This is a genomic window from Pseudomonas sp. Q12-87 (genome assembly GCF_001269755.1).
Taxonomy (GTDB): Bacteria; Pseudomonadota; Gammaproteobacteria; order Pseudomonadales; family Pseudomonadaceae; genus Aquipseudomonas; species Aquipseudomonas fluorescens_S.
In genome coordinates, this window is the sequence record NZ_LHVI01000028.1 from 397,215 (window position 1) to 454,328 (window position 57,114).

At 60.8% G+C, this 57,114-nt stretch carries 51 protein-coding genes and 1 pseudogene (1 of these 52 cut by a window edge); 18 read left to right on the forward strand and 34 right to left on the reverse strand.

The window, feature by feature from the left end:
• Nucleotides 1-441, reverse strand: the beginning of a protein-coding gene (locus AD663_RS21380; protein ID WP_003184867.1) for an S-(hydroxymethyl)glutathione dehydrogenase/class III alcohol dehydrogenase. The gene continues 672 nt to the left of window position 1, outside the view; 441 of the gene's 1,113 nt are visible here — the first part of the coding sequence; its start codon is at nt 439-441; its stop codon lies beyond the left edge, outside the window.
• A gap of 107 nt (nt 442-548) precedes the next feature.
• Here AD663_RS21380 and AD663_RS21385 point away from each other — a divergent pair, with 107 nt between their 5' ends.
• Nucleotides 549-1,445, forward strand: coding sequence for a LysR substrate-binding domain-containing protein (locus tag AD663_RS21385; RefSeq protein WP_053214491.1), 897 nt, complete (start codon nt 549-551; stop codon nt 1,443-1,445).
• A gap of 96 nt (nt 1,446-1,541) precedes the next feature.
• On the opposite strand, the gene ispD is transcribed toward AD663_RS21385, so the two are convergent.
• The 23 genes from ispD to rpsB form a co-directional block, all read right to left on the reverse strand.
• Nucleotides 1,542-2,249, reverse strand: a complete 708-nt coding sequence (ispD, locus tag AD663_RS21390; RefSeq protein ID WP_053214492.1) for a 2-C-methyl-D-erythritol 4-phosphate cytidylyltransferase — start codon at nt 2,247-2,249, stop codon at nt 1,542-1,544.
• On the reverse strand, nt 2,246-2,524 hold the full coding sequence (gene ftsB / locus AD663_RS21395) for a cell division protein FtsB (RefSeq protein WP_003184873.1): 279 nt from the start codon (nt 2,522-2,524) through the stop codon (nt 2,246-2,248). The genes ispD and ftsB overlap by 4 nt, the downstream gene beginning before the upstream one ends.
• A 171-nt stretch (nt 2,525-2,695) precedes the next feature.
• Nucleotides 2,696-3,985 carry a phosphopyruvate hydratase gene (gene eno, locus AD663_RS21400; RefSeq protein ID WP_003184875.1) on the reverse strand — a complete coding sequence of 430 codons (1,290 nt, stop codon included), beginning with the start codon at nt 3,983-3,985 and terminating at the stop codon, nt 2,696-2,698.
• Nucleotides 3,986-4,139: 154 nt separating this feature from the next.
• Nucleotides 4,140-4,985 carry a 3-deoxy-8-phosphooctulonate synthase gene (gene kdsA, locus AD663_RS21405; RefSeq protein ID WP_003184878.1) on the reverse strand — a complete coding sequence of 282 codons (846 nt, stop codon included), beginning with the start codon at nt 4,983-4,985 and terminating at the stop codon, nt 4,140-4,142.
• A 4-nt stretch (nt 4,986-4,989) separates the two neighbouring features.
• Nucleotides 4,990-6,621: a CTP synthase gene (locus AD663_RS21410; RefSeq protein ID WP_003184880.1), complete on the reverse strand. Its 1,632-nt coding sequence runs from the start codon at nt 6,619-6,621 to the stop codon at nt 4,990-4,992.
• Nucleotides 6,622-6,895: 274 nt separating this feature from the next.
• Nucleotides 6,896-8,221: a tRNA lysidine(34) synthetase TilS gene (gene tilS, locus AD663_RS21415; protein ID WP_053214493.1), complete on the reverse strand. Its 1,326-nt coding sequence runs from the start codon at nt 8,219-8,221 to the stop codon at nt 6,896-6,898.
• Nucleotides 8,222-8,371: 150 nt separating this feature from the next.
• A complete protein-coding gene (locus AD663_RS21420) occupies nt 8,372-9,319 on the reverse strand; it encodes an acetyl-CoA carboxylase carboxyltransferase subunit alpha (RefSeq protein WP_003184887.1) in 948 nt (315 codons plus the stop codon).
• 149 nt (nt 9,320-9,468) lie between these two features.
• A complete protein-coding gene (dnaE, locus tag AD663_RS21425; protein ID WP_003184889.1) occupies nt 9,469-12,990 on the reverse strand; it encodes a DNA polymerase III subunit alpha in 3,522 nt (1,173 codons plus the stop codon).
• A 212-nt stretch (nt 12,991-13,202) separates the two neighbouring features.
• The gene (gene rnhB, locus AD663_RS21430; protein WP_172680627.1) at nt 13,203-13,829 is read right to left on the reverse strand and encodes a ribonuclease HII; all 627 of its coding nucleotides are present in this window, start codon (nt 13,827-13,829) and stop codon (nt 13,203-13,205) included.
• 11 nt (nt 13,830-13,840) lie between these two features.
• Nucleotides 13,841-14,971 carry a lipid-A-disaccharide synthase gene (lpxB, locus tag AD663_RS21435; protein ID WP_053214495.1) on the reverse strand — a complete coding sequence of 377 codons (1,131 nt, stop codon included), beginning with the start codon at nt 14,969-14,971 and terminating at the stop codon, nt 13,841-13,843.
• 2 nt (nt 14,972-14,973) lie between these two features.
• Nucleotides 14,974-15,750, reverse strand: a complete 777-nt coding sequence (lpxA, locus tag AD663_RS21440; protein WP_003184895.1) for an acyl-ACP--UDP-N-acetylglucosamine O-acyltransferase — start codon at nt 15,748-15,750, stop codon at nt 14,974-14,976.
• Nucleotides 15,747-16,187: a 3-hydroxyacyl-ACP dehydratase FabZ gene (gene fabZ / locus AD663_RS21445; RefSeq protein WP_003184897.1), complete on the reverse strand. Its 441-nt coding sequence runs from the start codon at nt 16,185-16,187 to the stop codon at nt 15,747-15,749. Before fabZ ends, lpxA begins: the two co-directional genes overlap by 4 nt.
• 105 nt (nt 16,188-16,292) lie before the next feature.
• A complete protein-coding gene (gene lpxD / locus AD663_RS21450; protein ID WP_003184899.1) occupies nt 16,293-17,348 on the reverse strand; it encodes a UDP-3-O-(3-hydroxymyristoyl)glucosamine N-acyltransferase in 1,056 nt (351 codons plus the stop codon).
• Nucleotides 17,349-17,351: 3 nt separating this feature from the next.
• Complete coding sequence (locus AD663_RS21455; protein ID WP_003184901.1) at nt 17,352-17,855, reverse strand: OmpH family outer membrane protein; 504 nt, start codon at nt 17,853-17,855, stop codon at nt 17,352-17,354.
• A 45-nt stretch (nt 17,856-17,900) separates the two neighbouring features.
• On the reverse strand, nt 17,901-20,288 hold the full coding sequence (gene bamA, locus AD663_RS21460) for an outer membrane protein assembly factor BamA (protein WP_003184903.1): 2,388 nt from the start codon (nt 20,286-20,288) through the stop codon (nt 17,901-17,903).
• A gap of 74 nt (nt 20,289-20,362) precedes the next feature.
• A complete protein-coding gene (gene rseP / locus AD663_RS21465) occupies nt 20,363-21,715 on the reverse strand; it encodes an RIP metalloprotease RseP (protein ID WP_053214496.1) in 1,353 nt (450 codons plus the stop codon).
• Between the two features lie 52 nt (nt 21,716-21,767).
• Entirely contained in the window at nt 21,768-22,958 is a 1,191-nt protein-coding gene (gene ispC, locus AD663_RS21470) for a 1-deoxy-D-xylulose-5-phosphate reductoisomerase (RefSeq protein WP_053214497.1), read from the reverse strand.
• Nucleotides 22,955-23,761, reverse strand: a complete 807-nt coding sequence (locus tag AD663_RS21475; RefSeq protein WP_003184909.1) for a phosphatidate cytidylyltransferase — start codon at nt 23,759-23,761, stop codon at nt 22,955-22,957. Before AD663_RS21475 ends, ispC begins: the two co-directional genes overlap by 4 nt.
• Nucleotides 23,761-24,516, reverse strand: a complete 756-nt coding sequence (gene uppS, locus AD663_RS21480) for a polyprenyl diphosphate synthase (protein ID WP_003184911.1) — start codon at nt 24,514-24,516, stop codon at nt 23,761-23,763. Before uppS ends, AD663_RS21475 begins: the two co-directional genes overlap by 1 nt.
• 13 nt (nt 24,517-24,529) lie before the next feature.
• On the reverse strand, nt 24,530-25,087 hold the full coding sequence (gene frr, locus AD663_RS21485) for a ribosome recycling factor (protein WP_003184913.1): 558 nt from the start codon (nt 25,085-25,087) through the stop codon (nt 24,530-24,532).
• Nucleotides 25,084-25,827 carry a UMP kinase gene (pyrH, locus tag AD663_RS21490; protein WP_003184915.1) on the reverse strand — a complete coding sequence of 248 codons (744 nt, stop codon included), beginning with the start codon at nt 25,825-25,827 and terminating at the stop codon, nt 25,084-25,086. Before pyrH ends, frr begins: the two co-directional genes overlap by 4 nt.
• 213 nt (nt 25,828-26,040) lie before the next feature.
• Nucleotides 26,041-26,904 (reverse strand): translation elongation factor Ts, encoded by an 864-nt coding sequence (tsf, locus tag AD663_RS21495; protein ID WP_003184917.1) that lies wholly within the window; start codon nt 26,902-26,904, stop codon nt 26,041-26,043.
• A gap of 207 nt (nt 26,905-27,111) precedes the next feature.
• Complete coding sequence (gene rpsB / locus AD663_RS21500; RefSeq protein ID WP_003184919.1) at nt 27,112-27,849, reverse strand: 30S ribosomal protein S2; 738 nt, start codon at nt 27,847-27,849, stop codon at nt 27,112-27,114.
• Nucleotides 27,850-28,224: 375 nt separating this feature from the next.
• On the opposite strand from rpsB, the gene map reads away from it, so the two are divergent.
• From map to AD663_RS21520, 4 genes are all read left to right on the forward strand, one after another.
• Nucleotides 28,225-29,007, forward strand: coding sequence for a type I methionyl aminopeptidase (map, locus tag AD663_RS21505; protein WP_003184921.1), 783 nt, complete (start codon nt 28,225-28,227; stop codon nt 29,005-29,007).
• Nucleotides 29,008-29,046: 39 nt separating this feature from the next.
• A complete protein-coding gene (locus tag AD663_RS21510; RefSeq protein ID WP_053214498.1) occupies nt 29,047-31,749 on the forward strand; it encodes a [protein-PII] uridylyltransferase in 2,703 nt (900 codons plus the stop codon).
• Nucleotides 31,750-31,809: 60 nt separating this feature from the next.
• Entirely contained in the window at nt 31,810-33,009 is a 1,200-nt protein-coding gene (dapC, locus tag AD663_RS21515; RefSeq protein ID WP_003184924.1) for a succinyldiaminopimelate transaminase, read from the forward strand.
• Between the two features lie 202 nt (nt 33,010-33,211).
• Entirely contained in the window at nt 33,212-33,514 is a 303-nt protein-coding gene (locus tag AD663_RS21520) for an XRE family transcriptional regulator (protein WP_003184926.1), read from the forward strand.
• Nucleotides 33,515-33,735: 221 nt separating this feature from the next.
• Here AD663_RS21520 and AD663_RS21525 read toward each other — a convergent pair whose 3' ends face one another.
• The 3 genes and pseudogenes from AD663_RS21525 to AD663_RS28995 all read right to left on the reverse strand — a co-directional run bounded on the left by AD663_RS21525 (nt 33,736) and on the right by AD663_RS28995 (nt 35,243).
• A complete protein-coding gene (locus tag AD663_RS21525) occupies nt 33,736-34,095 on the reverse strand; it encodes a DUF6124 family protein (protein WP_003184929.1) in 360 nt (119 codons plus the stop codon).
• A 615-nt stretch (nt 34,096-34,710) separates the two neighbouring features.
• A pseudogene (locus tag AD663_RS29435) lies at nt 34,711-34,910 on the reverse strand (tail assembly protein); the annotation flags it as partial.
• Between the two features lie 192 nt (nt 34,911-35,102).
• Nucleotides 35,103-35,243: a hypothetical protein gene (locus AD663_RS28995; protein ID WP_157062733.1), complete on the reverse strand. Its 141-nt coding sequence runs from the start codon at nt 35,241-35,243 to the stop codon at nt 35,103-35,105.
• Between the two features lie 263 nt (nt 35,244-35,506).
• Between AD663_RS28995 and AD663_RS21530 the strand changes: the two genes are divergently transcribed.
• Both AD663_RS21530 and AD663_RS21535 read left to right on the forward strand, forming a co-directional pair.
• Entirely contained in the window at nt 35,507-35,809 is a 303-nt protein-coding gene (locus AD663_RS21530; protein WP_053214499.1) for a type II toxin-antitoxin system HigB family toxin, read from the forward strand.
• Between the two features lie 5 nt (nt 35,810-35,814).
• Nucleotides 35,815-36,186 (forward strand): type II toxin-antitoxin system HigA family antitoxin, encoded by a 372-nt coding sequence (locus tag AD663_RS21535; protein ID WP_003184937.1) that lies wholly within the window; start codon nt 35,815-35,817, stop codon nt 36,184-36,186.
• Nucleotides 36,187-36,708: 522 nt separating this feature from the next.
• Here the strand turns inward: AD663_RS21535 and AD663_RS21545 are convergent.
• Both AD663_RS21545 and AD663_RS21550 read right to left on the reverse strand, forming a co-directional pair.
• Complete coding sequence (locus AD663_RS21545) at nt 36,709-38,355, reverse strand: Na+/H+ antiporter (protein WP_053214500.1); 1,647 nt, start codon at nt 38,353-38,355, stop codon at nt 36,709-36,711.
• Between the two features lie 183 nt (nt 38,356-38,538).
• Nucleotides 38,539-39,894, reverse strand: a complete 1,356-nt coding sequence (locus tag AD663_RS21550; RefSeq protein ID WP_053214501.1) for a hypothetical protein — start codon at nt 39,892-39,894, stop codon at nt 38,539-38,541.
• 176 nt (nt 39,895-40,070) lie between these two features.
• On the opposite strand from AD663_RS21550, the gene AD663_RS21555 reads away from it, so the two are divergent.
• The 4 genes from AD663_RS21555 (at nt 40,071) to AD663_RS21570 (ending at nt 43,231) form a co-directional block, all read left to right on the forward strand.
• Nucleotides 40,071-40,433 (forward strand): ArsC family reductase, encoded by a 363-nt coding sequence (locus AD663_RS21555; RefSeq protein ID WP_003184944.1) that lies wholly within the window; start codon nt 40,071-40,073, stop codon nt 40,431-40,433.
• A 32-nt stretch (nt 40,434-40,465) separates the two neighbouring features.
• Nucleotides 40,466-41,500 carry a 2,3,4,5-tetrahydropyridine-2,6-dicarboxylate N-succinyltransferase gene (gene dapD, locus AD663_RS21560; protein ID WP_053214502.1) on the forward strand — a complete coding sequence of 345 codons (1,035 nt, stop codon included), beginning with the start codon at nt 40,466-40,468 and terminating at the stop codon, nt 41,498-41,500.
• Between the two features lie 124 nt (nt 41,501-41,624).
• On the forward strand, nt 41,625-42,830 hold the full coding sequence (locus AD663_RS21565; protein WP_053214503.1) for an aminotransferase class V-fold PLP-dependent enzyme: 1,206 nt from the start codon (nt 41,625-41,627) through the stop codon (nt 42,828-42,830).
• Entirely contained in the window at nt 42,827-43,231 is a 405-nt protein-coding gene (locus AD663_RS21570; protein WP_003184950.1) for a SufE family protein, read from the forward strand. The genes AD663_RS21565 and AD663_RS21570 overlap by 4 nt, the downstream gene beginning before the upstream one ends.
• A 130-nt stretch (nt 43,232-43,361) precedes the next feature.
• On the opposite strand, the gene tcdA is transcribed toward AD663_RS21570, so the two are convergent.
• Nucleotides 43,362-44,177, reverse strand: a complete 816-nt coding sequence (tcdA, locus tag AD663_RS21575) for a tRNA cyclic N6-threonylcarbamoyladenosine(37) synthase TcdA (protein ID WP_053214504.1) — start codon at nt 44,175-44,177, stop codon at nt 43,362-43,364.
• Between the two features lie 309 nt (nt 44,178-44,486).
• On the opposite strand from tcdA, the gene dapE reads away from it, so the two are divergent.
• The 3 genes from dapE (at nt 44,487) to AD663_RS21590 (ending at nt 46,908) form a co-directional block, all read left to right on the forward strand.
• Complete coding sequence (gene dapE / locus AD663_RS21580; RefSeq protein ID WP_003184954.1) at nt 44,487-45,638, forward strand: succinyl-diaminopimelate desuccinylase; 1,152 nt, start codon at nt 44,487-44,489, stop codon at nt 45,636-45,638.
• On the forward strand, nt 45,638-46,447 hold the full coding sequence (locus tag AD663_RS21585) for a putative RNA methyltransferase (RefSeq protein ID WP_003184956.1): 810 nt from the start codon (nt 45,638-45,640) through the stop codon (nt 46,445-46,447). The genes dapE and AD663_RS21585 overlap by 1 nt, the downstream gene beginning before the upstream one ends.
• 83 nt (nt 46,448-46,530) lie before the next feature.
• Nucleotides 46,531-46,908, forward strand: a complete 378-nt coding sequence (locus AD663_RS21590; protein ID WP_003184958.1) for a hypothetical protein — start codon at nt 46,531-46,533, stop codon at nt 46,906-46,908.
• 179 nt (nt 46,909-47,087) lie between these two features.
• On the opposite strand, the gene AD663_RS21595 is transcribed toward AD663_RS21590, so the two are convergent.
• Nucleotides 47,088-47,297 carry a cold-shock protein gene (locus AD663_RS21595; protein WP_003184959.1) on the reverse strand — a complete coding sequence of 70 codons (210 nt, stop codon included), beginning with the start codon at nt 47,295-47,297 and terminating at the stop codon, nt 47,088-47,090.
• A 229-nt stretch (nt 47,298-47,526) separates the two neighbouring features.
• Between AD663_RS21595 and plsB the strand changes: the two genes are divergently transcribed.
• Genes plsB through AD663_RS21610 form a run of 3 tightly spaced genes read left to right on the forward strand, consistent with a single transcriptional unit; the run spans nt 47,527 to nt 51,198 of the window.
• Nucleotides 47,527-50,028, forward strand: a complete 2,502-nt coding sequence (gene plsB / locus AD663_RS21600) for a glycerol-3-phosphate 1-O-acyltransferase PlsB (protein ID WP_003184961.1) — start codon at nt 47,527-47,529, stop codon at nt 50,026-50,028.
• A 50-nt stretch (nt 50,029-50,078) separates the two neighbouring features.
• Nucleotides 50,079-50,477: a YbaY family lipoprotein gene (locus AD663_RS21605; RefSeq protein WP_053214505.1), complete on the forward strand. Its 399-nt coding sequence runs from the start codon at nt 50,079-50,081 to the stop codon at nt 50,475-50,477.
• 31 nt (nt 50,478-50,508) lie between these two features.
• Nucleotides 50,509-51,198, forward strand: coding sequence for a DUF4197 domain-containing protein (locus tag AD663_RS21610; protein ID WP_003184965.1), 690 nt, complete (start codon nt 50,509-50,511; stop codon nt 51,196-51,198).
• Between the two features lie 68 nt (nt 51,199-51,266).
• Here AD663_RS21610 and AD663_RS21615 read toward each other — a convergent pair whose 3' ends face one another.
• A complete protein-coding gene (locus tag AD663_RS21615) occupies nt 51,267-54,332 on the reverse strand; it encodes an efflux RND transporter permease subunit (RefSeq protein ID WP_053214506.1) in 3,066 nt (1,021 codons plus the stop codon).
• A gap of 6 nt (nt 54,333-54,338) precedes the next feature.
• Nucleotides 54,339-55,439 (reverse strand): efflux RND transporter periplasmic adaptor subunit, encoded by a 1,101-nt coding sequence (locus tag AD663_RS21620; protein WP_053214507.1) that lies wholly within the window; start codon nt 55,437-55,439, stop codon nt 54,339-54,341.
• Between the two features lie 94 nt (nt 55,440-55,533).
• Here AD663_RS21620 and AD663_RS21625 point away from each other — a divergent pair, with 94 nt between their 5' ends.
• Entirely contained in the window at nt 55,534-56,169 is a 636-nt protein-coding gene (locus AD663_RS21625; protein ID WP_003184972.1) for a TetR/AcrR family transcriptional regulator, read from the forward strand.
• A 117-nt stretch (nt 56,170-56,286) separates the two neighbouring features.
• Here AD663_RS21625 and AD663_RS21630 read toward each other — a convergent pair whose 3' ends face one another.
• Nucleotides 56,287-57,069, reverse strand: a complete 783-nt coding sequence (locus AD663_RS21630; protein WP_003184974.1) for a class I SAM-dependent methyltransferase — start codon at nt 57,067-57,069, stop codon at nt 56,287-56,289.
• Nucleotides 57,070-57,114 lie beyond the last annotated feature (45 nt).

Sequence of the window (57,114 nt, forward strand, 5' to 3'; positions counted from 1 at the left end):
CACGGTGTATTCAGAGAACGTCGAGGTGCCCATGTAGTGGAAAATCGTCTCGCCTTTGTAGGAAAAGCGCGAAGTACCATCCGGCATCAGGCCCTTGCCTTGAGTCGCGCGAATCGCCTGACACAGGTTGGTCTTGCCCGACTTACAGAATTTGCACTGACCGCATTCCGGCGTGTACAGCGGGATCACATGGTCGCCCACTGCAACCGACGTCACGCCTTCGCCGATGGCTTCGACAATCGCGCCACCTTCATGACCGAGGATCGACGGGAAGATCCCTTCCGGATCAGCGCCCGACAAGGTGTAGGCATCGGTATGACAGACACCGGAAGCCACCACGCGCAACAGCACTTCGCCCGCCTTGGGCATGGCGACGTCGACTTCGACGATTTCCAGGGGTTTCTTGGCCTCGAAGGCAACGGCGGCGCGTGACTTGATCATCCGGACTCTCCAGCAAATAAAAACAAGGCTGGGAGTGTAATCCTTCGCCGTACAATGAATAATCCAGCCAAAAGCAAAACATTATTGCCGCACAGGGATAATCATCGATGTCAGACAACCTCTGGGACGGGATCGACGAGTTCGTCGCCGTGGCCGAATGCAGCCAGTTCACCGCCGCGGCCGAACGTCTTGGGGTTTCGTCCTCCCACGTCAGCCGACAAATCGTACGGCTTGAAGAGCGCCTTCAGACGCGACTGCTCTATCGCAGTACGCGACGGGTCACCCTGACCGAGGCCGGCCAGACCTTTTTGCAGCATTGTCAACGCCTGCAAGATGGACGCGAGGAAGCCCTGCGGGCGGTGGGCGATCTCACCAGCGAACCCAAGGGCATGCTGCGCATGACCTGCGCCGTGGCCTATGGCGAGCGGTTCATCGTGCCGCTGGTGACAAGGTTCATGGGGCTTTATCCACAGTTGCGGGTGGACATTGAACTGAGTAACCGCCCGCTCGACCTGGTTCACGAATCGCTGGACCTGGCGATTCGCCTGGGCCGCCTGCAGGACTCACGCCTGGTTGCTACGCGCCTGGCACCGCGGCGCATGTACCTGTGCGCTTCGCCGTCCTACCTGGAACGTTATGGTCGGCCCCATAGCCTGTCAGAATTGAGCCGTCACAACTGCCTGATTGGCAGCTCCGATATCTGGCAGTTGGAGCAGAACGGGCGGGAATTTTCCCAACGGGTACAGGGAAACTGGCGCTGCAACAGTGGGCAGGCAGTGCTCGATGCAGCGCTGCAAGGTGTGGGTCTGTGTCAGTTGCCGGATTATTACGTGCTGGAACACTTGCACAGCGGCGCGTTGATATCGCTGCTGGAGGCTCATCAGCCACCGAATACGGCGGTGTGGGCGCTGTATCCGCAGCAGCGGCATCTGTCGCCGAAGGTGCGCAAGTTGGTGGATTACTTGAAGGAAGGGTTGGCGCAGCGGCCAGAGTATCGGGGGTGACCAGGATTATTTGTTGCCTGGGGTGATGCCATCGCGAGCTTGCTCGCGATGGCGCCGGCCCAGACGATGATGATCTAACGAGGAAACAGCTCCGGCTTAGTGCCGATTCGCCCAACGCTGGCGCAACCACTCCAGGTCTTCCGGCCGGGTGACCTTGATGTTATCCGCCCGGCCTTCGATCAACCGTGGCGCCTGCCCCGCCCACTCCATGGCAGACGCTTCATCGGTAATCAGCGCATCCGCCACCAGGCTGTCGGCGAGGGCTCGATGCAAGGCACCGAGGCGGAACATCTGCGGCGTGTAGGCTTGCCAGATCACGCTACGATCGACGGTCTCCAGCACGCGCCCATGCTTGTCGACGCGCTTGAGGGTATCGCGGGCCGGGACTGCCAGCAGGCCGCCAACCGGATCGTTTGCCAACTCGCTGAGCAGTGTGTCCAGGTCGTCCCGGGCCAGGTTCGGTCGGGCAGCGTCGTGCACCAGCACCCAATCGAAATCGTCGGCGCCTTGCTCGTGCAGATGCAGTAACGCGTTGAGCACCGAGTCCGAACGCTGTTCGCCACCTTCCACGCGCTGGATGCACGGGTCATTGGCACAGGCCAGGGTCGGCCAATAAGGATCATCGTGGGCAAGACTGACCACCACACCCTTGACGGTGGGATGGTCGAGGAAACAGCCAAGGCTGTGTTCAAGAATTGTGCGCCCGCCCAGTTGCAAGTATTGCTTGGGACGGTCCGCGGCCATTCGGGCACCGATGCCCGCGGCAGGAATCACGGCCCAGAAGGCCGGCAAACGGATGCTCATTGGGCCAACTGGTAGAGGGTTTCGCCCTCCTTGACCATGCCTAGTTCATGGCGAGCCCGCTCTTCGACGGTCTCCATGCCTTTTTTCAGTTCTGTCACTTCAGCGTCCATCACCCGATTACGCTCCAGCAGCGCCTCGTTCTCGGCATGCTGGTCGGCTATCTGTTGAGTCAGGTCAGCCACTTGCGCCAGGCTGCCATTACCCACCCATAGGCGGTATTGCAGGCCGGCCAGCAACAGGAGCAAGACAAGAAACAACCAATTGGGACTGCGCATCGAATATCAGGTATCCAGTGAAAAAAGACCGCCATGCCAAACTTTGAAGCGTCTGATAGCACGAAGCCTGGAAAACCCAGGCTTGTGCTTGATAAGGCATCAGATTAGAGGGAAAACCGCCGCTATGGCGACTTTTCCGACCTAAGCCGCTGTCTTTTTACCATTTACCGCTTAACCGCGAAACTCGGCGCGACCGTTGTACTTGGCCTTGCCATTCAATTGCTCTTCGATACGCAGCAATTGGTTGTACTTGGAAACGCGATCGGAACGGCACAGCGAACCGGTCTTGATCTGGCCCGCTGCGGTGCCCACGGCCAGATCGGCAATGGTCGAGTCTTCGGTTTCGCCGGAGCGGTGGGAGATCACGGCGGTGTAACCGGCCGCCTTGGCCATCTGGATGGCTTCCAGGGTTTCGGTCAGGGTGCCGATCTGGTTGAACTTGATCAGGATCGAGTTGGCGATCTTCTTGTCGATGCCTTCTTTCAGGATCTTGGTGTTGGTCACGAACAGGTCGTCGCCCACCAGCTGGGTTTTCTCGCCGATCTTGTCGGTGAGGATTTTCCAGCCGGCCCAGTCGGACTCGTCCAGGCCGTCTTCGATGGAGATGATCGGATAGCGTTCGGTCAGGCCCTTGAGATAGTCGGCGAAACCTTCGGCGGTGAACACCTGGCCTTCGCCGGACAGGTTGTACTTGCCGTCTTCGTAGAACTCGCTGGCGGCGCAGTCCAGGGCCAGGGTCACGTCGGTGCCCAGCGTGTAGCCAGCGTTGGCTACGGCTTCGGAGATGACTTTCAGCGCGTCTTCGTTGGATGCCAGGTTCGGTGCGAAACCGCCTTCGTCACCAACGGCGGTGCTCAGGCCACGGGCCTTCAACACGGCTTTGAGGTGATGGAAAATCTCGGTGCCCATGCGCAGGCCTTCGGAGAAGCTCTTGGCGCCAACCGGCTGCACCATGAACTCCTGGATATCAACGTTGTTATCAGCGTGCTCGCCACCGTTGATGATGTTCATCATCGGCACCGGCATCGAGTACACGCCCGGCGTACCGTTGAGGTTGGCGATGTGCGCGTACAGCGGCAGGTCCTGGTCCTGGGCAGCGGCCTTGGCAGCGGCCAGGGACACGGCGAGGATGGCGTTGGCGCCCAGGGTGGCTTTGTTCTCGGTACCGTCGAGCTTGATCATCGCGTGATCGAGGGCCTTCTGGTCGGCAGGATCCTTGCCCAGCAACAGGTCGCGGATCGGGCCGTTGATGTTGGCGACGGCCTTGAGCACGCCCTTGCCCAGGTAACGGCTCTTGTCGCCATCACGCAGCTCCAGCGCTTCGCGCGAGCCAGTGGAAGCACCGGACGGCGCGCAGGCGCTGCCGATGATGCCGTTGTCGAGAAGCACGTCCGCTTCAACAGTGGGGTTGCCACGGGAGTCGAGAACTTCACGACCTTTGATGTCGACGATTTTTGCCATTGTTGTAAACACTCCAAAGTTGACGAAAACGACGCAGCGAGAGGAAATCTTTTACCGTCGGCGGGTAGAAAGCGGCGGGCAGGCTTGCCGACGACAACGCCCGGCCCGCAGGCCAGAGCGTTAATCGAGCGGTACTTTACCGGAGAAAACCGCCTTAGGCGGTTTCTATCGTCGGAAAACCCTTGACCAGCTCGTCCAACGCCTTGAGCTGAGACAGGAAAGGTTCCAGCTTGTTCAAGCGCAGGGCGCAAGGACCGTCGCACTTGGCGTTGTCCGGGTCCGGGTGAGCCTCGAGGAACAGGCCGGCCAGGGACTGGCTGATGCCGGCCTTGGCCAGGTCGGTCACCTGGGCGCGACGACCGCCGGCGGAGTCGGAACGACCACCCGGCATTTGCAGCGCATGCGTCACGTCGAAGAACACCGGGTATTGGAACTGCTTCATGATGCCGAAGCCGAGCATGTCCACGACGAGGTTGTTGTAGCCGAAGCTCGAACCACGTTCGCAGAGGATCAACTGGTCATTGCCGGCCTCTTCGCACTTGCTCAGGATGTGTTTCATTTCCTGGGGGGCAAGGAACTGGGCTTTCTTGATGTTGATCACCGCGCCGGTCTTGGCCATCGCCACCACCAGGTCGGTCTGGCGCGACAGGAAGGCCGGCAGCTGGATGATGTCGCAGACCTCGGCGACGACCGCGGCCTGGGCAGGCTCGTGGACGTCGGTGATGATCGGCACGCCAAAGGCTTGCTTGATGTCCTGGAAGATCCGCATGCCTTCTTCCAGGCCCGGGCCACGGTAGGAGGTCACGGACGAGCGGTTGGCCTTGTCGAAGCTGGCCTTGAAGACATAAGGGATACCCAGTTTCTGGGTAACCTTCACGTACTCTTCGCAGACCTGCATCGCCATGTCGCGGCTTTCCAGCACGTTCATGCCGCCAAACAGCACCATGGGCTTGTCGTTGGCAATCTCGATGTCGCCGACGCGAATGATCTTCTGGGCCATCGTCTTATGCCTTTTTCTGGTGTTGAGCCAAAGCGGCCTTCACGAAACCGCTGAACAACGGATGACCGTCCCGTGGCGTCGAGGTGAACTCGGGGTGGAACTGGCAGGCGACGAACCATGGGTGGTCCGGGGACTCGACCACTTCCACCAGCGCGCCGTCACCGGAGCGACCGGAGATTTTCAGGCCGGCCTCGATCAGTTGCGGCAGCAGGTTGTTGTTCACTTCGTAGCGATGGCGGTGACGCTCGACAATCACATCCTTGGCGTAGCAGTCGTGCACCTTGGAGCCGGCTTCGAGCAGGCATTCCTGGGCACCGAGGCGCATGGTGCCGCCCAGGTCGGAGCTTTCGGTCCGCACTTCCACGGCGCCGGTGGCATCTTCCCACTCGGTGATCAGGCCCACGACCGGGTGGCCGCTGGCGCGGTCGAACTCGGTGGAGTTCGCGTCTTTCCAGCCCAGCACGTTACGGGCGAACTCGATGACCGCCACTTGCATGCCCAGGCAGATACCCAGGTAAGGCACCTTGTTTTCGCGAGCGTATTGCACCGCAGTGATCTTGCCTTCCACGCCCCGCAGGCCGAAACCACCCGGCACGAGGATCGCATCGGCGCCTTCGAGCAGACCGGTGCCCTGGTTCTCGATGTCTTCGGAATCGATGTAGCGCAGGTTGACCTTGGTGCGGTTGCTGATGCCGGCGTGACTCATCGCCTCGATCAGCGACTTGTAGGCATCCAGCAGTTCCATGTACTTGCCGACCATGGCGATGGTGACTTCGTGTTCCGGGTTCAGCTTGGCATCGACCACGGCGTCCCATTCGGACAGGTCGGCGCCGGCACACTGCAGGCCGAAGCGCTCGACGACGAAATCGTCCAGACCTTGGGAATGCAGGATGCCCGGGATCTTGTAGATGGTGTCGGCGTCTTCCAGGCCGATCACCGCGCGCTCTTCAACGTTGGTGAACTGGGCGATCTTGCGGCGCGAAGAGATGTCGATCGGGTGATCGGAGCGGCAGATCAGCACGTCAGGCTGCAGGCCGATGGAACGCAATTCCTTGACCGAGTGCTGGGTAGGCTTGGTCTTGGTTTCGCCGGCGGTGGCGATGTACGGCACCAGGGTCAGGTGCATCAGCATCGCGCGCTTGGCGCCGATCTCGAAACGCAACTGGCGGATGGCTTCGAGGAACGGCTGGGACTCGATATCGCCCACGGTACCGCCGATCTCGACCATCGCCACGTCGGCATCGCCCGCACCCTTGATGATGCGGCGCTTGATCTCGTCGGTGATATGGGGGATGACCTGGATGGTCGCGCCCAGATAATCACCGCGACGTTCCTTGCGCAGCACGTGCTCGTAGACACGGCCGGTGGTGAAGTTGTTGTTCTGGGTCATGGTCGTGCGGATGAACCGCTCGTAGTGGCCCAGGTCCAGGTCAGTCTCGGCGCCGTCGTGGGTGACGAACACTTCACCGTGCTGGAACGGGCTCATGGTGCCCGGGTCAACGTTGATGTACGGGTCCAGCTTGAGCATGGTGACCTTAAGTCCCCGCGCCTCCAGGATGGCCGCCAATGAAGCCGAGGCAATGCCTTTCCCCAATGAAGAAACAACACCGCCCGTGACGAATATGTAGCGCGTCATGAAAAACCCTAGAAGTCTGCGTTAAAGCGGTCCGAGCCGCCGGGGAAAGCGAAGGAAGGCCGAAGCCCCCGATCACCTGCATTAATCACAGTGCACCTTTCAAAAAAACCGCCGCGTTGGGACAGACCGGAAGTGAAGTCACCGGTACGTTGCTCGCTACACATTTTTTGGAATCGCCCAGCAAAGACTGCTTGGTAATCGGCAACTCCTGCAATTCAGGCGAATCCACAGAAGTTGTATCAAGAAGGGAGCGTAGTCTACCGGAAAGCCCCTTTCAGCTCAAACCCCGATCTTGGCTTCCTGGCTGCCAGATCAATTTCCAACTGCCATCAGCCGGTGCATCGAGCCCGCCCACGTTGGCCGCCGCCAGCAAACGTTCACCTTGATACAGCAGCGGCAATCGCCCGCGAACGAACGCCGGCACCCCGCTTTCGTTGAACAAACGCTTGAGATCACGATGTCCGCGCCCCGGCAACGCCATCACTTCACCGCCTTGACGATAGCGCACGCAAAGAGCTCCCGCAGGCGCCTTGCCGCTTAGCATTACCCGACCATTGTCCGGCAAGCGCAACGGTACCGAGGGATCGGCCCACGCGACGGGGCCCGAAACCGAACGCAGCCAGTGGTCGGATAACCACCAGGCGCGCCCGCCGGCCCGGTGCAGTTCACCAGCGGCCAGGCGCCAGATCGGGTGGGCTTCACTCGCCGCGTCGCGCAGCGAGTCCCAGCCGGACCAATGGTCGCTGTCGGGCAGTGTTGTCCTCGACGCCAGCCAATGGCTCAAGGCATTGCGCTGGCGAGCCGGCGACAAAGCCTGCAACGGCGCCAGCTCCAGCGAGGGCAAGCCAAGCCAGTCGAACGGGCCCGTGGTAGCGGCGTGAGCCAGGTCTATTACTGCCAGGTCATCGAGCAGGCCTTGGGCTTCAACCATATGGGCGGCGCTGCGTGCCAGGGTTGCCGAGGCCTTGGGCCAGTGCCCGACCACTATGGGCAAGACCTGCTGGCGCAGGTAGTTGCGTGCGTACCTGTGATCGTCGTTGGAAGGGTCCTCGATCCAGCTCAAGCCCTGCTGCGCGGCGTAGGTTTCCAGCTCCGCACGTGACACGTCGAGCAATGGACGAAGCAAATGGCCTTGGCCCAGGGGACGCTGCCTCGGCATCGCCGCCAACCCTCGCACCCCTGCCCCGCGCAGCAAACGAAACAACAGGGTTTCAGCCTGGTCGTCGCGGTGCTGGGCAGTGAGCAGCACTTCATTGCCGTGGATCGCGGCCAGGAAAGCCCCGTAACGCGCCTCCCTGGCAGCCCGCTCGACACTGGCGCCAGACTGGACCTCGACATGAATCACTTGCAACGGCACCCCAAGGGCGTCGCAGACCGAACGGCAATGGGCCGGCCACGTATCGGCCACAGCCTGGAGGCCATGGTGCACATGGATTGCACTGAGTGTTGGCAGGGAATGGTTTTTTGAGAGGGACGCGAGCAGGTGCAGCAGGACGGTGGAATCGAGGCCGCCGGAGAAAGCGATGTGCCAGGTGGCGGCGTTGCGCCAGGGAATGAGTTGGGTAAGCAGGCGGCTTGGCAGATCGTTGCTTGCGTTCATGGGTTTCAGCCTTGGCACAAATCAAATGTGGGAGCGGGCTTGCTCGCGAAGGCAGTGAATCAGTCAACACGGGGGTTGAATGTTAAACCGCTTTCGCGAGCAAGCCCGCTCCCACATTGGCTCCCCACAACTGCTGGAGACTTGGTCAGATCAGAGACCGTAGCTCATCAAACGCTCGTAGCGACGGGTCAGCAGCGCGTCGTTGTCGAACTTCTTCAGCATCGCCAGTTGCGAACCCAGCTCGGCACGAATCAGCGCCGCCGCCGCAGCCGGATCACGGTGAGCGCCGCCCACGGGTTCGTTGATTACTTTGTCGACGATGCCCAGGCCCTTGAGGCGCTCGGCGGTGATGCCCATGGCTTCAGCGGCATCCGGTGCTTTCTCGGCGGTTTTCCACAGGATCGATGCACAGCCTTCCGGCGAGATCACTGCATAAGTGGAATATTGCAGCATGTTCAACTGATCGCAGACACCAATGGCCAGTGCGCCGCCAGAACCGCCTTCACCAATCACGGTAGCGATGATCGGGGTTTTCAGGCGAGCCATGACGCGCAGGTTCCAGGCAATTGCCTCGCTCTGGTTACGCTCTTCGGCATCGATGCCCGGATAGGCACCCGGTGTGTCGATGAAGGTCAGGATCGGCATCTTGAAGCGTTCGGCCATTTCCATCAGGCGGCACGCCTTGCGATAGCCTTCGGGACGCGGCATGCCGAAATTGCGGCGCACCTTCTCGCGCACTTCGCGGCCTTTCTGGTGGCCGATCACCATGACTGGCTGGTCGTCCAGACGGGCGACGCCGCCGACGATCGCGGCGTCATCGGAGAAGTGACGGTCGCCGTGCAGCTCATCGAACTCGGTGAAAATGTGTTCGATGTAGTCCAGCGTGTAGGGACGACGTGGGTGACGCGCCAAACGCGCGATCTGCCAGCTGGTCAGCTTGCCGAAGATGTCTTCGGTCAGCGTGCGGCTTTTGTCCTGCAGACGAGAGATTTCATCGCCGATATTCAGCGAATTGTCATTACCGACCAAGCGCAACTCTTCGATCTTGGCTTGCAGGTCGGCGATCGGCTGTTCGAAATCTAGAAAATTCGGGTTCATAGGCGTCCGTCTTGGGTCGACGTCCAAGAGAGCTTGGGCCGGCCGGTTGTCTATTCGCGCCTACCTTAAGGGAGAGGCGCGTTCAGGTCGAGATTAAAAATTCAGGTCGAGATCAGGGGCAATCCGGTTTCAACAGTGGCCCCTGGCCGTCAACGGTATTGGAGGAAGACGTTGTCTTTGCCGAACTGGTCACGCAAGGCTTGAATCAACGCATCCGCCGGATCGATCCGCCAGCCTTCGCCAAACTGCAGCACAGCCTTGGCGTCGGGGCGCAGGTACTCCATGGTGATCGGGCAAGCGCCGCGATGACGCTTGAACAATTCGCCCAACCAGCGTAGCTGATCGCCCTTGAGATCCTGGGTTTGCAGCTTCAGGCGCAGGCTTTCGGCGAGGTTGGTACGGGCATCCTCCATGCTCATCACCCGCTTGACCCGCAGCCGCAGGCCACCGGAAAAATCATCGTTGCTGACCTCGCCTTCCACCACCACCATCGCGTCTGTCTGCAACAACGACTGCGCCGAGTGGAACGCCTCGGCGAACAATGACGCCTCGATGCGCCCGGAGCGGTCGTCGAGGGTGATGAACCCCATCTTGTCGCCCTTTTTGTTCTTCATTACCCGCAAGGCGATGATCATGCCGGCGACGGTCTGGGTGTCACGAGCCGGCTTGAGGTCGATGATTCGCTGGCGGGCGAACCGGCGGATTTCGCCTTCGTATTCGTCGATCGGGTGCCCGGTGAGGTACAGCCCCAAGGTGTCCTTCTCGCCCTTGAGGCGTTCCTTGAGGGTCAGTTCCTTGGCCTTGCGATGGTTGGCGTAGACATCGGCATCCTCTTCGACGAACAGCCCGCCGAACAGGTCGGCGTGGCCACTGTCGTGGGTGCGAGCCGTCTGTTCGGCGGCCTTGATCGCTTCTTCCATCGCCGCCAGCAACACCGCGCGGTTGCGGTCGATATTGGCCTGATAGGCCTTGGGCTCATCCTGGAAATAAGGGCCCAGGCGATCCAGCGCGCCGCTGCGGATCAGACCGTCGAGGGTGCGTTTGTTGATGCGTTTGAGGTCGACCCGCGCGCAGAAATCGAACAGGTCCTTGAACGGCCCGTCCTGGCGCGCTTCGGTGATGGCCTCCACCGGCCCTTCGCCCACGCCCTTGATCGCGCCCAGGCCATAAATGATCCGGCCCTCGTCGTTCACCGTGAACTTGAACTCCGAAGCGTTCACGTCTGGTGCGTCGAGGCGCAGCTTCATGGTCCGCACTTCTTCGATCAAGGTCACGACCTTGTCGGTGTTGTGCATGTCCGCCGAGAGCACGGCGGCCATGAACGGCGCCGGGTAATGCGCCTTCAGCCACGCGGTCTGATACGAGACCAGGCCATAGGCGGCGGAGTGGGATTTGTTGAAGCCGTAGCCGGCGAATTTTTCCACCAGGTCGAAAATGTTACCGGCAAGGTCAGGGTCAATGCCGTTGGTCGCGCAACCTTCAATGAAACCGCCGCGCTGCTTGGCCATTTCCTCGGGCTTTTTCTTACCCATCGCCCGCCGCAGCATGTCCGCGCCGCCAAGGGTATAACCGGCCATGACCTGGGCAATCTGCATCACCTGTTCCTGATACAGGATGATGCCATAGGTCGGTGCCAGCACCGGTTTCAAGCCTTCGTACTGATAATCCGAGTGCGGGTACGCCAGCTCGGCACGACCGTGCTTACGGTTGATGAAGTCATCCACCATGCCTGACTGCAACGGGCCCGGACGGAACAGGGCCACCAGTGCGATGAGGTCTTCGAGGCAGTCGGGCTTGAGCTTCTTGATCAGCTCCTTCATGCCCCGGGATTCAAGCTGGAACACTGCCGTGGTTTCGGCTTTCTGCAACAGGCTGTAGGTCGGCTTGTCGTCCAGCGGGATGAAGGCGATGTCCAGGGGTTCTTCGCCAACCTTGGCCCGATCGCGGTTGATGGTTTTCAGCGCCCAGTCGATGATCGTCAGGGTCCGCAAGCCGAGGAAGTCGAACTTCACCAGGCCCGCTGCCTCGACGTCATCCTTGTCGAACTGGGTCACCAGACCGTCGCCTGCCTCATCGCAATAGATTGGCGAGAAGTCCGTCAACTTGGTCGGTGCGATCACCACGCCACCGGCGTGCTTGCCGACGTTACGCACCACGCCTTCGAGCTTGCGGGCCATCTCCCAGATCTCGGCGGCTTCTTCATCGACCTTGATGAAGTCTCGCAGGATTTCTTCCTGTTCGTAGGCCTTTTCCAGGGTCATGCCGACTTCGAACGGGATCATCTTCGACAGACGATCCGCCAGGCCGTACGACTTGCCCTGCACCCGGGCCACGTCGCGCACCACAGCCTTGGCGGCCATGGAACCGAAGGTGATGATCTGGCTCACCGCGTTGCGACCGTACTTCTCGGCCACGTAGTCGATCACCCGGTCGCGACCGTCCATGCAGAAGTCGACGTCGAAGTCGGGCATGGATACCCGTTCCGGGTTGAGGAAACGTTCGAACAGCAGGTCATATTCCAGCGGGTCGAGGTCGGTGATCTTCTGCACGTAAGCCACCAGCGACCCGGCGCCCGATCCACGTCCCGGGCCCACCGGCACGCCGTTGCTCTTGGCCCACTGGATGAAGTCCATCACGATCAGGAAGTAACCGGGGAAGCCCATCTGGATGATGATATCCAGCTCGAAATTCAGCCGATCGACATAGACCTGGCGCTTGGCTTCGTAATCTTCGGTCGTGTCCTTGGGCAGCAGGACGCTGAGGCGCTCCTCCAGGCCATCGAAGGACACCTTGCGGAAATATTCGTCGATGGTCATGCCATCGGGGATCGGGAAGTTGGGCAGGAAGTGCTTGCCCAGCTTCACTTCGATGTTGCAGCGCTTGGCGATCTCGACGGTGTTTTCCAGCGCCTCGGGCAGGTCGCTGAACAACTCGGCCATTTCCTCAGCGCTCTTGAGGTACTGCTGGTCGCTGTAATTCTTCGAACGACGCGGATCGTCGAGAGCGCGGCCCTCGCCAATGCAGACGCGGGTCTCGTGGGCCTCGAAGTCCTCCTGCTTGATGAAACGCACATCGTTGGTCGCCACCAGCGGCGCGCCGATCTTGTCGGCCAGGGCCACGGCGGCATGCAGGTGTTCTTCGTCGTTGGGGCGATTGGTGCGCTGGACCTCGATATAGAAGCGGTCCGGAAATACCGCCATCCAGTCACGGGCCAGCACCTCGGCTTCCTCGGCATTGTCACTGAGCAAGGCCTGGCCGATTTCGCCCTCCTTGGCCGCCGACAGCATGATCAGGCCTTCGCTGGCCTCGGCCACCCATTCGCGCTCGATGATGATCGAGCCGTTGCGCTGGCCCTCGATAAAACCACGGGAAATCAGCTCGGTGAGGTTGCGATAACCCACGGCGTTCATCGCCAACAGGCTGATACGACTCAACGGCGCGTCCGGGTCCTTGTTCGACAGCCACAGGTCGGCGCCGCAGATCGGCTTGATCCCCGCGCCCATGGCAGCCTTGTAGAACTTGACCAGCGAACACATGTTGTTCTGGTCGGTGACCGCCACGGCCGGCATGTTCATGCCCACCAGGGTCTTGACCAGGGGCTTGATCCGCACCAGACCGTCGACCAGGGAATATTCAGTGTGCAGGCGTAGATGAACGAATGAAGCCGGCATAGTGATCCTGCGTTAAGTCATGAAAACAACAAGGCCCGGATTGTACCGGGCCTTGGGTAAAACATCAGCCTGCAACCCATGCCGTTCATTTGGATGATTGCATCCGTGGCGAGGGAGCTTGCTCCCGCTTGGGTGCGAAGCGCCCATAAGAAAGGGCTGCTGCGCAGCCCAGCGGGAGCAAGCTCCCTCGCCACGGTGAATCAGGTGAACCTTCAGCTTACGATCAAACCATCACGAGCTTCGTAGGCCAGCCGCACCGGGGCGAACGAGCGGCGGTGGATCGGCGTTGGGCCCAGGCGTGCCAGGGCTTCCAGATGAACGGGGGTCGGGTAGCCTTTGTGGCTGCCGATGCCGTAGCCCGGGTAGATCAACTCAAAGGCCGTCATTTCCCGGTCACGGCTGACCTTGGCCAGGATCGATGCCGCTGCGATGGCCGGCACCTTGCCGTCCCCCTGGATGACCGCCTCGGCACGCATCGACAGCTTCGGACAACGATTGCCATCGATCATCGCCAGTTTCGGCGTGATGTGCAGTCCCTGGACAGCCCGCTGCATGGCGAGCATGGTGGCGTGGAGGATGTTCAGCTCGTCGATTTCTTCGACTTCGGCCCGGGCGATGCACCAGCTCAGGGCTTTCTCGCAGATTTCGTCGTAGAGTTTTTCACGGCGGGCTTCAGTGAGCTTCTTCGAATCGTTCAGACCCAGGATTGGCCGGTTCGGGTCGAGAATCACCGCTGCCGTCACCACCGCGCCGCACAACGGGCCGCGCCCCACTTCATCGACACCGGCCACCAGCTCTTGCACTTCGGCGACCAGGTTGAAGTCCAAACCCATCTGCAGCTTTACGTTACTCATGGTTTTGCGCCAATCAGGGTCAGTACCGCATCCGCAGCCTGGTTTGAGGCATCGCGACGCAAGGTACGGTGGATTTCGTCGAAGCCCCGGGTCTGCTCCTGACCGCCGTCGATCAAGGGTGCAAGCGTGCTGGCCAGCGCCTCGGCCGTCGCATCGTCCTGCAGCAATTCAGGCACCAGCATGCGTTGGGCCAACAGGTTCGGCAAGGACACGTAGGGGCTCTTGACCATGCGCTTGAGAATCCAGAACGTCAGCGGCGCCAGGCGATAGGCAACCACCATCGGGCGTTTATACAGCAGCGCTTCAAGGGTAGCAGTGCCGGAGGCAATCAACACGGCATCACAGGCCGCCAACGCGTCATGGGAACGGCCATCGAGCAACGTGACCGGCAGATCGCGACCAACCAGTAGCGCCTCAAGTTGCGCCCGACGCTGCGGGCTGGCGCACGGCAGGACAAAACGCACGCCGGGACGCATCGTCAGAAGGCGCTGCGCCGCGTCGAAAAACAAGCCGCCCAGGCGACTCACTTCGCCGCCTCGGCTACCGGGCATCAGCGCCACCAGCGGGCCTTCGGGTAGGCCCAGCGCCTGGCGCGCCGCGGCGCGGTCAGCTTCCAGGGGAATGGTATCGGCCAGGGTGTGGCCGACAAACCGCACCGGCACGCCCTTCTCCTCGTAGAAGCGGGCTTCGAACGGCAGCAGCGTCAGCATCAGGTCGCAGCCTTCGCGGATCTTCAGCACCCGCTTCTGCCGCCAGGCCCACACCGACGGGCTGACGTAATGCACGGTCTTGATCCCGGCCTGGCGCAACTTGAGTTCGATATTGAGGGTGAAATCCGGCGCATCGATGCCGATGAACACATCCGGCTTCTCGTGGATCAGCGTCTCGATCAGCTTCTTGCGTCGAGCCAGCAGCTCGCGCAGGCGACCGAGCACTTCCACCAGCCCCATCACCGAAAGGCGCTCCATGGGGAAATAGGAAGTCAGCCCCTCGGCTTGCATCAATGGCCCACCGACTCCGATGAACTCGACCGCAGGATGCCTGGCCTTGAGCGCCCGCATGAGACCTGCGCCCAGAATGTCACCGGAAGCCTCTCCCGCCACCAGTGCAATACGCAAATTAGCCATGGTTAGCGAGTGATGCCGCGAGTCGAAGACTGGATAGAGTCGCGGAAGATGGCGACTTCCGGATGCTGCGCCGACGCCTCGGCCAATTCGGCAAGCGCCTGCTCGACCGTCAGGCCCTGGCGATACACGACCTTGTAGGCGCGACGCAACGCCGTGATGGCCTCTTCGCTGAAACCGCGACGGCGCATGCCTTCGAAGTTCATGCTGCGGGCTTCGGCGGGGTTGCCGAACACCGTGACGTAGGCCGGCACATCCTTGCCAATGGCGGTCCCCATGCCAGAGAAGCTGTGGGCGCCGATATGGCAATACTGGTGCACCAGGGTAAAACCGGACAGGATCGCCCAGTCATCCACATGCACATGGCCCGCCAACGCGGTGTTGTTGACCAGGATGCAGTGGTTACCGATAACACTGTCGTGGCCGATGTGCGCATAAGCCATGATCAGGTTGTGGTCGCCCAGGGTCGTTTCGCTGCGATCCTGAACGGTGCCACGGTGAATCGTCACGCCTTCGCGAATCACGTTGTGATCGCCAATGACCAGGCGGGTTTCTTCACCTTTGTATTTGAGATCGGGCGTGTCCTCGCCTACCGAGGAAAACTGGTAGATGCGATTGTGACGGCCGATCCGGGTCGGTCCCTTGAGCACTACGTGGGGACCGATCACCGTACCCTCGCCGATTTCCACACCTGCGCCGATGATCGACCACGGGCCGACCTCGACATCGGCGGCCAGGACGGCCGTCGGATCGATGATTGCGCGAGGGTCGATCAAACTCATAGTTTGCGTTCCGCACAGATGATTTCAGCGGAGCAGACCGGCTTGCCGTCGACCGAAGCCTGGCATTCGAACTTCCAGATCTGGCGCTTGCAACTGATGAACTTGGCTTCGAGGATCAATTGATCGCCCGGAGTGACCGGCTGGCGGAAGCGCAGCTTGTCGGAGCCAACAAAGTAATAGAGCGTGCCGTCGGCAGGCTTCACGTCCAGCATTTTGAAACCAAGGATCCCGGCAGCCTGAGCCATCGCTTCGATGATCAATACGCCCGGCATGATCGGATGCGCAGGGAAGTGACCATTGAAGAACGGTTCGTTGATGCTGACATTCTTGTAGGCGCGAATGCGCTTGCCTTCAACGTCAAGGTCCACCACCCGGTCCACCAGCAGGAACGGGTAACGGTGAGGCAGGTATTCGCGAATCTCGTTGATGTCCATCATTTCGGGGGGAAGCCTATGTAAAGATTGGGAGCGCACGAGTGACGCGCACTCCGCTAGCAAATCAAGATGCCCTAACGGCTGTGCACACTTGATATGGAAATGGTATCAGCCATCTGATGAAGCATTACCGCCAGGGGTCACGTCCCCTACACGCTTTTCCACCTGCTTGAGGCGCCGCGCAATGTCGTCGAGCTGACGGATACGCGCCGCGCTCTTGCGCCATTCGGCTGCCGGCTGCATCGCCGTACCGGACGAATAAGCACCCGGCTCGGTAATCGAGTGAGTCACCATGGTCATCCCGGTCAGGAATACGTTGTCACAGATATCGATATGCCCCACCAGCCCCACGCCACCGGCGAGCATGCAATGCTTGCCGATCTTGGTGCTGCCGGAAATCCCCACGCAAGCGGCCATGGCGGTGTGGTCACCGACCTGGACGTTGTGGGCGATCTGGATCTGATTGTCGAGCTTGACGCCATTGCCAATGACCGTGTCGGCCAGGGCGCCACGGTCGATGGCAGTATTGACGCCAACCTCCACGTCATCGCCCAAGGTGACGCCGCCGATCTGGGCAATCTTTTGCCAGATGCCTTTCTCGTTGGCAAAACCAAACCCTTCACCGCCCAGTACCGCGCCGGATTGAATCACTACGCGCTTGCCGATGCGTACATCGTGATAGAGCGTGACACGCGGCGCCAACCAGCCACCTTCACCGATCTCGCAACGCGCGCCAATGACGCAATGAGCGCCCAGCGTGACACCGGCACCGATACGGGCCGCGCTTTCGATGACCACGAACGGACCGACGCTCGCCGTGGGGTCGACCACCGCATCCGCCGCAATCACGGCGCTGGGATGAATACCGGCAACCGCCTTGGGCTTGGGGTCGAACAGGTGGGAGATCCGTGCGTACGCCAGGTACGGATCGGGCACGATCAAGGCGTCGCCGACAAACCCTTCGGCATCGGCAGCCTTGAGCAACAGCGCGGCAGCCCGGCTATCGGCCAGGTATTTGCGGTATTGGGGATTTGCCAGAAAGCTCAACTGAGCTGGGCCAGCCTCTTGCAAAGTGGCTAGCCCAGTGATTGCCTTCTCCGGGTCGCCACGCAGGGTGGCGCCGAGGAACTCGGCCAATTGGCCGAGCTTGATGGTCGCTGTCATGGATTACTTCAGCTGATTCATGCGCTCGATCACCTGGCGCGTGATGTCGTACTGCGGCTTGACATCGATGACTGCGCCACGCTCGAACACCAGGTCAAAACCACCTTTCTTGATGACTTCTTCCACGGCGCTGTCGAGTTTCGGCTTGAGCTGCTTGAGCATTTCACGGTCGGCAACGGCTTTGGCTTCGTTCAGCTCCTTGGACTGGAACTGGAAGTCACGGGCCTTTTGCTTGAATTCAAGCTCCAGACGCTCGCGCTCGCCCTGGGCCATCTTGTCCCCACCGGCGACCAGACGGTCCTGGATACCCTTGGCGCTGCTCTCCAGGCCCTTGAGCTTGGTCAGTTGCGGGCCGAATTTTTTCTCGGCATCCACGGCGTACTTCTTCGCCGCGTCGGACTCCAGCAAGGCCATCTGGTAGTTCAGCACGGCGATCTTCATGTCGGCAAAAGCCGGACCTGCGACCAGTACGGTCGCCAGGAGAACCAATTGAGTCAACTTACGCACGATGTACTCCTACAAAATCCATTGTCGTTATCTTGGGGCAGACAGTTAGAACGTCTGGCCGAGGGAGAATTGGAACACTTGGGTTTCAGCGTCATCCGGTTTCTTGATCGGCATCGCCAGCGCGAAGCTCAAAGGACCCAGCGCGGTGACCCAGGTCACGCCCACACCCACGGAACTGGCCATGTTGCTGAGGCTGATGTCGTTGCATTTGGCGTTGGACTTGGAGCCGTTGACGTTGGTGGTGTCATCGCAACTGGAGTCGAAGACGTTACCCACGTCCCAGAATACCGATGTGCGCAGGGAGCGTTGATCCTTGACGAACGGCATCGGGAACAGAACTTCCAGGCCGCCCTGGATCAGGACGTTACCACCAAATGGCAGCGGATCCTGGTCCGGGTCCGCCACTGTACCTGCGTTACCAGTGGCCGCCGCACCGCGGCTCGGCGTACTGCGTGGACCCAAGGTGCTGTCCTTGAAGCCACGCACCGAGTTGAAACCACCCGCGTAATAGTTCTCGTAGAACGGCAGGCCGTCAGTCGAGCCGTAGCCGTCACCATAACCCAGCTCGGTGTGCATGCGCAGGGTATAGGTGTCGGTCAGCGGCTGGAACAACTGGCCGCGATAATCAAGCTTGAAGAACGACAGGTCGCTGCCAGGCGTAGTGGTTTCGAATACCAGGCTCTGGGAATGACCACGCGTTGCCAGGACACCCTTGTTCAGGGTCGACTCGGACCAACCAGCGGATGCCTTGAAGTTCAGGTAGCTGTCGCCTTCCTTGTTTACGAAGTCGAAGATCTCGTCAACGGTGTAGCGGCCGGTGTTGATCTTGTCCTGCTGGGCGGTAAGGCCGAAGGTCAGGCGCGAGGTCTCGCTGATCGGATAGCCGACGTTGGCGCCGACACCGTAGCTGTCCACCGCATAGCTGGAAATATCGGAATCGAGCTCGTCATAGTCGGTGGTGCGATAGAAGGCGTTATAGCCCAGGCTCACACCGTCAGCGGTCCAGTAGGGGTCCACGAAGCCGAAGTTATAGCGAGTCTGGTATTCACTGCGGGTCAAGCCGATGCTGACCTTGTTACCGGTACCCAGGAAGTTGTTCTGGGTGATCGAGCCACCGAGGATCAGGCCGGCGCTCTGGGCGAAACCGACGCTGGCGGTGATCGAGCCGGAAGCCTGCTCTTCGACGCTGTAGTTCACATCGACCTGGTCATCGACGCCCGGCACCGCCGGTGTCTCGACGTTGACTTCCTTGAAGAAGCCCAGGCGCTCCAGACGGGTCTTGGATTGGTCGATCAGGTAGGTCGAAGCCCAGCCGCCTTCCATCTGGCGCATTTCACGGCGCAGCACTTCGTCCTCGGACTTGGTGTTGCCACGGAAGTTGATACGGTTGACGTAGGCACGCTTGCCCGGGTCCACGGCGAAGGTGATGTCGACGGTGTGGTCGTCATCGTGCGGCTGTGGCACGCCGTTGACGTTGGCGAAGGTGTAGCCCTCGTTACCCAGGCGACGTGTGATCAGCTCGGAGGTGGTGGTCATCAGCTTGCGCGAGAACACCTGACCCTTCTGCACCAGCAACAGCGACTTGACCTGGTCTTCAGGGACCTTCAGGTCACCGCTGAGCTTCACGTCGCGAACGGTGTACTTCTCGCCTTCGTTGACGTTGACGGTGATGTAGACGTGCTTCTTGTCCGGGGTGATGGACACCTGGGTCGAAGCGATGTCCATGTTGATATAGCCACGGTCCAGGTAGTAGGAACGCAGGCGCTCCAGGTCACCGGACAGCTTTTCACGGGCGTACTTGTCGTCGTTCTTGAAGAATGACAGCCAGTTGGTGGTCTTGAGTTCGAACAGGTCGATCAGGTCTTCGTCGGGGAAAACCGTGTTGCCCACCACGTTGATGTGCTGGATCGCCGCCACGGTGCCTTCGTTGATGTTGACCTTCAGGCCGACACGGTTGCGCGGCTGCGGGACCACCTCGGTGTCCACAGTGGCCGAGTAGCGGCCCTGGGCCACGTACTGGCGTTGCAGTTCGTTACGCACACCTTCGAGGGTTGCACGCTGGAAGATCTCGCCCTCGGCCAGGCCCGATTGCTTGAGGCCTTTCATCAGGTCTTCAGTGGAGATCGCCTTGTTGCCTTCGATTTCGATACTGGCGACCGACGGGCGCTCGACTACCGTGATGACCAGGACATTGCCGTCACGGCCCAGCTGGATATCTTGAAAGAAGCCGGTTTTGAACAGCGCACGAGTGGATTCCACCAGGCGCCGATCATCCGCCTGCTCGCCGACGTTCAGCGGCAAGGCGCCAAAGACGCTACCTGCGGATACCCGCTGGAGGCCATTGACACGAATATCAGAGATAGTGAAGGACTCGGCGTGAACTTCGGCGATCATCAATACGGTGAGAACCGCAGTTAGCAGCAGACGTTTCATGAAGTCCTTTCTTATTCCAACTGGCAATAAACAAACTGCCGCAAAATGCGGCAGATTCGCAATTCAGCGAAGCGTTACAGTCGACCCAGATCGTTGACGAGGGCAAGCAACATGACCCCGACCACCAAGCTGATACCGATCTGTATCCCCCAACCTTGCACCCGATCCGACAAGGGACGACCACGCGCCCACTCGATCAGATAAAACAGCAGATGCCCCCCATCCAGTACAGGAATGGGCAGCAAATTCAGAACTCCCAGGCTAATGCTCAGATAAGCAAGGAAATTCAGGAAATCAGCGACGCCCGACTGGGCAGAAGCGCCCGCCACTTTAGCAATGGTTATCGGTCCACTCAAGTTTTTTACCGAGAGCTCGCCGAACAACATTTTCTTCAGTGAGTCGAGGGTCAGTACACTCATGGTCCAAGTGCGCCGCGCACCCTCGCCAATCGCCGCCACAGGGCCGAAACTGACCTCGCGGATCATTTCCGGCGGCCAGTCGACAGCCTTGACGCCTGCGCCCAGGTAACCTGTCGGCGCCTTGCTCTCGCCACGGGCCGCCAGGGTGACCGGGACCTCGATTGGAGCACTGTCACGCTCGACGCGCAGCACAATTTTGGTATCAGGACGTACACGTACCGAATCGACCACCTGTTGCCAGTCGCCGATCGGCTGGCCGTCGAGTGCGAGCAACCGGTCGCCGGTCTTCAGGCCGGCAGCCTGGGCCGGGCCTTTCGGATCGAGCTCGGCGAGTATCGGCGGCAGTGCCGGGCGCCATGGGCGAATCCCCAGGGAACGGATCGGGTCCGGCTCGTCGGCGCCCTTGAGCCAGTTATCCAGCATCAGTTCCCGCGGCGAATCGATGGTGGAACCTTGCTCGCGGACCATCAGCTGCAACGAACCACTCTCGCCCAGGCGACGCACCAGTTGCAGATTGACTGCCGCCCAACCTGAAGTCGGCTCGCCGTCGATCGCAACGATTTCCTGCCCCGCCCCCAGCCCGGCCCGGGCGGCGACGCTGCCAGCTTCCACGCCGCCGATGACCGGTCGCACCTGCTCGCTGCCCAGCATGGCCAAGGCCCAGAAAAAAACCATGGCCAGCAAGAAGTTGGCGATCGGCCCCGCCGCCACGATGGCAATGCGCTGACGGACGCTCTTGCGGTTGAAGGATTGATCGAGCTGATCGACCGGCACTTCCCCCTCGCGCTCATCGAGCATCTTCACGTAGCCACCCAACGGGATCGCCGCCACGACGAACTCGGTGCCCTTTTTGTCGTGCCAGCGCAGCAAGGGCATGCCAAAGCCTACGGAGAAACGCAGGACCTTGACGCCACAACGGCGTGCGACCCAGAAATGACCGAATTCGTGAAATGTGACCAGCACCCCCAATGCCACCAGGGTGCCGACAATCATATAGAGCGCGCTCATCAGTTTTCTCCGCAATCCTGTCCAGGGCGACCCTGGCTAACGTATCGCAGCTTCAACGCCCGTGGCGTCGCAGCCATTGACCCGCCAACTCACGGGCCTTGGCGTCCGCCGTAAATACCGCATCGAGGTCATCGACCGAAACCACGGCTTCGAGATTCAAGACTTCCTCGATGATACTCGCGATCTCAAGGTAACGGACACGCCCATCGAGAAACGCTGCAACGGCCACTTCATTGGCCGCGTTGAGCATGGCTGGCGCGCTGTCGCCCGCCTCGGCCGCCTGTCGCGCCAGACGCAGGCACGGGAAGCGCTGTTCATCAGGCGCCTGGAAATCCAGGCGAGCGATGGCGAAGAGGTCCAGCGGCGCAACGCCCGAGTCGATCCGCTCCGGCCAGGCCAGTGCGTTGGCGATCGGGGTGCGCATGTCGGGATTGCCCAACTGAGCCAACACCGAGCCATCGATATAGTCCACCAGTGAGTGAATCACGCTCTGGGGGTGAATCACCACCTCAACCTGGGAAGGCTTGGCATCGAACAGCCAGCAAGCCTCGATCAACTCCAGACCCTTGTTCATCATGCTGGCCGAGTCCACGGAAATCTTGCGCCCCATGGACCAGTTGGGGTGCGCGCACGCCTGTTCGGGCGTCACGTGCATCAATTCTTCCAGCGGTGTCTGCCGGAACGGGCCACCAGAAGCGGTCAGCAGGATCCGCCGTACGCCGACGGCGCCCAGACCACGGGCAAAATCCTGCGGCATGCATTGAAAAATCGCGTTGTGCTCGCTGTCGATGGGCAGCAGCACCGAGCCGCTCTTGCGCACCGCCTGCATGAACAGGGCGCCGGACATCACCAGCGCCTCTTTATTGGCCAGCAGGATCTTCTTGCCAGCCTCCACTGCCGCCAGTGTCGGCCGCAAACCCGCTGCCCCTACGATCGCCGCCATGACCGCATCGACTTCAGGAGCCGAGGCCACTTGGCACAGGCCTTCTTCACCCACCAGCACGCGCGTGTCCAGGCCCGCCGCCCGCAGGTCATCCTGCAACGCCCGCGCCACACTGGCTTCGGGCACCACGGCGAACTGCGGCGTATGGCGTATGCACAACGCCAGCAACTCACTCAGGCGTGTGAAGCCACTGAGCGCGAATACTTGATAGCGCTCCGGATGGCGGCCAATGACGTCGAGCGTGCTGAGACCGACCGAACCGGTCGCACCCAGCACGGTAATCTGTTGGGCGCGACTCACGATGCCGCCATCCACAGCAGCACGGCGAAGATCGGGATCGCAGCGGTAAGGCTGTCGATACGGTCCAGCACCCCGCCGTGACCCGGCAACAGGTTACTGCTGTCCTTGATCCCGGATTGACGTTTGAACATGCTTTCGGTCAGATCGCCAACCACGGAGACAAATACGATGAGGGCGGCGCCAATCAGGCCCATCAGCAACTGCGCGACCGTCCAGTCCCGCACGAAGCCGACCACCGTCGTGATCACCAGGCTCAACACCAGGCCACCGTAGACCCCTTCCCAGCTTTTGCCCGGGCTGACTTTCGGCGCCAGCTTGCGCTTGCCAAAGGCGCGTCCGGAAAAATAAGCCCCGACGTCGGCGCCCCAGACCAGCACCATCACGGCCATGATCTGCCAGTTGCCCAGCGGGCCCTGCTTGATCCAGATGAGCCCCTGCCAGGCCGGCAGGAGAATCAACAGGCCAATCACCAGCTTGGTCGCGGTATTGGCCCAATGATGGGCGGTGCGCGGATAGGTCAGCACGAGGAAAGTCGCCGTAGCCCACCAGAGCACCGCGGCACCCAGCACCCAAGGCGCGAGGCCGGGCAGCACGTACATGATGAACAGCATGGCCGCCACGACCGCTGCGTAGGCCACGCGCGCCGACTGCGCAGGAAAACCCGCCAGCCGCGCCCACTCCCACGCCCCCAAGGTCACGACCAGACCGATGAACAGCGCGAAACTGGCGCCCTCGAGCAAGAAGAACCCGCCCAAGGCGATGGGTAACAGGATCAGGGCGGTGATGATTCGTTGTTTGAGCATTAAACCCGGGCTCCAGCTTCGATCTGCTCGCTCGTTTTACCGAAGCGACGCTGACGGGAAGCGAAATCGGCCAGTGCGGTACGCATGGCTTCGTGTTTGAAGTCCGGCCAGAACAGGTCGGAGAAGTACAGCTCGGCGTAAGCCAGCTGCCAGAGCAGGAAATTGCTGATGCGATGATCACCACCGGTGCGGATGCACAGGTCCGGCAACGGCAGGTCGCCGGTGGCCAGGCAGGTCTGCAACAGTTCAGGCGTAATGTCTTCCGGCCGAAGGTGCCCGGCCTGGACTTCCCGCGCCAGCCGCTGGGCAGCCTGGGCGATATCCCACTGGCCACCGTAGTTAGCGGCGATCTGCAGTACAAACCGATCGGCGCCAGCCGTAGCGGTTTCGGCTTCACGCATCGCAGCCTGCAGTTCCGGATGGAAACGCGAGCGATCACCGATGATACGCAGGCTGATCTTGTTTTCATCCAGGCGCTTGGCCTCACGCCGCAGCGCCTTGAGGAACAGGTCCATCAAGGCACTGACCTCATCGGCCGGACGCTGCCAGTTTTCGCTGGAAAAGGCGAACAGGGTCAGCACCTCGACCCCGGCCTCGGCGCATACCTCGATGACAGCACGAACCGCATCGACGCCCGCCTTGTGCCCGGCGACGCCGGGCATAAAGCGTTTCTTGGCCCAGCGGTTATTGCCGTCCATGATGATCGCCACGTGGCGCGGCACCGCGAACGGCACGGCCTGCTTGGTCTTATCCATTAAAACGAGACCCTTATACGGCCATCAGGTCTTTTTCTTTCTGCGCCAGATCCGCGTCGATCTTAGCCACGTACTTCTTGGTCAAATCGTCGATTTCGCCTGTCGCGCGACGCTCTTCGTCTTCGCTGATTTCCTTTTCCTTGACCAGGTCCTTGAGCTGGCTGTTGGCGTCACGACGGATGTTGCGCACGGCAACGCGGGCGTCTTCAGCGACATCGCGGGCCTGCTTGGTGAAACCGCGACGGGTTTCTTCAGTCAGGGCCGGCATGGAGATCAGCAGCAATTCACCCAGGTTGGTCGGGTTCAGGTTCAGGCCGGCACTGCCGATCGCCTTGTCCACCGCGCCCAGCATGTTGCGCTCAAAGGCCACGACCTGCAGGGTACGGGCATCCTTGACGGTGATGTTGGCCACCTGCTTGATCGGGGTGTCGGAGCCGTAGTACGGCACCATCACGCCTTCAAGGATGCTTGGGTGAGCCTGGCCGGTACGAATGCGACCGAAGTTGTGCGCCAGGGACTCCAGGGATTTCTGCATGCGCTGTTCAGCGTCTTTCTTGATTTCGTTGATCATTGTTGCGCTTCCTCGATCAGTGTTCCTTCGGCGCCGCCATGGACGATATTCAGCAGGGCACCGGGCTTGTTCATGTTAAAGACGCGCAGCGGCATCTTGTGGTCGCGGCACAGGCAGATAGCCGTCAGGTCCATGACACCCAGCTTGCGATCCAGTACTTCATCGTAGGTCAGATGATCGAACTTCTCGGCATGTGGGTCCTTGAACGGGTCGGCTGTATAGACGCCATCGACCTTGGTTGCCTTGAGCACGACATCGGCATCGATCTCGATCGCTCGCAGGCAGGCGGCAGAATCCGTGGTGAAGAACGGATTACCGGTGCCGGCGGCAAAAATCACCACTTCCTTGGCGTTGAGGTGGCGCATGGCTTTGCGGCGATCGTAGTGATCGGTCACGCCAACCATGGAAATGGCCGACATGACGATGGCCGAGATATTGGCACGCTCCAGCGCATCGCGCATAGCCAGGGCATTCATCACAGTGGCCAGCATGCCCATGTGGTCGCCTGTAACCCGATCCATGCCGGCCGCGCTCAGCGCTGCGCCGCGGAACAGGTTGCCGCCGCCGATGACCAGGCCGACCTGCACGCCGATCCCGACCAGTTGGCCGACTTCCAGCGCCATGCGATCCAGCACTTTTGGATCGATCCCGAACTCTTCCGAGCCCATCAGGGCCTCGCCGCTAAGCTTGAGTAGAATGCGTTTATAGCGAGCCTGATAACCACTGCCCTGCTGAGCCATTGCGAATCTCTCCTGCGGCGTATTTTCGAAAATTCTTCAAGGCTGTTTTACAGCCTGCGTTCACTCTAGCTTGACGCTGACACAGCGCCATCGGAACACGGCTTTGTAAGCCAGTTCCGACAGGAAACCAATAGAAATCGGCATCCCCATCCAAAAAGAGGCTGCGCGCGTTAAGCGGGCAGCCTCTTCTGGGCGACAGTTGTGAAAACCGTCTTATTGCTTGCTGGCAGCCAGCTGAGCAGCCACTTCTTCAGCGAAGTTGTCTACTGGCTTCTCGATGCCTTCGCCGACTTTGAAGTAGGTGAAGGAAACGATTTCGGCGCCTGCTTTCTTGGCCAGCTCACCGACCTTGACTTCAGGGTTCTTGACGAACGCCTGCTCTACCAGGCTGGCTTCAGCCAGGAACTTGGTGATGCGACCGGCAACCATTTTTTCAACGATTTCGGCTGGCTTGCCTTTGATCTTGTCTTCGTTGAGTTGCATGAACACGGCTTTCTCGCGTTCGATGGCATCAGCGGAAACTTCCGACGGCAGCAGGAACTCAGGGTTGCTGGCTGCGACGTGCATGGCGATGTCCTTGGCCAGCTCGACGTTGCCGCCTTTGAGGGCTACGACGACACCGATCTTGTTGCCGTGCAGGTAAGAACCGACAACGTCACCTTCGATGCGAACCAGGCGACGAATATTGACGTTCTCGCCTACTTTGGCAACCAGGGCTTCACGAGCCGATTCCTGAGCGGCGATCAGCGGAGCTGCATCGGTCAGTTTGTCGGCGAATGCTTTTTCAACGCTGGCAGCAACGAACGCCTTGAAGTCGTCTTGCAGGGCCAGGAAGTCAGTCTGCGAGTTGACTTCAATGATAACGGCAGCCTTGCCGTCTTCCTTGATGCCGATCGCGCCTTCAGCGGCAATGTTGCCGGCTTTCTTGGCAGCCTTGATGGCGCCCGAGGCACGCATGTCATCAATGGCTTTCTCGATGTCGCCGCCAGCCTTGGTCAAGGCTTTCTTGCAATCCATCATGCCTTCGCCGGTACGCTCGCGCAGTTCTTTGACCAACGCTGCAGTAATCTCTGCCATTTCAAAATCCTCTTGGATAGGTTTTCAACCATTCCACCCGATCGAACGGGCGATCAATTCTTCCTGAAAGCCACTGCTTATAGGCCGTTTCACGTTACAACCGGTCGATGAAGAACAGGCAACCGTGTCGGCGGCAAATGGTTTTCGAGGTGGCAAAAAGGGGGCCAAGCCCCCTTTTTGCTTACTGAGTCAACGCCAGGGCGTCAGTTACTCAGCGGCTGCTGCCGGAGCTTCTTCAGCGAAGACTTCGGTGCCGCCATTAACATTGTTGCGACCACGGATCACAGCATCAGCCATCGAACCCATGTACAGCTGGATGGCGCGAATGGCGTCATCGTTGCCTGGGATGATGTAGTCAACGCCTTCAGGGCTGCTGTTGGTGTCGACAACGCCGATGACCGGGATACCCAGCTTGTTGGCTTCGGTGATCGCGATGCGCTCGTGGTCAACGTCGATCACGAACAGTGCGTCAGGCAGACCGCCCATGTCCTTGATACCGCCCAGGGAGCGGTCCAGCTTCTCAAGGTCACGAGTGCGCATCAGCGCTTCTTTCTTGGTCAGCTTGGCGAAAGTACCGTCTTCGGCCTGGACTTCAAGGTCACGCAGACGCTTGATGGAAGCGCGAATGGTCTTGAAGTTGGTCAGCATGCCGCCCAACCAGCGGTGATCGACGTACGGCGAACCGCAACGTGCTGCTTCTTCAGCAACGATCTTGCCAGCGGAACGCTTGGTGCCGACGAACAGAATCTTGTTTTTGCCCTGGGCCAGGCGCTCTACGAAGGTCAGTGCTTCGTTGAACATCGGCAGGGTTTTTTCAAGGTTGATGATGTGAATCTTGTTACGCGCGCCGAAAATGTACTTGCCCATTTTCGGGTTCCAGTAACGGGTCTGGTGACCGAAGTGCACACCGGCCTTCAGCATATCGCGCATGTTGACTTGGGACATGATAGTTCCTTGATAAGTCGGGTTTGGCCTCCACGTATCCCAATGACCAACCAGCGGCAAATAAAGCCGAAGGCACCCAGGTCATCGTGTCGACACGTGTGTGGATTTAAGCTTGCGGGGTCATCCCCGGAAAGCGGCGCATTTTATACCACAGCAAGGGCAAAAACGGAACACGGATTCTGAAATCCCGGTGAAGCCCCCCTTCCACAGCCCTTTCATGGGCCATGGACGCACCGCCTTATAGAGAGAAGCGATGCAGACGGGCGCGGATTTGCGCTGATCGTCTGTTAGAATCGCCTCTTTCAGGGCCGCCCGGATCAGTCTCCGCCGCCCATTACGTTTTGAACAGCGCCGTCAGGCGCAGAGAGAGCCTGTATGACCGTTACCCTCAAGACTCCCGAGGACATCGCCAAAATGCGTGTCGCCGGCAAACTCGCCGCCGATGTGCTGGAGATGATCGCCGACTACGTCAAGCCGGGTGTGACCACCGAAGAGCTGGACCGTATCTGCCATGACTACATCGTCAACGAGCAGAAGGCCATCCCGGCTCCGCTCAACTACAAAGGCTTCCCGAAGTCGATCTGCACCTCGATCAACCATGTGGTCTGCCACGGCATCCCCAACGAAAAACCGTTGAAGGATGGCGACACCCTGAACATCGACGTCACCGTCATCAAGGACGGCTACCACGGCGACACCAGCCGCATGTTCCATGTCGGCAACGTGCCGGAGTGGGCCCAGCGCCTGTCGAAAGTCACCCAGGAATGCATGTACATGGCCATCGAACTGGTGAAGCCGGGCTGCCGCCTGGGTGACATCGGCGAAGTGATCCAGAAGCACGCGCAGAAGAACGGCTTCTCGGTGGTGCGCGAGTTCTGCGGCCACGGCATTGGCAAGGTGTTCCACGAAGAACCGCAGATACTGCACTACGGCCGTGCCGGCACCGGCATGGAGTTGCAGGCGGGCATGACCTTCACCATCGAGCCGATGATCAACCAGGGCCGCGCCGACACCAAGGTGCTGGGCGACGGTTGGACCGCCATCACCAAGGATCGCAAGCTGTCGGCCCAGTGGGAGCACACCTTGCTGGTGACCGAGACGGGGTACGAGATCTTCACCCTGCGCAGCGATGACACCATCGCTCGCGTTTCCGCCTGACCCAATACACAGCCTATAGATAGAAAGGAAAGCCATTCGATGCCGCAGGTGGATCCCGAACTCTTCGACCGCGGCCAGTTCCAGGCTGAACTGGCCCTGAAGGCAAGCCCCATCTCGGCGTTCAAGAAAGCGATCCGCCAGGCCCGCGAAGTGCTCGACCAGCGCTTTCGCGATGGGCGGGATATCCGTCGGCTGATCGAGGACCGTGCCTGGTTCGTCGACAACATCCTGCAAAAGGCCTGGGAGCAGTTCAACTGGAGCGAGGACGCCGACATCGCCCTGGTGGCGGTGGGCGGCTACGGACGCGGTGAATTGCACCCCTATTCCGACATTGATCTGTTGATCCTGCTGGACAGCGCCGACCATGAGGTCTTTCGCGATTCCATCGAGCGTTTCCTGACGCTGCTGTGGGACATCGGCCTGGAAGTCGGCCAGAGCGTACGCTCGGTGCAGGAATGCGCCGACGAGGCCCGCGCCGACCTGACGGTGATCACCAACCTGATGGAGAGCCGCACCATCGCCGGCCCCGAGCGGCTGCGCCAGCGCATGCTCGACGTCACCAGCACAGCGCACATGTGGCCGAGCAAGGATTTTTTCCTGGCCAAGCACGCCGAGCAGAAGGCCCGTCACCACAAGTACAACGACACCGAATACAACCTGGAACCCAACGTCAAGGGCTCGCCGGGCGGCTTGCGGGACATCCAGACGATCCTCTGGGTCGCCCGTCGCCAGTACGGCACGCTGAACCTGCGCGCCCTGGCCGGCGAGGGTTTCCTGGTGGAAAGCGAAAACGCCTTGCTGGCTTCGTCCCAGGAATTTTTGTGGAAGGTTCGCTACGCCCTGCACATGCTCGCCGGACGCTCCGAAGACCGCCTGTTGTTCGATCACCAGCGCTCCATCGCCGGCCTGCTAGGCTTCGAGGGTCAGGACGCCAAGCAGTCCATCGAAAACTTCATGCAGCAGTACTATCGGGTGGTGATGAGCATTGCCCAGCTCAGCGAGCTGATCATCCAGCACTTCGAGGAAGTCATCCTCGCCCCGGAAGACGAAGAACCGCCGCAGCCGATCAATTCACGCTTCCAATTGCATGACGGGTACATCGAGGCGCGCAACGCCAATGTCTTCCGTCGCACGCCCTTCGCCATGCTCGAGATCTTCGTGCTCATGGCCCAGCAGCCGGAAATCAAGGGGGTGCGCGCCGACACCATTCGTCTGCTGCGGGAAAACCGGCATCTGATCGATGAAGACTTCCGCCACGACATCCGCAACACCAGCCTGTTCATCGAGCTGTTCAAGTGCAGGATTGGCGTGCACCGCAACCTGCGGCGGATGAACCGCTACGGCATTCTTGGGCGCTATCTGCCGGAGTTCGGGTTCATCGTCGGCCAGATGCAGCACGACCTGTTCCACATCTATACGGTCGATGCCCATACCCTGAACCTGATCAAGCACCTGCGTAAGTTGCAATACACCCAGGTGTCGGAGAAATTCCCGCTGGCCAGCAAGCTCATGGGCAAGCTGCCCAAACCTGAGCTGATCTATATGGCGGGGCTGTACCACGACATTGGCAAGGGCCGTCAGGGCGATCACTCCGAAATCGGTGCAGTGGATGCCGAGGCGTTCTGCCAGCGCCATCAACTGCCGGTATGGGACAGTCGGTTAATCGTGTGGCTGGTGCAGAACCACTTGGTGATGTCCACCACTGCCCAGCGCAAGGACCTGTCCGACCCGCAGGTGATCCACGATTTCGCCCAAACAGTCGGCGATGAAACCCGCCTGGATTACCTCTACGTGCTGACTGTGGCCGACATCAACGCCACCAACCCGAGCCTTTGGAACTCCTGGCGCGCCAGCCTGTTGCGCCAGCTCTACACCGAGACCAAGCGTGCCCTGCGCCGCGGCCTGGAAAACCCAGTGGACCGCGAAGAACAGATCCGTCGTACCCAAAGCGCAGCCCTGGACATCCTGGTACGCGGCGGCACCGATCCAGACGACGTCGAGCAGCTCTGGTCGCAACTGGGCGATGACTATTTCCTGCGCCACACCGCCGGCGACGTGGCCTGGCACAGCGACGCGATCCTGCAGCAACCGGCCGATGGCGGGCCACTGGTGTTGATCAAGGAAACCACCCAGCGCGAGTTCGAAGGCGGCACGCAGATCTTCATCTACGCGCCGGACCAGCACGACTTCTTCGCCGTGACCGTGGCGGCGATGGACCAGCTCAACCTCAACATCCACGACGCCCGGGTCATCACGTCCAGCAGCCAGTTCACCCTCGACACCTACATCGTGCTCGACACCGACGGCGACTCGATTGGCGACAACCCGGCGCGGGTCAAGCAGATCCGCGATGGCCTCACCGAAGCGCTGCGCAACCCGGCGGACTACCCGACCATCATCCAGCGACGGGTGCCGCGCCAACTCAAGCACTTCGCGTTTGCGCCCCTGGTGACGATCCACAACGACGCCCAGCGCCAGGTCACGGTGCTGGAGCTCAGCGCCCCGGATCGCCCGGGCCTGTTGGCGCGGATCGGCCATATATTCCTGGAGTTCGACCTGTCACTGCAAAACGCCAAGATCGCCACCCTTGGCGAGCGGGTGGAGGACGTGTTCTTCATCACCGACGCCCATAACCAGCCGTTGTCCGATCCGCAGCTGTGCAGCCGCCTGCAGGAAGCGATCGTGCGGCATTTGAGCGTCAACCAGGAACCGGATGCTCACATGACACGCATCAGCATCTAAACGAACAACACTCCCTGTGGGATCGCCGCACCGCCGCTCCCACATTGAACGAGGCCCCCGATGAACAACGCTCTGAACCAGTTGCAGCCCTACCCGTTCGAAAAGCTCCGCGCCCTGCTCGGCACCGTCACGCCCAACCCGGACAAGCGCGCCATCGCCCTGTCCATCGGCGAGCCCAAGCACCGCTCGCCCAGTTTCGTGGCCGAAGCCCTGGCCAGTAACCTGGAAAAAATGGCTGTGTACCCGACCACCCTCGGTATCCCGGAGTTGCGCGAAGCCATCACCGGCTGGTGCGAGCGTCGCTTCAACGTGCCGAACGGCTGGCTCGACCCGGCGCGCCACGTGCTGCCGGTCAATGGCACCCGTGAAGCCCTCTTCGCCTTCACCCAGACCGTGGTCAACCGTGGCGACGATGCGCTGGTGGTCAGCCCGAACCCGTTCTATCAAATCTACGAAGGCGCGGCGTTCCTGGCCGGGGCCAAGCCGCACTACCTGCCATGCCTGGACGAAAACGGCTTCAATCCGGATTTCGATGCGGTATCGCCAGACATCTGGAAACGCTGCCAGATCCTGTTCCTGTGCTCTCCAGGCAATCCGACCGGCGCCTTGATTCCGGTGGATGTGCTGAAAAAACTCATCGCCCTGGCCGACGAGCATGACTTCGTCATTGCCTCAGACGAGTGCTACAGCGAACTGTACTTCGACGAACAGACTCCGCCGCCAGGCCTGCTCACCGCCTGCGTCGAACTTGGTCGCAAGGATTTCAAGCGCTGCGTGGTGTTCCACAGCCTGTCCAAACGCTCCAACCTGCCAGGCCTGCGCTCCGGTTTCGTGGCCGGCGATGCAGACATCCTCAAGGGCTTTTTGCTGTATCGCACCTACCACGGCTGCGCGATGCCGGTTCAGACCCAACTGGCGAGCATCGCGGCCTGGAACGACGAAGTGCATGTACGGGCCAACCGCGCGCTGTACCGGGAAAAATTCGACGCCGTGCTGGAAATCCTCAGCCCGGTGCTGGACGTGCAAAGGCCCGATGGCAGCTTCTATCTGTGGCCGAATGTGGCGGGCGATGATGCGGCGTTCTGCCGAGACCTGTTCGAACAGGAACACGTGACGGTCGTGCCGGGCTCCTACCTGTCCCGCGATGTGGACGGCGTCAACCCGGGGGCCGGGCGTGTGCGCATGGCGCTGGTTGCACCATTGGCTGAATGTGTGGAAGCAGCGGAACGGATTCGCGCGTTCATCCAGCGTCGGGGTTGATAGCTGTAACGGACTGAAGTGGACCGCTGTTGTGGCGAGGGAGCTTGCTCCCGCTGGGCTGCGCAGCGGCCCCAACAGCAACATCCGTACCGGCCACCACCTCCCCCTGTACAAATACTCAGTGATGCCTAGGTTGCGCAATGCACCTATTTCGGTACACCTCATTCATAATGGATACCGCGCCATTATGATGAGGTACGGCATGAACAAGCACATTGGATCTAATTTTGACGACTTCCTCGCCGAGCAAGGCATCGCCGAAGAAGTTTCCGCCGCTGCGCTCAAACGTGTTATTGCCTGGCAGATTGCCGAAGCCATGAAGCTTCAGAAAGTGACCAAAAAGGCCTTGGCACAACGGATGCACACCAGTCGCACTGCTGTTGATCGTGCGCTCGACCAGAACGATGCGGGAATGACGCTGGCAACGCTTGCCAGCGCAGCCCGTGCGCTGGGTCAGAGAGTGGAAGTGCGGCTGGTTCCTGAGCATGAAGGGGCTCACGCATAAGCTGTCGTGGCGAGGGAGCTTGCTCCCGCTGGGCTGCGCAGCGGCCCCAAAGCAGTCAACTCAATTTGCCTGACACACCGGGCTGTCAGGTTTTAGGGCCGCTTCGCGCCCCAGCGGGAGCAAGCTCCCTCGCCACAGGGGTTTGGCGTCGACCACCCTATGTGTGAGCGACACAGAACCACTGTGGGAGCTTGCTCGCGATGAGGCCGGCACTTATTGCATCAAGTCCGAAGCTCTACCCGATCCAAGGCCTTGGTCGCCAACAACGCCCCCAACTCAATCATCTGCGCCACTCCCAACGCCACATGCCGCCGCGAGCCGTCCAGATCAAACGCCAGGTCACTGAGCATCGCATTGGCCGAAGCGAGGGTTTCGCTGAGGTTGGCCAACAGGGCTTCGGTATCAACGCTGTCCGACACGATGAACAGCTGCGTCGAGGGCTTGGGTTCTGACTCGCTGTCGCCAGGCTTGAGGTAATGATCCAACGCACGATCAGCGGCTTCTTGCAGCTTTTCGGGGGCGTAGTCGCCGTAGGGGAAAGTTGATGCTGGCTTTGGAGGATTCGGAGTTTCTTTGATCATGTGATGCTCCTTGGGTTTGGGAGCTGCCACAAAGTCTTCTCACGGACTGGAGAGTGGCAGCTGTACGCGGGGTGAGAATCCGAGTCAAACCCACAAAACCCGGCCATGTCGAAGCATGCCCGCGCACAGCCGCCATAACACGAAGCATGGACGAAACGCGCCTGCACTTTATATGGCGGGCGCTTATGCGCATAGTGGGTGTTCGGATTCTCACGTCCGGTCGCTGAATTGGCAGCGACATCCAAAGGCTAGAGCCCTCGCTTCCGACGGACAACCTTAAAAACTTGTCGGAAACTTCGGTGCGTCTGACAGACCGCGATCGCCTGCTCAGACAAGAAAAGAAATAAAACGTACTGAGATAAGCGAAGCCATTGATTTCATTGGCTTAGTACACCGACCCATCCCATGCAACGCTGTTTCAAGCGTTCAAGCTGGCTTGAGTTCACTAACGCCGGTAGCCATAGTCGATCCCGTCACCAGCGAGAGCTGGCAGGAGTCTGGGTCCCTCTCGGGGTTGACCCAGCGGCGCAGAAAGGGCGAAGCAAGCTCAACTGCGTGTCGATTGAAGCCGCCTTCGGGCGGCTTTGCTTTTTATGAGGTTAAGGATGTGTAGTGGCCTAATGAAACCGCAAACTCCATCCCTCTAGACTTATCATTGGAGATGAAATCGTTCGAATCCGGGGATCTGCACGCAAAGCGCCTTGACCGCTTCTGCGACAGTCCGAATAGAAAGTCAAAATGACCGACCGAACTGCCGAAGCTGCCCGAACAGCAAATTGGGTCATGGGCTGATATTCAATTGCCATGGCGGCCATGGTTTTCTCCAAGAAATAGAAAACCGCCCGGAGGCGGTTGTGGTGATCGAAAAAATCAAAGCGAGCTGGGCCTGATATCCAATCCAGTCTGCGAGTCTCCGCTAATTCGGAATCGCTTCACCTGGCCTTTCAGGCTTGCCGATTGCTCTTTCAACATATCTGTCCAGCTGCACATGCCGCCGCCTTGCCTATCTATGCCGAGCCCGACGGGTGACCGCCGATGGACAGAAAGAATTTCGCCACCTCACCGGTATCGATTCGTGCAGCAAACTTTCCGTCGATATGGATAGCGACATAGCAGCCGCCACCCAGGAACCCCGTGTCTCGGGTCACGACTACGGTTCCGTATGCCTCTTTCGGATTTGCGGAGAAGGCAACGATTCGGTTTTTCGGAACCGGCCTCGCTTCGCCTGGAGAAACTGGCGACGTAGAACACCCCGCCAGCAAAGCAATAGCTACCGCGCCTACGAACAATCTCATGGGGTCACCCCTATGGAAGATGAACCCAAGATATCGGAACAGAGTGCCCGGCAGGACTGCAAGCTGTTGCTTGTGAATGCTTGCAAAAGTCCCACCATGGGACTACATTCTCACCCATGAGAATTATCGCCATCAGTCATCTGAAAGCCTTCTGGGAGAAATACCCAGATTCCGAACAGCAGCTTAAGGCTTGGCTTGACGATGCCAAAAAAGCCACTTGGACCAACCCAAACGACATCAAGGCGCAATACGGTAACGCAAGCATTCTCAAGAGTCGCCGCGTGGTGTTCAACATCAAGGATAACGACTACCGCCTGGTGGTCGCCATTGCCTACCGCTTCGGCGCTGTGTACATCAAGTTTGTCGGCACTCATCGTCGGTACGATGAGATCGACGCAAACATCGTGGAAATGGAGTAATCATCATGAAAATTCGCCCAATCCGCACCGATGAAGAATACCGGGTAGCTCTCAAAGAGATCTCTCCCCTGTTTGAGAATGAGCCTGAACCTGGCACCCCGGAAGGCGATGCTTTCGAAGTCATGATCACTCTGATCGAGGCCTACGAAACCAAGAACTTCCCGGTTGATTTGCCTGACCCAATTGAAGCCATCAAGTTTCGCATGGATCAATCCGGACTCACCGCGGCCGATCTGGCTCCCGCTATCGGAAAAACGAACCGCGTATACGAGGTGCTCAACCGTAAACGCTCGTTAACTCTGCCCATGATCTGGAAGCTTCACGATATGTTCGGCATCCCCGCAGAAAGCCTGATAAAGCCAGTAAAAGCTGCCTGATGCTAGCCCGGTCCGCCGGGCTTTTTCAAACCAGCAAGGACAAGAAATGACCTCAGTCGAAGAGAAAGACATATCAGAGTGTTCGTAAAGCACATCGGACTTGAGAAATCGGTTCCTGGGCGTTACAGCTTGTTGCTGGCCGCAAATCTTTAGGGAGACGCCCTCTCCGGCACGCAAAACCACGCCAAGATTGTTCGCGAAAATTGAACTCCTTGAGCAGGGAGAGCTAGGGCAGAAGTGACCGACATCCGGAGCGGCAGGACCGCAGAGATCTCTGTCGAGCCCAAGCACCTTGCCTCGGCCCGGAGCATGAAAAGGATTCTTCTAGATCGGTGCATGTTCTATAAGGCACCGCGTGCGGAACACGATCAGATGCTGCTCAAGATTTTAGATCCGTCGGCTGAAGCAATCCAAAAATAGCAGCACAGGATAGCCCACCATTCGTATTTGACTTTACCCATCGCAAGGGATGTTCATAGAGTTTGTGATCGACCCCAGACTCTTCGGGCGATGAGGCCGATATTATTTACCCAACCCCAAATTCGCCTCCGCCAGATCCAACTCCCCCAGCACCTCACGCAGTACATCATCGCCAATCTGGTGATGACGACTCAGACGATACAACTCCAGCCGCTGCGCCCGAAAAGCCTTCAAACGCAGCCGGCGCTCCAGCAGATCCATCTCGAATGCCAGCGCCTGGGCCTCGGCGGAGTCGTTGAATATCTCCAACTGATGCCGATACTCAGACATCAGCCGCGCCTTGACCTCGGTCGCCAGCGCGGCCTTGGCCGCATCCGGCGGGCTGACGGCTTCGGCCGGTTCTTCCACTTCCAGCGCGCGGATCGCCGCTTCGGCGGTTTTTCGCCAGGCATCGCGTACTTCGTTGCGACGTTTGTCATCGGGGCTTTTCTCGATTCCGCGCAGCAATATCGGCAAGGCGATACACGCCGCTATCAACGACAGCAAGATGACGCCGGCAGCAATGAAGATAAGCAAGTCTCGCTCGGGAAACGCCTCGCCCGCCCCCAACAGCAACGGCACTGACAGCACACCCGCCAATGTCACCGCACCGCGTACCCCACCGAACGTGAGCAACCAGCAAGAGCGCGCCGTGGGCACCAGCGTCAATTCGCCCTTGCCACGCCAGTGGCGCAACAGCCCCGACAGGCGCCAGATGCTTTGCACCCAGACAAACCGCAGCACCAGTAACACAAGGAAAATCGCCAGTACGTCGAGACAGCGGTAGAACAATGTCGGCCACAGGGTGGCTTCATGGCTGGTCACCGCTTTGATGATGTCGGGCAACTGCAAGCCCAGCAGCAGGAAGATCAAGCCATTGAAGGCAAACTCCAGCAGCGACCAGACGCTGCGATTGAGTAACCGCGTGCCGGTCTGGCGCGGCAGCAGGTCGAGCCAGCTCTGCATCATCCCCGCCGCCACCGCCGAGAGAATGCCCGAGGCGCCCAAGCGTTCAGCCAGCACATAGGCAGCAAACGGCAGCAACAACATGAAAACCACGTGGGTGGCCGGATCGTCCCAGCCCCGGGCAATCATCCAGGCCCGCAAGCGGCCTACCAGCCAACTCAGGGCCACGCCGACCAGCAGGCCGCCGACCGCCACCAGGACGAAAGTCAGGCTCGCGCTGGTTAGGGAAAACACGCCGGTGATAGCCGCCGCCAAGGCAAACTTGAAGGTCACCAGGCCCGACGCATCGTTCATCAGCGCCTCGCCCTGGAGCATGTGCATCAGCGGCCCGGGCAGGCGATCCCGGGCAATCGCCGACACTGCCACAGCGTCGGTGGGTGACAGCACCGCAGCCAGGGCGAAAGCGACCGGCAGCGGGATACTCGGCAGCAGCCAATGAATGAAGTACCCGGCGCCCACCACCGTGAACAACACCAGCCCCACCGCCAACGTCAGGATCGGCCCGCGCAGGCGCCACAACTCGCGTTTGGGCATGCGCCAACCATCGGAGAACAGCAGCGGCGGCAGGAACAGAAACAGGAACAACTCGGGATCAAGCGCTACATGCAGCCCCAGCGAGGGCCAGGCCAGCACGGCGCCGGCGCCGATCTGCACCAGGGGCAACGGCAGCGGGATCAACCGTCCGATCAGGCGCGACACGCCCACCAGCATCAACAGGATCAGGACGGTATAGGCGCTTTGCATAACGGACTTCCAATGACAGCCATACACATCTACGGCAACAGCTGGCCGGTGAAGTGCCATATTAACTGCCAAGGTGAACCGCTGCCTTTGCACATTGGTCGCACCTCAGCGGCGTCAATGCGAAGTCGCCTCTTGGTCGCTCCCAACCGCCACTCGGCAGGAGCGACCGACGACTATCCGAAGCTAAACAGCTCGCTCAGCGGCATTGAGGGTCGAGCGGCCCGAGACAACATCGACGCCGTCACCGTCATTGTCGTTATCTTCCCCGATCTGTTCGGCCGTCGACACTTCCACCAAGGACAACATTCCCTGCAGCTCATCCGGATGAGCGGGCCCGGCGGATAGCCTGTCCAACGCGGCAGAGGTCTTGTCCGCCAACGGCTGGGTCATCACTGCCGTTGTCACCCAGGCGGCGAGCACGGGGGCCATCGTAGCCGTAACCGTCGCCTTGCCAGCCGCCGCAACCCCCGCCGGCGAAATCCCGGCGTTCCTGGCTGCGTTGACAGCGGCGGTCTGGGCCATGCCGATCGCAGTAATACCGCCGGCCAACGCTCCGAGACCACTGACCAGGCCAGTCGGCGTAACCAAGGCTTGCAGCGATTTGCTGCCATCGCGCATCGCGTCCAGCGGCAGGCTGCCGACCCGCTTCGCAATGCCCATCGCAGCACTCCCTACGCCATAGTTCTTGAGGTCCTTGAAACGCTGATGCCAGTCTTGACGCCCCAACAGGTATTCCGGGCCAATCCGGTGTTTCGATTTATCGATGGAATGTTGCAAGTCATAGGCGGCCATGCCGGAAAGCGGAGAACCGACGGCAGCTATCACAGAGTCCACCTTGCTGCCCGTTTGCGCATCGACGGTCTTTGTCACGACGGGTTGGATGACCGTGCGTAACACGTTTCGCGCAGAGAAGGTCTGGAAAGTCAGGCTGCCTTCGATAGCCTGGGTCGTCAGGCTCGGCTTCACCGCCTGGGCGGCTTCTTGCATGACCGGCTCCAGATCGGCATTTTCGGCCACCAGCCACTGGGTGTCGCTGGTGGCGCGCTTGATCAGGCCGTTGCCGACCGTGTCGGCGGCGCTGCTGACCAGGCCGGCAATCGCTGACAACGCCAACGGCGCGGTAATCGAGCCATTGCCGGTCACCGCCGGGGCGAAGTCCAGCGCGATGGACGCCGCGCCGAAGGGAACCGAACGAAGGAATCCAACAGTGTCATGGGACGCGCGATCCAGCCGCGAGCCTTTGGTCAGCACGGCATCGACGCTTTCCGCGGTTTCCCCGTCATTGGCCAAGGTACGCGAACGATCGTCGATCAGTGCTTCGAAGGCCTCGCGATTGGCACCGTTAATATGCGGCTCGAATACCCGGGTGAGCTGGGCCTTGATTGCACCCGTCCGATTTGCCAGGTCCTGTTCAGCCGTGACAGGGCCGATCGGGACGGATGCAGCGGTCCCGGTGGTCGATGTCGTTGAAAGGGGCGGGAGTGTTTCTTCAGTCTGATTCGTCAGTGGATGGGGCGGTGTCAGGGAGATGGAATCCATGGGCGGCTCTCTTGTGCGCAAAAGTGCTGGGTTAACCTGTGCTGTGTGGTCACCACTTTCCTATCGGTTCCGCTTCGTCCTTTGCGTCGCGACAGTCAAGGCACTGAAAGGAACGACGTGGCATAATCGTCCGCTGATTTTCAGGACGATACCGGGAACGTTTTGGGGGAGCATTCATGCCCAAGGAAAACAAGCATCTACAGCTTTTCGGCATCAAAGCCTGCGATACGATGAAAAAAGCGCGTACCTGGCTCGATGAGCACGCGGTGCGCTATGACTTTCACGACTACAAGAGCGCCGGCATCGACCGTGAGCACCTGACCCAATGGTGCAACGAGCATGGCTGGCAAGTGGTGTTGAACCGTGCCGGTACGACCTTTCGCAAGCTCGACGACGAACGCAAAGCCGATCTCGACCAGACGAAAGCCATCGAACTGATGCTCGCCCAACCCTCGATGATCAAGCGCCCGGTGCTCGATCTCGGTGACAGAACCCTGATTGGCTTCAAGCCAGATATTTATGCGGCAGAGATCAAGTAAGCCTGCCCAGTCCATTTTGTAGAGGTAATTTCATGTCCACTACCCTGTTCAGCCTGGCCTTCGGCGTCGGCACTCAAAACCGTCAAGGCGCCTGGCTGGAAGTGTTCTACGCACAGCCGCTGCTCAATCCATCGGCCGAGATCGTTGCCGCCATTGCGCCGATCCTTGGCTACAGCGAAGGCAACCAAGCCATCACCTTCACCACCGCCCAGGCCTCGCAACTCGCTGAAGTCCTCAAGGGCGTCGATGCCGCGCAAGCCGCACTGCTGACCCGCCTGGCCGAAAGCCATAAGCCGCTGGTCGCCACGCTGCTGGCCGAAGATGCGCAACTGAGCTCCACCCCTGAGGCTTACCTCAAGCTGCACCTGTTGTCCCATCGCCTGGTCAAGCCCCACGGCCTGAATCTGGCCGGCATTTTCCCTCTACTGCCGAACGTAGCCTGGACCAGCCAAGGCGCGATCGACCTGGGCGAACTGGCCGAGCACCAGCTCGAAGCCCGTCTGCGCGGCGAGTTGCTGGAGGTGTTCTCGGTGGATAAATTCCCGAAAATGACCGACTACGTGGTCCCGGCTGGCGTGCGGATCGCCGATGCCGCGCGGATCCGCCTGGGCGCCTACGTGGGTGAAGGCACCACGGTCATGCACGAAGGTTTCGTCAACTTCAACGCCGGTACCGAAGGCCCGGGCATGATCGAAGGCCGCGTCTCGGCTGGCGTGTTCGTCGGCAAGGGGTCGGACTTGGGCGGCGGCTGCTCGACCATGGGCACCCTGTCGGGCGGCGGCAACATCGTGATCAAGGTCGGCGAAGGCTGCCTGATCGGCGCCAACGCCGGCATCGGTATTCCGTTGGGCGACCGCAACACCGTGGAGTCGGGCCTGTACGTAACCGCCGGCACCAAGGTCAAGCTGCTGGACGAGAACAACCAACTGGTCAAAGTGGTCAAGGCCCGCGACCTGGCCGGCCAGCCGGACCTGCTGTTCCGCCGCAACTCCGAGACCGGCGCGGTGGAATGCAAGACGCATAAATCGGCCATCGAGCTGAACGAAGCACTGCACGCGCACAACTAAGCCGCTTCACCCAACACCTGTGGGAGCGGGCTTGCTCGCGAAGGCGCCTTCAAGGCCGCCGAAAGGCTTCGCGAGCAAGCCCGCTCCCACAGGGTCCGGCGTCATTCCAGCAGGGCCCGAAAGCATGTTGATCCAATCCCCCTGGCGCGCCGATTTCCCGGCCATCGCCGCCCTGCATCGGCAAGGCCAGACCTACCTGGACAATGCCGCCACGACCCAAAAGCCCCAAGCCCTGCTGGACGCCCTGGCGCATTACTACGCCAATGGCGCGGCCAACGTGCACCGTGCGCAGCATCTACCGGGCGCCCACGCAACCCAGGCATTCGAAGACAGTCGCCTCAAGGTGTCGCAGTGGCTCAACGCTGGGGACAGCGGGCAGATCGTCTTCACTCATGGCGCGACGTCTGCGCTGAATCTCCTGGCCTACGGCCTGGAACACCTATTCAACCCGGGCGATGAAATCGTCATCAGCGCCCTGGAACACCACGCCAACCTGCTGCCATGGCAACAATTGGCCGAACGCCGCGCGTTGACGCTGGTGGTGTTGCCGCTGGATGCCGACGGGGTGATCGACCTGGGCGCCGCCGCCGAGCTGATCGGCACGCGCACGCGCTTGCTGGCGGTGAGCCAGTTGTCCAATGTGCTCGGCGCCTGGCAACCATTGCCGGCGTTGCTGGCAATGGCCAAGGCCCAAGGCGCGTTGACCGTTGTCGACGGCGCCCAGGGCGTGGTCCACGGCCGTCACGACGTGCAGGCCCTGGGCTGTGACTTCTATGTATTTTCCAGCCATAAACTCTACGGCCCCGACGGATTGGGCGCTTTGTTTGGTCGCACCGAAGCGCTTCGCCAACTACGGCATTGGCAATTTGGCGGCGAGATGGTGCAACTGGCGGATTATCACAGCGCTACCTTCCGCCCGGCACCGCTCGGTTTCGAAGCAGGCACGCCCCCCATCGCCAGCGTAATCGGCCTGGGCGCCACCTTGGACTACCTGTCCGGCCTCGACCCGCAAGCGATCATCGACCACGAAGCGGCGCTGCACGACTATCTGCTCCACGGCCTGCTGGCGCGCAACGGCGTCCGCCTGGTGGGCAATCCGCGCCTGGCACTGGTCAGCTTCGTGGTCGAAGGCGTGCACAACGCCGACCTGGCCCACTTGCTGACCGAGCAAGGCGTTGCCGTGCGCGCCGGGCATCATTGCGCTATGCCGCTGTTCAAGCATTTGCAACTGTCCGGAGCAATCCGAGTGTCGCTGGCGCTGTACAACGATTCCGCCGACCTCGAACGTTTCTTCGACGCCCTGGACCAGGCCTTGGAGATGCTCCGATGAACCTGCCGGCCGATGCTGCCACGGCGTTGCAGATTTTCCAGGACGCCTCAGGCTGGGAACAACGCGCACGGCTGCTGATGCAATGGGGCGAACGTTTGCCGCCGTTGAGCGACGCAGACAAATGCGACGCCAACCTCGTCCACGGTTGTGAAAGCCAGGTGTGGTTGGTGGGGCGATTGCACGATGGGCATTGGCAGTTTTGCGCCAGCAGCGATGCGCGGTTGATCCGCGGGTTGGTGGCGTTGCTGCTGGCGCGGGTCAATGGGCTGTCAGTCGAAGAGCTGCAACAGGTGGACTTGCCGGGCTGGTTCAATGCGTTGGGGCTGTCGCGGCAATTGTCGCCTTCGCGCAGCAACGGCTTGAATGCGGTGTTGCAGCGGATGCGTGAGCTGGCGCGATAACGGTGGCGAGGGAGCTTGCTCCCGCTCGGCTGCGAAGCAGCCGCCCTGGGGCCAGCATGATTGACTCCGACAAATGGGGGCCGCTTCGCAGCCCAGCGGGAGCAAGCTCCCTCGCCACCAAAAGCCGTTACTACCCGGGCTTGACCCTGTCCGCCGGCCGCCGCACACCCGCCACGATCTTATCCACAGCCTTGGTCGCCGCGACCATGCCGAATGTCGCCGTGACCATCATCACCGCGCCAAACCCACCCGCGCAGTCGAGCTTCACGCCGTCGCCAACAAAACTCTTCTGCAAGCAGATGCTGCCGTCCGGTTTCGGGTAGCGCAGTTGCTCGGTGGAAAATACACAGGGCACGCTGTAGTGACGGGTCACGGTGCGGGAGAAACCGTAGTCGCGACGCAAGGTGGAGCGCACCTTCGAAGCCAGCGGATCGTTGAAGGTACGGTTCAAGTCGCAGACCTGGATCAACGTCGGATCAATCTGCCCGCCCGCGCCCCCGGTGGTGATGATCTGGATTTTGCGGCGCTTGCACCAGGCAATCAGCGCAGCCTTGGCGTTGACGCTGTCGATGCAGTCAATCACGCAGTCGATGTTCGGCGTGATGTATTCGGCCATGGTGTCGCGCGTGACGAAATCGGCCACCGCGTGAACGGTACAGTCGGGGTTGATCCCGCGCAGCCGCTCGGCCATGACGTCGACCTTGGGCTTGCCAACGGTGCTGTCCAGGGCATGCAACTGACGGTTGGCGTTGCTGACACAGACATCGTCCAGGTCGAACAGCGAAATCTCGCCCACGCCACAACGGGCGATGGCTTCCGCGGCCCAGGAACCGACGCCGCCCACGCCGACAATCGCCACGTGGGCCGCCCGCAGGCGTTCCAGGCTTTCAATGCCATACAAACGGGCGATGCCGGCAAACCGTGGATCTTCTGAACTCATGACCATTACCCCAAAAACCGGCGCGCATTATAGGGCTTTGTCGCGGCAAATTAAGCAAAACCTCTGTGGGAGCAAGCTCGCTCCCACAGGTTTTGTGTCACACACTGTCGGCATAGTGGGGCCCATGATGGTCGTTTTGCTATAAGATAACCGCCATTTTGTGAGCCTTGGCCAAATACAATCGAATGGCCGAACTCAGGACCTGTGGGAGCGGGCTTGCTCGCGAAGCTTTTAGCGTCACTGCGCTGACGCCTTCGCGGGCAAGCCCGCTCCCACAGAGATCCGTGTCTCCTTTCCATGTTTCCGGAGTTTTCCATGACGGCCCACGCCGACCTCTCGCCGACCCTGCAACTCGCCTGCGACCTGATCCGCCGTCCGTCCGTGACGCCGGTGGATGCCGATTGCCAGAAATTGATGATGCAGCGCCTGGGCAATGCCGGCTTCAAGCTCGAACCGATGCGCATCGAGGATGTGGATAACTTCTGGGCCAGCCATGGCAAGCATGACGGCCCGGTGCTGTGCTTCGCCGGGCACACCGACGTGGTGCCGACCGGTCCGGTGCAGGCCTGGCAGCTCGACCCGTTCGATGCGGTCATCGACGAGCAGGGCATGCTGTGCGGTCGTGGCGCGGCGGACATGAAAGGCAGCCTCGCGGCAATGATCGTGGCGGCCGAACGTTTCGTCGCCGACTACCCGGACCACAAGGGCTCGCTGACCTTCCTGATCACCAGCGACGAAGAAGGCCCGGCCCATCATGGCACCAAGGCCGTGGTCGAACGCCTCAAGGCCCGCCAGGAACGACTGGACTGGTGCATCGTCGGCGAACCGTCGAGCACCACGCTGGTGGGCGACGTGGTCAAGAACGGCCGTCGTGGTTCCCTCGGTGCGAAGCTGACGGTGCGCGGCAAGCAAGGCCATGTGGCTTATCCACATCTTGCCAAGAACCCGATCCACCTGGCCGCGCCAGCCTTGGCCGAACTGGCCGCCGAGCATTGGGACCATGGCAACGATTTTTTCCCGCCCACCAGTTTCCAGATTTCCAACCTCAACGCCGGCACCGGCGCGACCAACGTGATCCCCGGTGACCTGGTGGCGGTGTTCAACTTCCGCTTCTCCACCGAGTCCACCGTCGAAGGCCTGCAGCAGCGCGTCGCCGCTATCCTCGACAAGCACCAGTTGGACTGGCACATCGACTGGGCGCTGTCCGGCCTGCCGTTCCTCACCGAGCCGGGCGCGTTGTTGGACGCGGTGTCGTCGAGCATCAAGGACGTCACCGGTCGCGAGACCAAAGCGTCCACCAGCGGTGGCACTTCCGACGGCCGCTTCATCGCCACCATGGGCACCCAAGTGGTGGAATTGGGGCCGGTCAACGCGACCATCCACCAGGTCGACGAGCGGGTGCTGGCGGCCGATCTCGATGTGCTGACCGAGATCTACTACAAGACGCTGATCAAGTTGCTCGCCTGATGCTCGCCTGCCCGATCTGCAGTGAACCGCTGAACGCCGTGGACAACGGCGTGGTGTGCCCGGCCGGGCACCGCTTCGACCGTGCGCGGCAGGGTTACCTGAACCTGCTGCCGGTGCAGCACAAAAACAGCCGTGACCCCGGCGACAACCAGGCGATGGTCGAAGCCCGGCGCGACTTTCTCAACGCTGGGCATTACGCCCCCGTTGCCCGACGCCTGGCCGAACTGGCCGCCGAACGCGCGCCGGGACGTTGGCTGGACATCGGCTGCGGCGAGGGTTACTACACCGCGCAGATCGCTGAAGCGCTACCCGATGCCGACGGCTATGCCTTGGACATTTCCCGCGAGGCGGTCAAGCGTGCCTGCAAACGTAACCCGCAACTGACCTGGTTGATCGCCAGCATGGCCCGCGTCCCGCTGGCGGACGGTTGCTGCCAGTTCCTGGCGAGTGTATTCAGCCCACTGGACTGGCAAGAGGCCAAGCGCCTGCTCAGCCCCGGCGGCGGTTTGATGAAGGTCGGCCCGACCGCGGGGCACCTGATGGAGCTGCGCGAACGCCTGTACGACGAAGTGCGCGAGTACACCGACGACAAGCACCTGGCCCTGGTACCGTCGGGCATGGTCCTGGATCACAGCGAAACCCTCGAATTCAAGCTGACGCTCGCCAGTGGCCAGGACCGTGCCAACCTCTTGGCCATGACGCCCCACGGCTGGCGCGCCAGTGCCGAACGCCGCGCCAATGTGATCGAGCAGGCCGAGCCGTTCGAAGTCACCGTGTCGATGCGCTACGATTATTTCGTTCTTCAATAACCTTTTGTTTCCGGCCCCCGGCAACCGCTTGGGGGCGCGTTAAATCCGCGAATGGATTTTTCAAGACCGCAGCGAGGACATCCATGCGCCAACCCGATATCGAGATTTACCTCAAGGACGCCGACGTAGACCACAAGGCCATCGCCGCCTGGCTCGGCCAGGCGCTGGGCCCGTGCAGCGAATGGGTACAGAAAGGCCAGACCTACAAGTGCAAGGCCGGCACCGTCCCGGTGACCTGGCTGCCCAAGGCCGTGGGCAAGTGGAACAGCCTGTACCTGGAAAGCGACCAGACCCCATGGGACGACGACATCGCCTGCGCCCGCGCCGCCTTCGCCGCGCTGAATGTCGAAGTGCGTTGCGCGCCTGGCTCATGGGTGGAGGAAGAAGGTGAGGAATCGGCGGATCGCTGGATTCGCATCAGTGCCGATGGGGAAGAAGAGATTACCTGGAAGACTGCGTAACGGCTGGATGGGCCTGTTGCGATTGGCAACCTAGAAGCAGATCGCATTGTTAAACAAATCCCAATGTGGGAGCGGGCTTGCTCGCGAATTCTGTGTGTCAGGCAATAGCCTTGAGTCTGATACACCGCATTCGCGAGCAAGCCCGCTCCCACAGGATTTAATGTGACGGCACGCGCGGGTTACAACCCCACCACATCCTCAGCCTGCAAGCCCTTCTGCCCTTCGACGACTGCGTATTCGACCTGCTGGCCCTCGGTCAGCGAGCGGTGGCCTTCACCACGGATCGCGCGGTAATGCACGAACACGTCCGCCCCGCCTTCGCGCTGAATGAAGCCATAGCCCTTGGCGTCGTTGAACCATTTCACGTTTCCGGTTTCGCGTGCTGCCATGATGTTCACTCCCGTTCTTGTCTTTTTTCTGAGTCGACTTTTCGATGGAAAGCCGTACGAACTTGCGCCGCCAACTAGCCGTCCATCGGGACGCCCGGGCAGTAACCTGCCGAGTATATGACAGACACAAAAAGTCTCAACTGACTTTACTTCGGCGCTTTTTTGCCGATTTTCGACGAATCCGGCACACTACCGACCGCTCAACCCCATTCACTCATGCAGAAGCCGTATGACCCGCTCCCCGTTCCGCCGTCTAGTGTTTGGCACCCTGCGCCGACTGTTGTACCTCTGGGTTCGCTCCGAGACGATCAACCAGTCGTCCTTTACCCTCAACCTCGACCGCAGCCGTCCGGTGTTCTACGTCCTGCAAGACCCTTCGCTCACTGACCTGGCGGTGCTCGACACCGAATGCACCAAGGCCGGCCTGCCCCGGCCGGTGCTGCCGGTCTCGGTGGGTAACCTGCTGGAACCTGCAGCGTTCTTCTACCTGACGCCAGCGCCGGACTGGCTCGGGCGCCAAGACAAACGTGGCGCGCCGCCTACCCTGACGCGACTGGTCGATGTCCTGAGCCACGACGCGGCCGAAGACGCCCAGATCATCCCGGTCAGCGTGTTCTGGGGGCAATCGCCCGACAGCGAATCGAGCCCCTGGAAACTCTTGTTTGCCGACAGCTGGGCCGTCACCGGACGCCTGCGCCGCCTGTTGAGCATCATGATCCTGGGACGCAAGACCCGCGTGCAGTTCTCCGCGCCCATTCATTTGCGCGAGCTGATCGAACACGACAAGGGCCACGAACGCACCGTGCGCATGGCCCAGCGGATCCTGCGGGTGCATTTCCGCAACTTGAAGGCGGCGGTCATCGGTCCCGACATTTCCCACCGGCGCAACCTGGTCAAGGGCCTGCTGAACCAGCCGCTGGTCAAGCAGGCGATTCTCGACGAGGCCGAGCGGGAAAAAATCTCCCCGGAAAAAGCCAAGGCCCAAGCCCTGCGCTACGGCAACGAAATCGCCTCGGACTACACCTACACCGCGATCCGTTTCCTGGAAGTCGTGCTGAGCTGGTTCTGGAACAAAATCTACGACGGCATCAAGGTCAACCACATCGAAGGCGTGCAGAACGTCGCCCAGGGCCACGAAGTCATCTACGTGCCCTGCCACCGCAGCCACATCGACTACCTGCTGCTGTCGTACCTGCTGTTTCGCAACGGCCTGACCCCTCCGCACATCGCCGCCGGCATCAACCTCAACATGCCAGTGATTGGCGGCCTGCTGCGCCGTGGCGGGGCGTTCTTCATGCGCCGCACCTTCAAGGGCAACCCGCTCTATACCGCTGTATTCAACGAATACCTGCATACCTTGTTCACCAAGGGTTTTCCGGTGGAGTACTTCGTCGAGGGCGGTCGCTCGCGCACCGGGCGGATGCTGCAACCCAAGACCGGCATGCTCGCCATCACCCTGCGCAGCTTCCTGCGCTCCTCGCGCATGCCCATCGTCTTCGTGCCGGTCTACATCGGCTACGAACGGGTATTGGAAGGCCGCACCTACCTCGGCGAGCTACGCGGCGCCAGCAAGAAGAAAGAATCGATTTTCGACATCTTCAAAGTCATCGGTGCCCTCAAGCAGCGCTTCGGCCAAGTGGCGGTGAACTTCGGCGAACCGATCAAACTGGCGGAGTTCCTCGACGGCGAACAGCCCGACTGGCGCCAACAGGAATTGGGCCCGCAGTTCAAGCCGGCCTGGCTCAACGCGACCACTCACCGCCTCGGCGAGCGCGTGGCCCGGCACCTGAACGAAGCCGCAGCCATCAACCCGGTCAACCTCGTGGCCCTGGCGCTGCTGTCCACCAGCCGCCTGGCCCTGGACGACCGTGCCATGGCCCGCGTACTGGACCTGTACCTGGCGCTGCTGCGCAAAGTACCGTACTCGCCCCACACCACCCTGCCCGAAGGCGATGGCCAGGCGCTGATCGAGCACGTCAAGGGCATGGACCTGCTCTCGGAGCAGAGCGATGCCCTGGGCAAGATCCTGTATCTGGACGAACAGAATGCGGTGTTGATGACTTACTACCGCAACAACGTGCTGCACATCTTTGCCCTGCCTGCGTTGCTTGCCAGCTTCTTCCAGAGCAGTTCGCGCATGAGCCGCGAACAGATCCTGCGCTACACCCGCGCCTTGTACCCGTACCTGCAATCGGAGCTGTTCATCCGTTGGTCGCTGGAAGAACTCGACGGCGTGGTCGATCAATGGCTCGAGGCGTTCGTCGAACAAGGCCTGCTGCGCTTCGAGAAAGACCTGTACCTGCGCCCAGCACCGAGCTCGCGGCATTTCGTGCTGCTGACGCTGCTGTCCAAGAGCATCGCCCAGACTTTGCAGCGCTTCTACATGACCGTCTCGCTGCTGCTCAACAGCGGCCAGAACAGCGTCAGCGCCGAAGAGCTGGAAGACCTTTGCACCGTCATGGCCCAGCGCCTGTCGATCCTGCATGGCCTGAATGCCCCGGAATTCTTCGACAAGAGCCTGTTCCGCCATTTCATCCAGACTATGCTGGACCTTGACGTACTGCGCCGCGACGAAGCCGGCAAGCTCGGTTATCACGAGCTGCTGGGCGAACTGGCCGAAGGCGCGGCCAAGCGGGTGCTGCCGGCGGAGATTCGCCTGTCGATCCGCCAAGTGGCGTTGCACCGCAGTGAAGATGCAGCGGATCAGGTAGCTGCGCTGCCGCAGGACTGATTCCCCAGGCGCCAGGTTGTCTCTGGCGCCCTCAATATGGAAATGCCCCCATGAAAAAACTCCTTCTCATTACCGCCGCCACGCTCCTGAGCGCCTGCTCCAGCGCGCCGCTGGCGGGCAAGAACAGCCTCGACGGCGAAGTGTTCTACCTGCAACGCATCGCCTTGCCACCCACCGCCATTTTGAGCGTAAGCCTGCAGGACGTGTCCCTGGCCGACGCCCCCGCCGTGGTCCTCGATGAGCAGAGCGGCCCGGTCAAAGGCCAGGTCCCGCTGCCGTTCCACCTCAGCTATGATCCCGCCCAGGTCAAGCCCGGCCATCGCTATGCGGTGAGCGCCGGCATCGAAGCCGACGGCCAATTGATATTCGTCTCCACCGAACAACATGCCGTGCAACTCGACGGTAAAGATCCACAGCCGCTGAAAATCCGCGTCAACGCCGCGCGTTGACCCCCTGCCTATTTTCCTGAAGGACACCGTCATGCTCCGCTCAACTCTCCGTTTCACCGGCCTGTGCGCGGGCCTGCTGATCTGCGCCAACGCCATGGCCCTGTCCCTGGGGGATCTTTCCCAGGGCGACGCCACGGGCGGCCTCAAGGACGCACTGACCCAAGGCGCCCAGATCGCGGTCAAGCAATTGGGCAAGCCAGGCGGTTTCAACAACAACCCTGAGGTGAAGATCGAACTGCCCGGCAAGCTCGGCAAAGTCGCCAGCAAAATGAAAGCCTTCGGCATGGGGGATCAGGTCGATCAATTGGAAACCAGCATGAACCAGGCTGCTGAAGCCGCCGTGGTGCAAGCCCAGCCGATCCTGGTCAATGCCGTGAAGAACATGAGCGTGGACGATGCCAAGGGCATCTTGAGCGGCGGTAACGACTCAGCCACCCAATACTTGAACAAGAGCAGCCGCGAGCAGATCCGCACCAAGTTCCTGCCCATCGTCAAGCAAGCCACCGACAAGGTCGGCCTGGCCCAGAAATACAACGCTTTCGCCGGCCAGGCCGCAACCTTCGGCGTGCTGGATGCAAAAAGCGCCAACATCGAAAGCTATGTGACCGAACAGGCGCTGGACGGCTTGTTCAAGATGATCGCCGAGCAGGAAGCCACCATCCGCAAGAACCCGGCGGCTGCGGCGACCAGTTTGGCGAAGAAGGTGTTTGGTACTCTTTAAGATTCAGCAAAAATCACTGTGGCGAGGGGATTTATCCCCTCACCACAGGTCCGGTGTACGTCTGTTGATCAGGTCTTCTTGACCCTGAACCACGCCGCATACAACGCCGGTAAAAACAGCAGCGTCAACGCCGTCGCCACGATCAGCCCGCCCATGATCGCCACGGCCATCGGGCCGAAGAACAGGCTGCGCGACAGCGGGATCATCGCCAGCACCGCTGCCAGGGCAGTGAGCACGATCGGCCGGAAGCGGCGCACCGTCGCTTCGATGATCGCCTGCCAGGGCGCGAGCCCCGCCTTGATGTCCTGTTCGATCTGGTCCACCAGGATCACCGAGTTGCGCATGATCATCCCCGACAAGGCGATGGTGCCCAACATGGCGACGAACCCGAACGGCTGGCGGAACACCAGCAGGAACACCGTGACGCCGATCAACCCGAGGGGCGCCGTGAGGAAAACCATGGCCGTGCGCGAGAAGCTGCGCAGCTGCAGCATCAGCAACGTCAGCACCACCACGATGAAAAGCGGTACACCGGCGTTCACCGATTTCTGGCCCCGGGCCGAATCCTCCACCGTGCCGCCCACTTCCAGGAGATAACCGTCCGGCAATTCGGCGCGAATCGACTCCAGCGTCGGGAAAATCTGCTGCACCAAGGTGGCCGGTTGTTCCTTGCCGTAGATGTCCGCGCGCACGGTCACGCTGGGTAAGCGATTGCGGTGCCAGATCACGCCCTCTTCGAAGCCGTACTCCAGCGTCGCGATCTGTGACAGCGCAACACTCGTGCCGCTGTCGGTGGGCACCGCCAGGCTCGGCAGCAGCGACAATTCGGTACGCTCATGCACCGTGCCGCGCAACAGGATCTCGATCAGCTCGTTGTCTTCCCGGTATTGGCTGACACTGGAACCGGTGAGGGAACTGCGCAGGAAGCTCGCCAGATTCGCGGTGCTGACACCCAAGGCCCGGGCGCGCTCCTGATCGACGTTCAGGTACACCACCTTGCTCGGCTCTTCCCAGTCCAGATGCACATTGACCACGTAGGGATTTTCGCGAACTTTCGTCGCCACTTTTCGCGCCAGGTCCCGGACTTTTTCGATGTGTTCACCCGTGACCCGAAATTGCACCGGATAACCCACCGGCGGACCGTTTTCCAGGCGTGTGACCCGCGAGCGCAGGGTCGGGAATTGTTCGTTCAGGGTTGTGATCAGCCAACTGCGCAGGGGCTCGCGGTCTTCGATGGTCTTGGCGAGCACCACGAACTGGGCAAAGCTCGACGCCGGCAGTTGCTGATCCAGCGGCAGGTAGAAGCGCGGCGAACCGGTGCCGACGTAAGCCACATAATTGTCGATACCCACATGGTCCTTGAGCAGCGCTTCCAGGCGTTTGACCTGCTCGGCGGTGTTGGTCAGGGAGGCGCCTTCCTGCAGCTTCAGGTCGACCATCAACTCCAGCCGTCCCGATGCCGGGAAAAATTGCTGCGGCACAAAACGGAACAGCACAACCGAGCCCACGAACAACAGCACGGTCAAGGTGATGACGGTTTTGCGCCGACGCACGCACCATTCCACCGACCGCCGGACACGCTGATAGAACGGTGTGCCGTAAGGATCGGGCTGACCATCGACAGTGCCATGTTTGGCCGCGTGAATTTTCGCCAGGTCCGGCAGGAATTTTTCCCCAAGGTACGGCACGAACACCACGGCGGCCACCCAGGACGCCAACAGCGCCAGGGTCACGACCTGGAAAATCGAGCGGGTGTACTCGCCAGTGCCTGACTGCGCGGTGGCGATCGGCAGGAACCCCGCTGCGGTGATCAACGTACCGGTGAGCATCGGGAACGCCGTGCTGGTCCAGGCGAAGCTGGCCGCCTTGATCCGGTCAAAGCCCTGCTCCATCTTGATCGCCATCATCTCCACGGCAATGATCGCGTCGTCCACCAACAGCCCCAGCGCCAATACCAGCGCGCCCAGGGAAATCTTGTGCAGGCCGATGCCCAGGTAGTACATCGCGGCGAAAGTCATCGCCAACACCAGCGGGATCGCCAGAGCCACCACCATGCCGGTGCGCAACCCCAGGGAGAAAAAGCTCACCAGCAGTACAATCGTCAGCGCCTCCACCAGCACCTGGACGAATTCACCAACGCCGGTCTTCACCGCTGCCGGCTGGTCCGAAACCTTGCGCAATTGCATGCCGGCCGGCAGGTTGTTCTGGATCCTCGAAAACTCAGCCTCCAGCGCCTTGCCCAGGACCAGAATATCGCCGCCCTCCTTCATCGCCACGGCCAGGCCGATGGCGTCTTCCCCCATGAAGCGCATGCGCGGCGCCGGCGGGTCATTGAAACCGCGACGCACCTGCGCCAGATCGCTGATACGGAACGTACGGTCGGCGACACGGATCGGGAAATTGCGAATTTCTTCAACGGTCTGGAAATTTCCCGACACGCGCAGTTGCAATCGTTCGCTGCCGGTTTCGAAGAATCCTGCGGTCGAGACGGCGTTCTGCTCCTCGAGGGCTTGCTGGACCGCCGCCAGGGGCAACCCCAGTGTTGCCAGCTTCACGTTCGACAGCTCGATCCAGATCTTCTCGTCCTGCAGGCCGATCAGCTCGACCTTGCCCACGTCCTTGACCCGTTGCAGCTGGATCTGGATGCGGTCGGCGTAGTCCTTGAGCACCGCGTAGTCGAAGCCCTCACCGGACAGCGCGTAGATATTGCCGAAGGTGGTGCCGAATTCATCGTTGAAGAACGGGCCCTGGATACCCGGCGGCAGGGTGTGGCGAATGTCGCTGATTTTCTTGCGGATCTGGTACCACAACTCGGGAATCTGCACTGAATGCAATGAATCGCGGGCGACGAAGGTCACCTGGGACTCGCCGGGCCGGGAGAACGAGACGATTCTTTCGTAATCGCCAGTCTCCATCAGTTTCTTTTCAATGCGTTCGGTCACCTGCCGGGAAACTTCCTCGGCCGTGGCCCCCGGCCAATTGGTGCGAATGACCATGGCCTTGAACGTGAACGGTGGGTCTTCGCTCTGGCCAAGCTTGGTGTAGGAAAGCGCACCGACGATGGCCAGCAACAGCATCAGGAACAGTACGATCTGGCGATTGCGCAGCGCCCATTCAGAAAGATTGAAACCCATCGGGGATTACTCCTTGGCCGTCAGGTTGACCACGCGGTTGGAGCGATCCACCGGCCGCACATGCTGGCCGTCGAGCAACACATGGACGCCGGCGGCCACGACCCAGTCTTCAGGGCTGAGGCCTTCGAGCACCGGAACAGTCTTTTCGCCAAAGGCGCCGACCCGGACCGGGACTTTCTTGAGGGTATTGTTGGCGCTGACCACCCAGACGTAAGTGACGCCGTTTTCAGCCGTCAGGGCCGATAACGGCACCGACAGCGGGATCTTGTCGGCGGTCTGGATGAACACCCGGGCGCTCTGGCCCAGCTCTGCCGGCACACTGCCGGCGGTGAACGCCACACGTGCAGCGAAGGTGCGGGACCTGGGGTCGGCGGCCGGCGAGAGTTCACGAATGCGGCCGCTGAAACGCTGGTCAGGCTGGCTCCACAGTTCGACCGAGACTGGCTGGCCGATCTTGAACCGTCCGAAACTCTGTTCCGGCAGGCTGATCAGTACTTCACGCTCGCCGTCGGTGGCCAGGGTGAAGACGGTTTGACCGGCCGACACCACTTGCCCGACTTCAACCGAGCGCCTGGCGACCACGCCATCCTGAGGGGCGCGCAACACCGAATAGCTGGCCTGGTTGCTGGCGACGTCGAACTCGGCCTTGATCTGCTTGAGCCGCGCGGCACCGGAGCGATAGAGATTCTCGGCATTGTCGTACTGGGAGCGGCTGACCATCTGCCGATCCATCAATGTTTTATAGCGGTCACGCTCGGCACGCACCAGGCTCAGGTTGGCCTCGGCGGCGGCCACCTGGGCGCGGGTCGCTTCCAGTTGCAGGCGCACATCCTCGGGATCGAGCTCGGCCAAGGGCTGATTGGCCTTGACCCGCTGGCCCTCCTCCACCAGCCGTCGGCTCACCTTGCCGCCTATGCGAAAGGCCAGGTCGGGTTCGAAACGTGCCCGCACTTCGCCGGGATAACTGTCCATCGCTTGGGCCGAAGGCTCGGGTTTCACCACCAGCGCGGGGCGCACTGCGACGGGCACCGGCTCGTCATGACCACACGCAGACAATAAAAAAGCCAGGCTGACTGGCAAGGCGAGGGGCAAGGCATAGCGGAACATGGCGAGTGACCTTTCGCTAATGGTGCTTGGAATAATTATACTGACGGGTATGTTATTAATAGCAAACTCACCAGTCCAGTATTAAAGCGAAGAAATGTCGAACAATCGTTCCCCCCACAGCGGTCCTGGCCGGCCAAAGGACCTGGCCAAACGCCAGGCCATTCTCGACGCAGCAAAACGCCTGTTCGTAAGCATGGGTTACGCCAGCACCAGCATGGATGCCGTCGCCACCGAGGCGGGGGTTTCCAAATTGACGGTGTACAGCCATTTCACCGACAAGGAGACGCTGTTCTCCGCTGCCGTGATCGCCAAATGCGAAGAACAGGTACCGCCGCTTTTTTTCGAATGGCCCGAGGGCGTGCCGATCGAACGCGTGTTGCTGAACATTGCCCGTGGCTTTAATCAATTGGTCAGCAGTGAAGAATCGGTGAACCTGCATCGGGTGATCATTGCCCTGGGCAGCCAGGATCCGAAACTCTCGACGATCTTCTTCGAAGCCGGTCCGCAGCGGATGCTCTCAGGCATGGAGCGGTTGCTGGTCAAGGTCAACCAGAGCGGTGCGCTGAGCATCGACAAGCCCCGCAACGCCGCCGAGCATTTCTTTTGCCTGATCAAGGGGGCGGCGAACTTTCGCCTGCTGTATGGCTGCGGCGCAGCATTGGAGCCCGAAGCGGCGGAGGCTCATGTGCAGGAAGTGGTGGGGTTGTTTGTGCGGGCTTATCGGCCTTAGGCCAGCCGTCATTTATTCGCTGACTGGCAGGGCCCCATCGCGAGCAGGCTCGCTCCCACAGGGGCACCATCGATCCAGTGTGGGAGCGAGCCTGCTCGCGATGAAGGCAACACGGTCTCAGGGCTTGAGCGCTTTCTTGGGATAGATATCGTAGCGACTGGATTTGCCATCGAGCCCATGACTGGGCTTGGGCCCTTCGATGCAAGGAGCCTTGCGCGGGCGCTTGACCACCACCCGGTGAGTCGCCAGGGCCAGGGCGGCGGCGAGTAGCGCCGGGGCGTCCGGGTCATCGCCTACCAGCGGACGGAACAGGCGCATTTCCTTCTTCACCAGAGCGGTTTTCTCACGATGGGGGAACATCGGGTCCAGGTAGATCACTTGGGGCGGCTCACCTTCCCAGTTGCGCATCACGTCGATGGAATTGCCCTTGAGCAAACGCATGCGGGCCACGATCGGTGCGACATCGAAATCCTCCGCCCCGCGGGCCAGGCCATCCTCCAACAGCGCGCCGATCAGCGGCTGGCGTTCGATCAGGCTCATTTCACAACCCAGACTGGCGAGTACGAATGCATCCTTGCCCAACCCGGCCGTGGCGTCCAACACCCGTGGACGCACGCCTTGGGCGACACCCACCGCCTTGGCGATCATTTGGCCACTGCCGCCACCGTACAATCGACGATGGGCCGCACCGCCCTCGACGAAGTCCACCCGCACCGGGCCTGGCGCGTCCGGCCCGAGTTGCTGCAATTGCAGCCCCTGCTCGCCGACCTGCAAGGCAAATTCGCCATCGTCCACTTGCAAGGGCAAGCCAAGGCGCTCGGCCCACTGCTCGGCCTGGGGCTGGAAGGCCGGGGCCAGGGCCTCGACATGGATGCGGCAAGCCGCAGGTTGCTCACTCATGGAAGTTGTTCATTCATGGAAACATGCTCAAAAAATTAAGGATCG

What these genes read in the sequence shown, in the direction of transcription:
- AD663_RS21385 (WP_053214491.1), top strand. Translation starts at nt 549, where the DNA reads ATGTCAGACAACCTCTGGGACGGGATCGACGAGTTCGTCGCCGTGGCC.
- ispD (WP_053214492.1), bottom strand. Translation starts at nt 2,249, where the DNA reads ATGAGCATCCGTTTGCCGGCCTTCTGGGCCGTGATTCCTGCCGCGGGC.
- ftsB (WP_003184873.1), bottom strand. Translation starts at nt 2,524, where the DNA reads ATGCGCAGTCCCAATTGGTTGTTTCTTGTCTTGCTCCTGTTGCTGGCC.
- eno (WP_003184875.1), bottom strand. Translation starts at nt 3,985, where the DNA reads ATGGCAAAAATCGTCGACATCAAAGGTCGTGAAGTTCTCGACTCCCGT.
- kdsA (WP_003184878.1), bottom strand. Translation starts at nt 4,985, where the DNA reads ATGGCCCAGAAGATCATTCGCGTCGGCGACATCGAGATTGCCAACGAC.
- AD663_RS21410 (WP_003184880.1), bottom strand. Translation starts at nt 6,621, where the DNA reads ATGACGCGCTACATATTCGTCACGGGCGGTGTTGTTTCTTCATTGGGG.
- tilS (WP_053214493.1), bottom strand. Translation starts at nt 8,221, where the DNA reads ATGAACGCAAGCAACGATCTGCCAAGCCGCCTGCTTACCCAACTCATT.
- AD663_RS21420 (WP_003184887.1), bottom strand. Translation starts at nt 9,319, where the DNA reads ATGAACCCGAATTTTCTAGATTTCGAACAGCCGATCGCCGACCTGCAA.
- dnaE (WP_003184889.1), bottom strand. Translation starts at nt 12,990, where the DNA reads ATGCCGGCTTCATTCGTTCATCTACGCCTGCACACTGAATATTCCCTG.
- lpxB (WP_053214495.1), bottom strand. Translation starts at nt 14,971, where the DNA reads ATGGCTAATTTGCGTATTGCACTGGTGGCGGGAGAGGCTTCCGGTGAC.
- lpxA (WP_003184895.1), bottom strand. Translation starts at nt 15,750, where the DNA reads ATGAGTTTGATCGACCCTCGCGCAATCATCGATCCGACGGCCGTCCTG.
- fabZ (WP_003184897.1), bottom strand. Translation starts at nt 16,187, where the DNA reads ATGATGGACATCAACGAGATTCGCGAATACCTGCCTCACCGTTACCCG.
- lpxD (WP_003184899.1), bottom strand. Translation starts at nt 17,348, where the DNA reads ATGACAGCGACCATCAAGCTCGGCCAATTGGCCGAGTTCCTCGGCGCC.
- bamA (WP_003184903.1), bottom strand. Translation starts at nt 20,288, where the DNA reads ATGAAACGTCTGCTGCTAACTGCGGTTCTCACCGTATTGATGATCGCC.
- rseP (WP_053214496.1), bottom strand. Translation starts at nt 21,715, where the DNA reads ATGAGCGCGCTCTATATGATTGTCGGCACCCTGGTGGCATTGGGGGTG.
- AD663_RS21475 (WP_003184909.1), bottom strand. Translation starts at nt 23,761, where the DNA reads ATGCTCAAACAACGAATCATCACCGCCCTGATCCTGTTACCCATCGCC.
- uppS (WP_003184911.1), bottom strand. Translation starts at nt 24,516, where the DNA reads ATGGATAAGACCAAGCAGGCCGTGCCGTTCGCGGTGCCGCGCCACGTG.
- frr (WP_003184913.1), bottom strand. Translation starts at nt 25,087, where the DNA reads ATGATCAACGAAATCAAGAAAGACGCTGAACAGCGCATGCAGAAATCC.
- pyrH (WP_003184915.1), bottom strand. Translation starts at nt 25,827, where the DNA reads ATGGCTCAGCAGGGCAGTGGTTATCAGGCTCGCTATAAACGCATTCTA.
- tsf (WP_003184917.1), bottom strand. Translation starts at nt 26,904, where the DNA reads ATGGCAGAGATTACTGCAGCGTTGGTCAAAGAACTGCGCGAGCGTACC.
- rpsB (WP_003184919.1), bottom strand. Translation starts at nt 27,849, where the DNA reads ATGTCCCAAGTCAACATGCGCGATATGCTGAAGGCCGGTGTGCACTTC.
- map (WP_003184921.1), top strand. Translation starts at nt 28,225, where the DNA reads ATGACCGTTACCCTCAAGACTCCCGAGGACATCGCCAAAATGCGTGTC.
- AD663_RS21510 (WP_053214498.1), top strand. Translation starts at nt 29,047, where the DNA reads ATGCCGCAGGTGGATCCCGAACTCTTCGACCGCGGCCAGTTCCAGGCT.
- dapC (WP_003184924.1), top strand. Translation starts at nt 31,810, where the DNA reads ATGAACAACGCTCTGAACCAGTTGCAGCCCTACCCGTTCGAAAAGCTC.
- AD663_RS21520 (WP_003184926.1), top strand. Translation starts at nt 33,212, where the DNA reads ATGAACAAGCACATTGGATCTAATTTTGACGACTTCCTCGCCGAGCAA.
- AD663_RS21525 (WP_003184929.1), bottom strand. Translation starts at nt 34,095, where the DNA reads ATGATCAAAGAAACTCCGAATCCTCCAAAGCCAGCATCAACTTTCCCC.
- AD663_RS21530 (WP_053214499.1), top strand. Translation starts at nt 35,507, where the DNA reads ATGAGAATTATCGCCATCAGTCATCTGAAAGCCTTCTGGGAGAAATAC.
- AD663_RS21535 (WP_003184937.1), top strand. Translation starts at nt 35,815, where the DNA reads ATGAAAATTCGCCCAATCCGCACCGATGAAGAATACCGGGTAGCTCTC.
- AD663_RS21545 (WP_053214500.1), bottom strand. Translation starts at nt 38,355, where the DNA reads ATGCAAAGCGCCTATACCGTCCTGATCCTGTTGATGCTGGTGGGCGTG.
- AD663_RS21550 (WP_053214501.1), bottom strand. Translation starts at nt 39,894, where the DNA reads ATGGATTCCATCTCCCTGACACCGCCCCATCCACTGACGAATCAGACT.
- AD663_RS21555 (WP_003184944.1), top strand. Translation starts at nt 40,071, where the DNA reads ATGCCCAAGGAAAACAAGCATCTACAGCTTTTCGGCATCAAAGCCTGC.
- dapD (WP_053214502.1), top strand. Translation starts at nt 40,466, where the DNA reads ATGTCCACTACCCTGTTCAGCCTGGCCTTCGGCGTCGGCACTCAAAAC.
- AD663_RS21565 (WP_053214503.1), top strand. Translation starts at nt 41,625, where the DNA reads ATGTTGATCCAATCCCCCTGGCGCGCCGATTTCCCGGCCATCGCCGCC.
- AD663_RS21570 (WP_003184950.1), top strand. Translation starts at nt 42,827, where the DNA reads ATGAACCTGCCGGCCGATGCTGCCACGGCGTTGCAGATTTTCCAGGAC.
- tcdA (WP_053214504.1), bottom strand. Translation starts at nt 44,177, where the DNA reads ATGGTCATGAGTTCAGAAGATCCACGGTTTGCCGGCATCGCCCGTTTG.
- dapE (WP_003184954.1), top strand. Translation starts at nt 44,487, where the DNA reads ATGACGGCCCACGCCGACCTCTCGCCGACCCTGCAACTCGCCTGCGAC.
- AD663_RS21585 (WP_003184956.1), top strand. Translation starts at nt 45,638, where the DNA reads ATGCTCGCCTGCCCGATCTGCAGTGAACCGCTGAACGCCGTGGACAAC.
- AD663_RS21590 (WP_003184958.1), top strand. Translation starts at nt 46,531, where the DNA reads ATGCGCCAACCCGATATCGAGATTTACCTCAAGGACGCCGACGTAGAC.
- AD663_RS21595 (WP_003184959.1), bottom strand. Translation starts at nt 47,297, where the DNA reads ATGGCAGCACGCGAAACCGGAAACGTGAAATGGTTCAACGACGCCAAG.
- plsB (WP_003184961.1), top strand. Translation starts at nt 47,527, where the DNA reads ATGACCCGCTCCCCGTTCCGCCGTCTAGTGTTTGGCACCCTGCGCCGA.
- AD663_RS21605 (WP_053214505.1), top strand. Translation starts at nt 50,079, where the DNA reads ATGAAAAAACTCCTTCTCATTACCGCCGCCACGCTCCTGAGCGCCTGC.
- AD663_RS21610 (WP_003184965.1), top strand. Translation starts at nt 50,509, where the DNA reads ATGCTCCGCTCAACTCTCCGTTTCACCGGCCTGTGCGCGGGCCTGCTG.
- AD663_RS21615 (WP_053214506.1), bottom strand. Translation starts at nt 54,332, where the DNA reads ATGGGTTTCAATCTTTCTGAATGGGCGCTGCGCAATCGCCAGATCGTA.
- AD663_RS21620 (WP_053214507.1), bottom strand. Translation starts at nt 55,439, where the DNA reads ATGTTCCGCTATGCCTTGCCCCTCGCCTTGCCAGTCAGCCTGGCTTTT.
- AD663_RS21625 (WP_003184972.1), top strand. Translation starts at nt 55,534, where the DNA reads ATGTCGAACAATCGTTCCCCCCACAGCGGTCCTGGCCGGCCAAAGGAC.
- AD663_RS21630 (WP_003184974.1), bottom strand. Translation starts at nt 57,069, where the DNA reads ATGAGTGAGCAACCTGCGGCTTGCCGCATCCATGTCGAGGCCCTGGCC.